Origin of the sequence: Streptomyces sp. NPDC057438, from assembly GCF_042802995.1 — a bacterium.
GTDB lineage: Bacteria > Actinomycetota > Actinomycetes > Streptomycetales > Streptomycetaceae > Streptomyces.
Genome location: NZ_JBHVDD010000039.1, coordinates 1 through 57,671, shown reverse-complemented (window position 1 = coordinate 57,671; position 57,671 = coordinate 1). Strand labels below are relative to the sequence as shown.

The window sequence follows — 57,671 nt, the reverse complement described above, 5'->3', positions numbered from 1 at the left end:
CGCGGCCACACCCCGGTACCAGACCACCCGCCAGTCGTCGGGGTGGTCCCGCTCCAGGGCGTCCAGGGTGGCCAGCGCGATGGTGAACTCGCCCATCTCCAGCCGGGCCCGCAGCTCCCGCAGCCGCAGCTCCAGCGAGCCGCTGGGGGCCGCGTGCAGGGCAGTGATCAGCTCGGTCGGCGCGGAGGTCATGAGCCCCGCCAGGAACCCGGCGTTCGGGTCCCCGGCGTCGACCCGCGGGACCGGCAGCGCCAGGGCCGCGGCGGCGGTGTCGAGCGCCCTGGTGAGCCGGACGGGGGCGGCGGCACCGGCGGTCAGCGGCGGAGCGGCCGGCGCGGAAGGCGGACCGCCCTTCCTCGTGCCGGCCTTGTCGGGGCGCCTCCCCAGCCGGGACACGTCCCCGTCCAGCTTCGCGAACAGTTCCGTGTCCGTGACCCGCACCTCGGGGCCGAAGATCGTCGACAGGGCGGGGCGCGCCCGGCCCGTCTGCAGGGAGACGACCTCCCGCAGCACACCCGTCAGCTGCTCCGACATCTCCTGCGCGGAGGCGAACCGGCGGGCCGGGTCGGGGTCGGTGGCCCGGACCAGCAGCCGGTAGAAGGACTCGTACTGGCGGAAGACCTCGATGTTGTCCGGGTCGGGCAGGGAGTCCACGAACACGTTCGTGTAGCCCTGGAAGTCGAACGTGAGGACCGCGAGCGTGCGGGCGACCGTGTACAGGTCGGAGGCCACGGACGGGCCCACGTCGGCGACCTCGGGCGCCTGGTAGCCGACCGTGCCGTAGATGGCCGACTCGTCGTCGTCCATCCTGCGCACCGCGCCCATGTCGATCAGCTTGAGCTGGTCCTCGGTCTGGATCGCGTTGTCGACCTTGAAGTCGCAGTACAGCAGGTTGCGGCTGTGGAGATGGCCGAGCGCCTCCAGTGCCTCGATGCCGTACGCGCACGCCTGCTCGACCGGCAGCGGGTCCCGGCGCCCGTCCGCCGTGCGGCGGCCGTTGGCGATCTCCTTGAGCGACTTGCCGCCGACGTACTCCATGACGATGTACCCGTCCAGCGAACCGGTGCGCTGGTCGAGGTGTTCGACGAAGTTGTAGATGCGGACGATGTTGGAGTGCTCGATCTCGGCGAGGAAGCGGCGCTCGGAGATCGCGGCGGCCATCGCGTCCTGGTCGCCGGTGTCGAGCAGGCCCTTCAGCACGACCCAACGGTCCGACACCGCCCGGTCGATGGCCAGGTAGATCCAGCCCAGACCGCCGTGCGCGAGACAGCCCACGACCTCGTACTGGCCGCGCACGATGTCGCCCGAGTGCAGCTTCGGCACGAACGAGTACGGGTGGCCGCACTTGGTGCAGAAGCCCTCCGTGCGGCCCGGCCGCTCGCCGCGCGCCCGGCCGACCGGCGCCCCGCAGTCGGAGCGCGAGCAGAACCGCTTCCGCTCGGGCACCTCGGCGGCCTTCAGGACCATCGAGCGCGGATCCGGGCGCGGTACGTCCGGGACCTGGACGAGACCGACGCCGAGCCGGGCCCGCCCCGAGGAGCCGGCGGTCTTGCCGGAGCTGCGCACCGACACCGAGCGGCCCGTGGTCCTGCCCGACAGGGCGCGCGAGAGCCGCCCGGACACCGAACGCCGGGACTGCGAGGAGCGGGCGGAGGTGCGCGCGGAGCGCGAACTGGCCGATCCGGAGCCGCGTGAACCCCGGCCGCCCCCGGTGATGCCGGTGGGCGGGGAGTTGACCATGCCGTTCGTGGCGACGACCGGTGCCAGCCCGCACGTGTCGCAGTACAGCTCGCCGCCGCCCATGTCCTCGTACGATCCCGGGCAACCGGGCCGCTGACACGACTGCTGCGGAGCCTCTTCGCCCGCCGGGGCCTCGCCCGCCGGGTCTTCGCCTGTCGGGTCTTCGCCCGTCCGGCCTTCCTCGGTCCGACTCACGATTCCTCCTCCCTCCGGTCCTGGGGCTCCCGCTGGGCCGGTACCGACTGGCCCAGCACCTCGGCGGCCGCGTGCTGGTAGCGCAGCACCGCCGTCTCGGCCACCCGCAGGTCGCAGGGGGCGCTCCACAGCATGCGCCGCGCCGCGTCGTACCGCTCGATCAGCAGCGAGTCCTCCGCGAAGCCGTGCCGGGCGACCTTCGCCCGGTACGCGTCGAGCCGGCCGCGCAGCTCCGCGCGGACCGCCAGCGGCGCGGTGACCGCGGTCAACGACTCCCGGGCCCGCAGCAGTTCGTCGTCCGCCTTCTGCTCCAGGGACTCCAGGAGCGGGGACAGCCGGTGCCACTGCGCGTGTCTGCGGTACTCGGCCGCCATCGCCAACTGCTCCTGCAGCACGGTCGGCGGACCGCTCACCACGGGCACCTCGGTCGCGGCGATCTTCGCCAGCACCTCACCGCGCGCGCTGCGCGCCTCGGCGAGGGTCCGGTCGGCGCGGCTCAGCACGTCCCGCAGCTTCACCAGCCGCGACTCCGCGTCCTGCCGGACCGTCAGCACGGCGTCGATCTCCCGCCGGACCTCGTCCAGGGCCCGCGCCTCGCGGTCGTACGTCGTGGTGTCCGGGCGGCCGCCGCCGGGCGCCGAACTGCCCGGCGAGGGAACCCAGAAGGCCAGCGGGTCGGAGACGACCTGCTCCCGGAGCCGGGTCAGGGTGCGGGTGATCCGCTCCAGGTCGTCGCCGGCCGGGTGCTCACCGGGGCGTACGCCGACGGAGTGCGCGAGCTGGCGGGTGCGCTGGAGCTCGGCGGCCAGTAGATCGATGCGGGCGGGCAGCGCCGACCACACCGCGTCGGCGGCCACGACCATGTCCAGCGAGGCCGCGTACAGGTCGTTCATCCGGTCCACGAGGGTGACCAGCGAGAACTGCTCGCTGAGCCGGCTCGTGCCCTGCAGCGTCGGGGCGTTCGCCATCGCGGTGGCGCTGCCCGCGACCGTCACGGCCTCGCCGCGCAGCAGTTCGGTCAGCTCCACCAGGTCCTCGCGGCTCGACCAGCGGCGGCGCGAGCGGATCTCCCGGGCGGAGCGCAGCGCGTCGGAGTACGCGTCGAAGTACGCCCACAGCAGCGTGATCGACGCGTCCGCGGCCGTCCAGCGCTCCTGGGTGACGCCGGTCAGCGCGGCGCCTTCGAGCAGCCTGCGGCCCGCGTGGTCCTGCAGGGCGAGCAGCGAGGTCTCGATGGCCTCGTGCTCCGCGCCGAGCCGCGCGAGCGCACGGTCCACCTCGTCCCGGTCCATCACCGGCCCGGTGGATCCCGCGACGCCCATCGATCACCTCTCGCTGCTGTCGGTGTCCGTCAGTTGGATGCGGTCCTCTGAATACGTCCTCGTACGTCGGTCCTGCCGCGTCAGTCCCGGTACCGCTGGGGGGAGGGCGGCCGGGACTTCTCCGCGCCCCCGACCATCGTGGCGGACAGCCAGGTGGTGTACGAGTCCTGCCAGCCGTCCTTGAGATAGTCCACCAGCACCTGGTTGACCCGGCGTACCAGATCGTCCGCCTCCAGGTTCATCGCCACGCCGTAGTACTCGGTGGTGAACGGCTCACCCTTGAGATCGACCGTCGGGTCCTGCGCCGCCTGGCTCGCGGCGAGCGCGCCGTCGGTGACCACGGCGTCGACCTGGCCGAGCTGGAGCCGTACCAGGCAGTCGAGTTGGTTGGGGACCTGGAGGGATATGTCGGTGGAGGCGGGCACCTCGCCCGATTTCTTGCCGGCGGTGAGGGCGGTCAGAGCCGTGGACGTGGCCGCCGTGCAGATCTTCTTGTCCGCCAGGCTCTTGCCGTAGCCCTCGATCGGCGAGGACTTGGGGGCCAGGACCTGCTGCCCGGTCCTGAAGTACGGCTGCGAGAAGGCGACTTCGTCCATGCGCTCGCAGCTGATCGTCATCGTGCGGACCACCATGTCGACCTCCCTGCCCTGGAGCGCGGGGATGCGCCGGCTGGTGGGGATCGCCTTGAAGTGCACCTTGTTCGGGTCGCCGAGTATCTCCTTGGCGATGCGGCGCACGATGTCGATGTCGAAGCCCTCCAACTGGGCGCCGTCGTCCGTGTTGTTCGGATCGCGGTAGCCCCAGCGGTAGCTGTTCTGGTCGACGCCGACCGTGATGTAGCCCTTCTCCTCGATCCGCCGGATCGTCTCACCGGATTCGTCCGAGGAGGGCCTGAGACTGCGGTCCTGCGGGTCGTTCTTCTTCACGCAGTCCTTGTCCACCCGTGCCTGCGTCCCGCGGGCGACCTGCTGGCCCCCGACGGCAGTGACTCCGTCGCCGCGTGTGCCGCTCACCGGCAGCACCAGGGCGAAGACCACGGCGAGCGCGCAGAGGACCGCCATGGCGCCCACACCGCCCCAGCCCCTGAGACCGGCCCGCAGGCGTCGTACCGCATTCATCGCGACCCCTTGCACCGCGCCTCCTCCCGCCGTCACCGGTACTCCGAAAGCCTGCGCCCGATGCCGAGCACCGCGCCCGCCGCACCGAGCACGGCCAGGACCGCCGCGCCCACGGGGAGCCCGAGCATCGCCGCGCGGCCGTCCTCGGCCGCCCGCCTGAACTCCTTCGCCTCGTAGGCGCTCGCGGTGCGCAGGTTCTCGTCGACCTGGCCGAAGCACTCGCCCGTCGGCTTGTCGCCGTTCTTGCAGCTGTCGGTGGCCTTGCCGCCGATCACCTGGGCGAGAGCGCACTGGTAGTCGCCCTCGTCGTCGGACGCGCGGGCGCTCTTGTGGCGATCCTGCCACTCCTCCATGGCGGCGCCTGCGGCCTTCAAGGGCCTCTCGCCGCCGGCGTTGTCGGCGACCCGCTCGGCGGCGGCCAGCCGCTTCTCGAGTGTCGCCATACTGGTCTTGAACGCGTGGTCGAACTTGTCGACGCTCTTGTCCTCGGTGATCTTGACGGTCTCCGCGCCCCGGCTGATCAGGGTCAGGTTCTCGTTGCCGCGGGCGGTGAGGGAGGCGATCCTGGCGTCGTTCAGCACGGTCAGGGACCGCACCCCGTTGTCGTAGGAGTCGTTCAGCTCCGAGCGGGCGAGAGTGTGACCGCCGGCCAGCCACAGCAGGACGACGGTCGACGCGGCCGTCGCGGCGACGAGCCCCTGGTTCAGCACCCGGTTGGTCCGCCGGTAGTGACGGCGCTGGGCCCAGACGAGGCCGCCGAGGGCGAGGACCCCGAGCCCGATCGCTGCCCACGGATACGCGGTGGCGTCCGCGTAGTCGTCACGGAGCCGCTCGTTCTCGTTGTCGTAGATGCTCCGCGCCTCGGTGAGCATGCCCTGCATCTTGTCGTTGGCGTAGCGCAGATAGGCGCCGCCCAGCGGGTAGCCCAGGCGGTTGTTGGCGCGGGCCCGCTCCACCAGGCCCTTGTACTCGGGGAGCAGGGTGTTCAGCTTGGCGATGCGTTCCTCGGAGTCGGAGCCGGGCTCCGAGGCGGTCGCGGCGAGGGCCAGTTGCTCGGCGGCCTCCCGCATCTCCCGCTCGTAGTCCTTGCGCGACTGGTCCGTCTCCTGCCCGCCCGCGAGGAATCCGCTGGAGGCCGCGGTGTTGGCGGCGGCCAGGGACGTGTAGATCTCGGCCGCGGCCGAGCTGAGGCGCTGGCTGCCGTGGAGCACGTCGTCGGCGGCGGCCGAGCGGTCGTTCATCTGCCAGGCGGTGACGGAGCCGAACGCGACGACCAGGAGGGCGAGGAGGGCGCCGATGATGCGCAGCCTGCCCGGCTCGGTCGTCGCGGCGGCGCGCAGCTGGTCGACACCCTCCGCGAACGCCGTCCGGCGGGGCGGGCCGTCGTCGGGGTCCGGGGACGGGACGGGGGGCCTCGGTGCGTGCGAGACCTGGGACGGCACGACCGGGCCCGGCCCCGCGGGCGGTGCTGTCGGTGCCGTGCTGCCCTCCGGCGTGAATGTCACCCGACCTCCCCCTGGTCATCCGTCCGGCACCGCCGTCCGCTCGCGCGGACGCGGGTGCACGGCCGCAAGTATCGCCGCCGGGGGGCGACCACGCACAGACCTTGACTCGATCTTGTTCCCCGATCGTGTCCGTACGTGCCGTGCCTGCCGGATTCCGGCGCAGCACAGGGCTTCCCGCACCACCCCCCGCCCATGAATACGCGGTTCGGGCGGGTTCGGTTCCCTGCGGTTCGAACGCGTTCGAGGGGAGTGGCCGGGGCGGCGGGGGACGCCGGGTCACCCTCCTTCGTAGTGCGCCCTCACACGCGCGTGCACGGTCCTCGGCGCGCCCACGCGGTCCAGCCCGAGCAGTACCGCGCCCAGCACCGGGGCGGCCGTGACCCACCGGGGGACGGCCTTCGGCGCGGCCGCCGCCAGCGCCTCGCGGATCCGGCCGTCGAGCAGGGGGTGCCGGGCGGCCAGGACACCACCGCCCAGGAGGACGGGTGTCTCCTCCCCGAGGAGGTCCAGGCGGGTCAGGGCCACCGTGGCCATGGCCACCACCTCCTCGGCCATGCGGTCCACCAGCGAGCGGGCCACCGGGTCGCCGGCGGTCGCCGTGGCGAACAGGACCGGGGTGAGTTCGTGGCGGCGGACGGCCGGGATGCGCTCCAGGTGCAGGGCCTCGACCAGGGCGTACACGGAGTCCAGGCCGAAGTGTGCGGGCAGCGCGACGGCGAGGGCCGTGGGACCGCCCCGGCCGTCCTCCGCGCGGGCCGCGTGCCACATCGCCTCCTCGGCCAGGCCCCAGCCGCCGCCCCAGTCGCCGGAGATGCGGCCGAGCGCCGGGAAGCGGGCGGTGCGGCCGTCGGGGCGCATGCCGACGCAGTTCACGCCGGCGCCGCACACCACGGCCACGCCCCGCGGCTCGGCCACGCCGGCCCGCAGGATGGCGAAGGTGTCGTTGCGGACCTCGACGGTCTCGCCCCACGCGCGGGTGCGCAGCGCCGCCGCGAGCGCTTCCTCCTCGACGGGGAAGTCCGCGTTGGCCAGACACGCCGAGACATGGCCGACCGAGCCGACCCCGGCCTCGGCGAAGGCCCGCCGTACGACCTCCGCGAGGCCGTCGACCGCGACGCCCACGCCCACGGCCGGCGGCCGGAAACCGCCGCCGCGTGCCGTGCCCAGCACCTTCCCGTCCGGCGCGATCACGGCGACGTCGGTCTTGCTGTTGCCCGCGTCGACGGCGAGCACACTGCCCGGCCCGGCGGTCTCGTCCGGTCCGCCGGTCTCCTCCGGCACGGCGGGCCCACCGGTCTCGTCCGCTCCGCCAGACCCGCCAGACCCGCCAGACCCGCCAGACCCGCCAGACCCGCCGGCCTCGCGCGGCTCGGCGTCGGTGCGTGTGCCGTCGCTCATGCCCACGCGAGGTGCTCCCGGTTGTGGGCGAGCAGCCGGTCCGTGAGGTCCTCGGCGTACGCGTACTGGCCGATCAGGGGATGCGAGAGCAGCGCGCGGAACACCCGGTCCCGGCCGCCGCGCAGGGCCGCCTCCAGGGCCAGGTCCTCGTACGCGGTGACGTTCGCCATCAGGCCCGCGTACAGCGGGTCCACCGGCGGCACCGGCAGCGGTGCCGCCCCCCGGCGGTCGACGGCGGCCTGCACCTCGATCACCGCGTCGGCGGGGAGGAAGGGGAGCGTGCCCCCGTTGAGGGTGTTGACCACTTGGTGCGGGCTGCCCCCGTCGCCCAGCAGCGACGCGGCGAGGTCCACGGCCGCCTCCGAGTAGAAGGCCCCGCCCCGCTCGGCGAGCAGCGCGGGCTTCTCGTCGAGCGCCGGGTCGGCGTACATCTCCAGCAACCGCCGCTCCATCGCGGCCACTTCGGCCGCCCTGGAGGGCTTGGTGCCCAGCTCCCGTACGACCTCGTCGTGGGCGTAGTAGTAGCGCAGGTAGTACGACGGGACCACGCCGAGGCGGTCCAGGACCGAGCGGGGCAGACGCAGGTCGGCGGCGATGGCGTCGCCGTGGTCGGCCAGCAGCTTCGGGAGGACGTCCTCGCCGGAGGGGCCGCCGAGACGGACGCCGGTCTCCCAGGTGAGGTGGTTGAGGCCCACATGGTCCAGGTGGACCTCGGACGGGGGCACCCCGAGCCGCACGGCGAACTTCCGTTGCAGGCCGATCGCCACGTTGCACAGACCGACCGCCCTGTGGCCGGCCCGCAGCAGGGCGCGGGTCACGATCCCCACCGGGTTGGTGAAGTCGATGATCCAGGCGTCGGGGCTGGTCCGGCGGACCCGTTCGGCGATGTCCAGGACCACCGGGACCGTCCGCAGCGCCTTCGCCAGGCCGCCCGCGCCGGTCGTCTCCTGGCCGACGCAGCCGCACTCCAGCGGCCAGGTCTCGTCCCGCTCGCGGGCGGCCTGGCCGCCGACGCGGAACTGGAGGAGGACGGCGTCGGCGCCCTCGACGCCGGCGTCCAGGTCACCGGTGGTGACGATCCGTCCGGGGTGCCCCTGGCGGGCGAAGATCCGCCGGGCCAGTCCGCCGACCAGCTCCAGCCGGTCGGCGGCCGGGTCGACGAGCACCAGCTCCTCGATCGGCAGTGTGTCCCTGAGACGGGCGAACCCGTCGACGAGTTCGGGTGTGTAGGTCGAGCCTCCGCCGACCACGGTGAGCTTCATAGCTGTATCAACCCTTTACTCCGGTCAGGGTGACGCCTTCGACGAACGCCTTCTGCGCGAAGAAGAACACGAGGATCACGGGGGCCATGACCAGCACGGTCGCGGCCATGGTCAGGTTCCAGTCGGTGTGGTGCGCGCCCTTGAAGGACTCCAGGCCGTAACTGAGCGTCCAGGCGGCCGGGTTCTCCGAGGCGTAGATCTGCGGGCCGAAGTAGTCGTTCCAGGCGTAGAAGAACTGGAAGAGCGCGACGGCCGCGATGCCCGGCTTCGCCATCGGCAGGACGACCCGCAGCAGGGTGCGCAGTTCGCCGCAGCCGTCGACCCGGGCCGCGTCCAGGTACTCGTCGGGGATGGTCGTCAGGAACTGGCGCAGCAGGAAGATGGAGAACGCGTCCCCGAACGCCATCGGGATGATCAGCGGCCACAGCGAGCCGGACAGGTCCATCTGCTTGGCCCAGAACAGGTACATCGGGATCACCACGACCTGCGGCGGCAGCATCATCATCGAGATGACCAGCATCAGCGCCAGATTCCGGCCCCGGAAGCGGAACTTGGCGAGCGCGTAGGCCACGGGGACCGACGACACGACGGTGAGGAGCGTGCCGAAGCCGGCGTAGAGCAGCGTGTTCTTCCACCAGGTCAGGAAGCCGGGGGTGTCCAGGACCTGGCGGTAGTTGCCCCACTCCCAGGTGTCCGGGACGAGGTCGCGGGTGAGCGTCTGCTGGCCGCCCATCAGGGAGGTCAGCACGACGAAGACGAAGGGCAGGGTGAAGAAGAGCGCGGCGGCCACGCCCAGCGAGTGGACGGCGATCCACTCCAGCAGCGCCCGGCGGCGGGCGGTCCGCTCGCTCGCCGCGGCGGAGGCCGAGGACGGCGCGGACGTGTCGCGTGCTTCGAGTACCCGGGTCATCGGTCACCCGCTCCGATCAGTCCGCCACGGCGCCGCATCAGCAGCGCCGTGAACACCATCGACAGGGCGAACAGCACGAGGGCGACCACACAGGCGGAGCCGTAGTCGAAGCGCTGGAAGCCCAGGTTGTAGACGAGCTGCGGCAGCGTCAGCGTCGACTTGTCCGGGTAGCCGGGCTCGAACTGCTGCCCGGAGCCGCCGATGACGCCGGAGGCGACCTTTCCGGCCACCAGGGGCTGCGTGTAGTACTGCATGGTCTGGATCACGCCCGTGACCACGGCGAACATCACGATCGGCGAGATGGTCGGCAGCGTCACGAACCGGAACCGCTGCCAGGCCGACGCCCCGTCCAGCTCGGCGGCCTCGTACTGCTCCTTCGGCACGTCGAGCAGCGCGGCCATGAAGATGACCATCAGGTCGCCCACGCCCCACAGCGCGAGAGCGGTGAGCGCCGGCTTGGACCAGGCGGGGTCGGTGAACCAGCCGGGCGCCGGCAGGCCCAGCCCGTCGAGGACCGAGTTGACCGGCCCGGTCCCGGGGTTGAGGAGGAAGACGAAGGCCAGCGTCGCGGCGACCGGCGGCGCGAGGTACGGCAGGTAGAAGAGGGTCCGGAAGACGCCCGCGCCGGTCCTGATCTTCGTGATCAGCAGACCGACGCCGAGCCCGAACAGCACCCGGCAGGTCACCATCACCAGGACCAGCCAAAGCGTGTTGCGCAGGGCCGGCCAGAACAGCGGGTAGTCCTCGAAGACGTAGGACCAGTTGCCGAGGCCGCGGAAGACCGGCGTACCGAAGCCGTCGTACTTCATCAGTGAGAAGTACACGGTCGACACCAGCGGATAGGCGAAGAAGACGCCGAACCCGATCAGCCAGGGTGCCAGGAAGGCCGTCGTCCGCAGTGCCGACCGGCGGCGCTTCGAGCGGAGGGTGTGCGTGGACGCGAGAGCCGCACGCGGGGAGTGCGTGGACATCGGCGGGATCCCGTTCCCGTACCGCTACTTCGCCTGCGCGATGTCGGTGTCGATCTGCGCGGCGGTCTTCTCCAGCCCCTTGTGCAGGTCCTTCACCTTGCCGGACTCGTACTGGTAGCCGAAGTCCTGGAGCGTCGTCTGGTACGTCGAGCCGTTGACGGAGGCCGGCGGAGTGTTCGAGTGCGGGTTCTGCGCGATGTCCAGGAACGTCTTGAAGCCCTCGTCCACCTTCAGGTCGGGCGACTTCAGGGCGGCGAACGTGGACGGCACGTTGTGGATGGCGTTGGCGAAGGAGACGACGGCCTCGGTGTCGGTGGTCAGGTACTTCACCAGTTCCCAGGCCGCGTTCTGCTTGCGGCTCTGCGGGGCGATGCCGATGACCGTGCCGGAGAGGAAGCCCTTGCCGTACTCGTCCACCTCGTCGTCGGCCACGGGCATCGGCGCGGTGCCGATCTCGAAGTCGGTCCCCGCCTCCTTCGCCATCCCGAGCCGCCACTCGCCGTCCAGCTGCATGGCCACCTGGCCGGTCTGGAAGGGGTGCTTGGCGCCCCACTCGTCACCGAAGGTGTTCCGGTACTTCTCCAGCTTCGCGAAGCCGCCGAGCGAGTCCACCAGCTTCTTCTGGTAGGTGAACATCTCCGCGAACGCCGGGTCCTCGGCGATGTTCGACTTTCCTTCTGCGTCGAAATAGGCGTGGTCCCACTGGGCCATGTAGTGGTCCACGACCGTCTCGTAGCCGTGGTAGTTCGGCATGAAACCGAGCTGCGCGTAGCCGTCACCCCTGGGCTTGGTCAGCTTCTTCGCGTCCACGGCGAACTGGGACCACGTCTTCGGCGGGGACGTGATGCCCGCCGCCTCGAACGCGTCCTTGTTGTAGTACAGCCCGTACGCGTCACCCAGCAGCGGCAGCGCGCACCGGGTGCCCTCGAACTGTGTGTAGTCCAGCATCGGCTTCGGAATGATCTTGTCGAGGTCGAGCTTCGACTTCTCGATGAAGGGCTTGAGGTCGGCGAACGCGCCCGACGAACAGAACGTGCCGATGTTGGACGTGGTGAACGACGAGACCGCGTCGGGTCCGCTCGAACCGCCCGCCCGCAGCGCCTGGTTGAGCTTGTCGTCGTTGATGTTCCCGACGACCTTCACCGTGATGTTGGGGTGCTTCTTCTCGAACCGGTCGACGTTCGCCTGGATCGCCTTCACCTCGCCGGGCGCGCTCCACCCGTGCCAGAAGGTGATGGTCGTCTTCGCGTTCGGGTCGTCGGAGGAGGTGGTGCCGGCCTGCCCCGTGCAGGCGGTCGCGAGGAGGGCGAGGGAGGCGGTGGCGGCGAGAGCGATCGCCGCGTTCTTGGATATTCCGGGCATGGCGGAGTCTCCTGAGGGAGGGAGGTGGTGATGAGGGAGGAAGGTGGTGATGCATGCGGAATGCGGCGCGCCGGGGAAACCCAGGGCGCGAGGTTGTATCGATGTGCGGCTCCGCCGCGTGGGCGCGACGGGCCGCGACGGGTCGGCGGCTTTCGTGTGACCTGAGAGCCGGCCGAACTCAGCGGAGCGTCAACGTGTCGAAGACTTCGTCACGGGTCGCCGTGAGCGCACTCTCCAACGCCCCCCGCAGCACGGGGTGTTCACGTACGTCACCGAGCACGAGCCGCGGCCGGGACGCGGCCAGCTCCGCCAGCTCGGCCTCGACGAGCGCCCGTAGCGGCTCACCGCCGGCGGTCAGTGCCGTACCGCTGAGAACGACCAGTTCGGGATCGAGTACGGCAACGAGTGCGGCGATACCCGTGGCGAGCCCGGTGGCGTAGGTGGCCAGAAGCCGTCGGTGGGGCCCGGAGCCGGGGTCGGCGGCGGCGCGGGCCACCAGCTCCGCCGCGACCTCGGTGTAGGGCCCTTTCGGGATGGGGGAGATGCCCAGCTCACGGGCGAGCCGGGGAATGATCTGCGAACCGGCGAGCTCCTGGAAGCCCCCGCTGTTCGCCTTGGTGACCTGGCGGACCAGCGGCACGCCGGGCACGGGCAGGAAGCCGACCTCGCCGGCGCCCCCGGTGAAGCCCCGGTGCAGCCGCCCGCCCAGGATCACCGCCGCGCCGAGGCCGCCCTCGTTCCACAGCAGGACGAAGTCCTCGTGGCCCCTGGCCGCGCCCAGCCGTTGTTCGGCCAGCGCGGCGAGGTTCACGTCGTTCTCGTACTCCACCGGCATCGGCAGCGCGGCGGCGAGTTCACCGAGGAGGGCGGGGGAGTGCCAGCCGGGCAGGTGCGAGGCGTAGCGCAGCCGCCCGGTGTTCGGGTCGAAGGCGCCGGGGGTGCCGATGACCAGCCGGCGCACGTCGGAGCGGACCAGTCCGGCGGCCTTGGCCGCACCGTCGAGGGCGGCGGTGACCTGCCGTACGACGGGTTCGGCGGGGCGTCGTCCGGGGGTGGGGACGGCGAACTCGCCGACCGTGCGGCCGGTGATGTCGGCGACGGCGGCCAGGACGCGTTCGGGGGTGACGTCCAGGCCCGCGGCGTACGCGGCGGTCGGGTCGACCGCGTAGAGCTGGGCGTTGGGGCCGGGGCGGCCCGTGCCGGACCCGCCGGTGCCGGGGCCGCCGTCGCGGGGTTCGTCCGCGCCGGTGCCGGTGGCGACCACGAGGCCGGCGGCTTCGAGGCGGGCCAGGAGCTGGGAGGCGGTCGGCTTGGACAGCCCCGTCAGCCTGCCGAGCCGGGTCCGGGAGAGCGGACCGTGCTCCAGCAGCAGATCGAGTGCGGCGCGGTCGTTCATGGCGCGCAGTACGCGGGGTGTTCCTGCCATGGTCCGCCACCTGCCAACTGTTAGGAAAGTTTCCTGTCGGATGCCAGGACGATAGGACTAGACCAGGTGGACGTCAATGTCCGGCCGACAAAAAACCGCCCCCGGGCGGCGACGGAGCCGTCACCCGGGGGCGGTGTCCGAGCCCGCGCGGACGGCGCGGGCTCACCTCACCTCACGTCGACGAAGTCCCCCGCGGACTTCACGGCCGACGTGGTGGACGTGCCCGCGAACACGTAGCGGTACGTGCCGTCCTGGGACGCTTTCACCGTGGTGGACAGCGCGCCGGCCGTGCCGGAGGTCACCGTCTTCACGTCCGTGTAGGCGGTCGCGCCCCGGGCCTTGAACTGGAGGGTCACCTTCTGGCCCTTGTAGCCCGCGTAACGGCGCGCGTCCCAGTCGGCGCGGGTGAGCGTGCCCTTGACGGTCAGGGTCCTGCCCTTGACGACCGGCTCCGGGGTGGCGTTGACGGTGGCCTTGGCGAGCCGCTGGATCTTGGCGGTGCCGAGGTTGCCCCAGATGTCGCTTCCGACGTGGAAGCTGATGTGGTCGTCGGAGTCGTCCTCGTCGATGGCCTCCTCGCTGTAGACGGCGGCCGCCTTCCAGGTGGTGGCGTCCGCGCCTTCGAAGAGGTCGTTCCGGGGGTCGATGGCGAGACTCGTCGCGCAGGACTCGGTCACCGTGGTGTCGGTCGTCGCGGTCGGGGTGCAGACGGGCTTCTTGGGGGAGCCCTCGATGGCGTTGCCGGGCTCCGCGAGCGTGCCCCGGTAGAGGGCGATGCCCAGGAAGTTGTTCTTGTAGTCGACCTTGAAAGAGGTCGGTCGGGTGAGGGTGTACGTGACCGGCACGGTCACCTCGGCCTTGGTGCCGACAACGATCGGCTTGCCGTGGTTGACCGTGACGCCCCCGAAGGTCAGGTCCGGCGAGTCGGCCAGCGCGCTGGGCGCGGCCAGGCCGGTGAGAGCCAGGGCGCCGGACACGGCGACGCCTATGGCGAGCTTGCGCATGAGTCCCCACATTCGAAGCGGGCCCCTGGGCGTTGCGCTCCAGAACAAGGGCCGCCTGTGGAGGTGACACTAGGCGATCACATGTGCGAGGGGATAGTGGGGTCCCTGTGAAGACGTTAACGAAACCCCAGGTCAACCGGATGTGGGCGTTCCGGGTGCCCCGCGTCAAGGGACACCCGGCCATCAAAAACCCGGACCGTCAGGCGGAGATGCCGTCGATCCGGGCCATCGCGTCGTCCGCGCCGAACGGCTGCAGGTAGGGCAGCCAGCGCGGGTCCCTATGCCCGGTGCCGATGATGCGCCAGGCCAGCCCGGACGGCGGGGCGGGTGCGTGGCGGAGCCGCCAGCCGATCTCGACGAGATGGCGGTCGGCCTTGACGTGGTTGCAGCGGCGGCACGACGCGACGACGTTGTCCCAGACGTGCTTGCCCCCGCGACTGCGCGGGATGACGTGGTCGACGCTGGTTGCGACGCCACCGCAGTACATGCACCGGCCCCCGTCACGGGCGAACAGCGCCCGACGGGTCAGAGGAACGGGCCCCCGATAGGGAACCCGGACGAACCGCTTGAGCCGGACCACGCTGGGTGCGGGGACTGTGACGGTCGCGCTGTGCAGATAGGCGCCGGATTCTTCCAGGGAGACCGCCTTGTTCTCCAGGACGAGGACGAGCGCGCGGCGGAGCGGTACGACACCGAGCGGCTCGTACGACGCGTTGAGGACCAGGACGTGCGGCACGGATGCCTCCTTGTACGCCGGCGGCGCGTGGCTCGCGCCGTGGACGATCCGTAGTCAGTCTCCCCTCATGCCTGGTGGAAGCGCCACCATGTCCCGGTAACGGGCTGGGAGTGTTTTCGACCACACCTTGATTCATCCCCCGCCGCGTGCCCCCTTCACTCCCTGGTGAGCGCCTTGTCTCCCTCGAACATGGCGACGACCTCCACACAATGCCCCGTTAGTGTGGTGGGCCTGCCCGTCCGGTGACCCATCCGTGACCCGACGGATCTTGACCGCCGTACCGGAGGGCAGATAGCGCACCTGGAGGTACCCGCCGTGTCGTCCGTTTCTTCCCTGTCCCTCCTGCTGGCCGCCGCCGCGCCGTCGCCGTCCCCCTCGGAGACGTCGACGACCCCCGCGGTGCCGTCGCTGGAGGACGCCCAGGAGAGCGCGACCAACGCCGCCAGCTGGGTGGAGGAGAACTGGTCCACGTGGCTGGCGATCGGTCTCCGCGTCCTGCTGATCGTGGTGATCGCGGCGGTGCTGAGAGTGATGGTCCGGCGGGCGATCACCAAGCTCATAGACCGGATGAACCGCTCCGTGCCGGGCGGCGAGGGCGGCACCCTCGGCGGTCTGCTGGTCAACGTGGAGCGCCGCCGCCAGCGCTCCCAGGCCATCGGCTCCGTCCTGCGCTCGGTGGCGTCCTTCCTGATCCTCGGCACGGCCGCGCTGATGGTCCTCGCCACCTTCGAGATCAACCTCGCCCCGCTGCTGGCCTCCGCCGGTGTCGCGGGCGTCGCCATCGGCTTCGGCGCCCGGAACCTGGTCACGGACTTCCTCTCCGGCGTCTTCATGATCCTGGAGGACCAGTACGGCGTCGGTGACACCGTGGACGCGGGCGTCGCCTCCGGCGAGGTCATCGAGGTCGGCCTGCGCGTCACCAAGCTGCGCGGCGACAACGGGGAGATCTGGTACGTCCGCAACGGCGAGGTCAAGCGCATCGGCAACCTCTCCCAGGGGTGGGCCACGGCCGGCGTCGACGTCACCGTCCGTTACGACGAGGACCTCGACAAGGTCCGCCGCACCCTGACGGAGGTCGGCGAGGCGATGAGCAAGGAGGACCCCTGGAACGAGTTGCTCTGGGGTCCCATCGAGGTCCTCGGCCTCGACGACGTGCTCCTGGACTCGATGGTCGTCCGCGTCTCCGCCAAGACCATGCCCGGCAAGGCCCTCACCGTCGAACGCGAACTGCGCTGGCGCATCAAGAAGGCCTTCGACGCCGCCGACATCCCCATCGTCGGCGGAGGCCCGGCCCTGGCGGCCGACAACCCGGACGCCGACCCGACGGCCGGCGTGGCGGCCCCGTCCGTGTACTCCAGCACGACATCGCCCCAGTCGGAGCGGGCCACCCCGATCGCGCCTGCGGGGGTGCCGAAGTAGCGCACGCACCTCGCGGCGGCCCAGGAGCACCCCCGTGTCCCCCGGGCCGCCGCGTCTTCGGGCCCCTACGCGAACCGCAGCTCCGCGGGGCGGACCGTGCGGCGCAGCAGGGGCAGCGACGCGGCCGCCGCCAGCAGACAGACGCCGTACACGGCCACGGGCACCAGCAGCGCCCCGAACGGCATGACCGAGAAGTCGCTCATGCCCAGTGCGTACCCGAAGGCGATCACCGTGCCCCCGGCCCCGGCCACCAGCACCGAGGGCGCCAGAGGCAGGGCGGTCTCCAGGAGCAGTGCCCGGCCCAGCGTCTCGTACGGCACCCCGGCGGCGACCTGCGCGGCCAGCCCCTGACGGCGGGTGGCGAGCGACTCGGCGGTGCCCACGGCCAGTCCGAACAGCGTGACGGCGAAGCCGACGACGATGGCGGCGGCGGTGAAGTTCAGGCCGGTGTTGTAGAAGTCCGCCCGCTCGAGCAGGTAGTCGTGCTTGTGGATGTCCGCGAGCATCCCCTGCCGTACGCCGACGTACCCGCTGCCGACCACGGTCCCCATGACGACGGCCGCGTGGATGCGGGCCGAGGCCCAGGGGTCGTCACGCAGCCGCTCGGCGGCGATCAGCACCGCCGGATTCCCGGTGCGCCTGGCGAGCATCCGGCCGGTGAGCTTGGAGACGGTGCCGGAGAGCAGCACCGCGCCCGCGCCCACCGCGAGCAGCGCGCCGCAGAGGAGCAGCGGAGTCCGGCCGGACTTGTAGTCGGGCATGCCCCGGTTGGTGTTGGCGACGGCGACCAGCGCCGCGAGCACCAGCAGTGCCACCGCCCCCACGAACACCCACCCGGGCCCCCGGCCCGTGCCCGGCGCGACCCGGCGCACCCAGCCCAGCGGAGAGGCCACCACCCGGCGCAGGGCCAGCACGCTCACGCCCGCGCCCAGCACCGGCACGCCCAGTGCCATCAGCGCGATCACGATCCAGGCCACCATGCGGGGGCTCTGCCACTCGCTGAGCAGGAACACCACGAAGGCGACCGTCGTGACCAGTGAACCGGCCAGGCAGGCCAACCCTGTCTCCAGCGCCGCGATCCGGCGCACCTGTCCCGCCGACGCGCCCGCCAGCCGCAGTCCGGCCAGCCGCCGGTCCCGGTGGACGGCGCCCACCCGGGTGCACTGGCCCAGGAACCCGAGCACCGGGACCAGCAGGAGCAGCAGGATGGCGATCACCCCGGAGCGCTGACCGGGGTTGTCCAGCAGACCGTTGGCCATGTCCACCCGGTACTGGCCCTCCAGCGAGGCCAGCACGCCCGCCGCCAGTCCGAACGCCGTCGCCAGCGCGGCCCCCAGGCCCGTCAGAGACACCCGCCACCACTCGCGCCGGTCCGAGCCCTGCGTCAGCAGCAGGGCGAGGCGCGCATCGTTCGCCAGGGCGCTCACCGGGACACATCCAGGGAAGCGTCGGCCTCGGAGAGAACGACGCCGTCCCTGAGCGTGGCCTCGCGGTCCGCGTACGCCGCGGTCTGGGCGTCGTGCGTGATCAGTAGCACGGCCGTACCGGACTCCCGGGCCGCGTGCGTCAGCGCCGCCATCACCTGCTCGCTCGCCAGTGAGTCCAGTGCCCCGGTCGGCTCGTCCGCGAACACCACCTTCGGACCGGTCACCAGGGCCCGCGCGAGCGACACCCGCTGTGCCTGACCGCCGCTCATCTCACCGGGCCGCTGCTCCTCCTGCCCGCGCACGCCGAACCGCTCCAGCCACTCACCGGCCCGCTGCCGCGCCTCCTGGCGAGCTGTGCCGGCCAGCATGAGCGGCAGCGCGACGTTGTCGACGGCCGTCAGTTCCGGTATCAGCTGCCCGAACTGGAAGACGACCCCGAAGTCCGTCCGGCGCAGTTCGCTCAGCTCCTTCTCCGGGAGCCGGTCGAGCCGCTTGGCGGCGTACGCCACCGAGCCCTCGTCCGGCCGGACGATGCCCGCGAGGCAGTGCAGCAACGTGGACTTGCCGCTGCCGCTTGCCCCGGTGACGGCGAGGATCTCTCCCTCGCGCAGCTCCACCGAGGCGCCGCGCAGCGCCTCGGTCCGGCCGTGCCGCTTGACGAGGCCGCGGGCCGCGAGCAGGGGACCGGGGCCCGGGTTCCCGTGGGGGTTCTGTTCGTTCATGCTGCGTCGACCTCCGCGGTCAGGGTGGTCAGCCGGGCCGCGGTGGTGTTCATCCAGCGGAGATCGGCGTCGAGATGGTTGAGGGCGTAGTCCGCCGCGAGCACCGTCGAGAGCGCGGCTCCCGGCGCGCTCTTCACGGCGGTCAGTTCCCGCATCCTCGTCATGTGCGCGGTGCGCTGCGCCCGTAGGTAGGCGGCGGGATCACCGTCGGCGAGGATCGAGACGACGAGCTTGGCGAAGATCTCGTTCGTCACGAACGGCGCGGGCGCGGTGATCTCCCCGGCCCACCGGGCCAGTTCGCTCGCCCCATGGTCCGTCGAGCGGTACATCGTCCGCTCCGGACCGCTGTCCGCCTCGGTGCCGTCGACCTCGGCGAGTCCGTCGCGGACCAGCCGCTGCAGGGTCGTGTAGACCTGGCCGTAGGCCAGCGGGCGGGCCTGCGGGAAGCGTTCGTCGTGCCGTCGCTTGAGGTCGTAGCCATGGCTCGGCCCCCCGGCGAGCAGGCCCAACAGGATGTGGCGGGTGCTCATGGTGATCAGTATGCACTGAGTATATGTATCGAGTGAATAGCGGGAGGGGAGTGACCCGCACCACGATGTTCCTCCACCCACGTCTGCGGCGGCGTCCGCTGGGTAGGGCTGGAGTACCCCGGACCCGCACCCCACCGTCGTACAACGACAAGGAGACCCCCGTGGCCGCACCGGCTCACCCTCCGGCCCCCGTCCGTTCCAAACGCACGCCGGAGCCCTTCCAGCTCCTCGAACCCCATGTCTGCGTGTTCAGCGCCGAGGGCCCCTGCGCCGACGTCCCGCTCACCAGTGAGCCCCCGCTCCCGGACGCGGAACCCCTCACCAGCGAGCCGCCTCTCACCGACGCGGCCCCCCTCACCAGTGAACCCACCTCCCACGGCGCCGCATCGGGGGTCTAGATGCACGAAGACCCAGGGGGTCCGAGCCCGATGGCCGAGACCCCGCTGGCCCGGCTCGCCGCCCTGTACGGCGTCGCCACCTCCTACAGCCCCTCCCCGGACCGTACGGTCGCGGCCTCGCACGGCGCGGTCGTGGCCGCTCTCGCCGCGCTGGACGTCGACGCGAGCACCCCCGAGTCCGTGACCGCCGCCCTCGCGGACCGTGAACGGCGACTGGGTGAAAGGCTGTTGCCGCCGACCGTCGTCCGCTGGGCCGACGGGGAACCCCCCGCCGCGCTGACCGCCCTCCCGGCCGGCACCCGGCTGAGCGTCGAGACCGAGGGGGGCGAACTCCGCTCCGGCGTCGAGGAACTGCCCCCGGGCGTCCACACCCTGCGCGCCACCGCCCCGGACGGACGCACCGCCGACGCCCACCTGGTGGTGGCCCCGGCCCGGCTGCCCGCCCCGCCCGGCCGCACGTACGGCCTCCTCGTCCAGCTGTACTCCCTCCTCTCCCGCCGCAGCTGGGGCATGGGCGACCTCGGCGACCTCGCCGAACTCGCCTCCTGGGCCGGCCGCGCCCTCGGCGCCGGATTCGTCCAGGTCAACCCGCTGCACGCGGCCGTCCCCGGCCCGCCCACCGACCCCTCCCCGTACCGCCCCTCCTCGCGCCGCTTCCCCGACCCGGTCCACCTGCGGGTGGAGGACGTACCGGAGTACCCGTACGCCCAAGCCCCGCCCGAGGAGCGCGACCGTGTCGGCGCGCTGCTGGAACAGGCCACACGGCTGCGGGAATCGGTCCTGGACAAGGGTGAGCTGATCGACCGGGACGCGGTGTGGGCCCTCAAGCGCGCGGCCCTGGAACGGGTGTGCGACGTGCCGCTCGGCCCCGGGCGGCGGGCCGCCTACTGGGACTTCCTCGCCGAGGAGGGTGAGGCACTGGAGGACCACGCCACCTGGTGCGCGTTGGCCGAGGTCCACGGCTCCGAGTGGCAGCGCTGGCCGGCCGGTCTGCGCGACCCGCGCTCCGCCGAGACCGCCCGCGCCCGCGGGGAGCTGATGGACCGCGTCGACTTCCACACCCGCCTGGCCTGGCTGACCGACGCACAGCTCGGCACCGCGCAGCGCTCCGCGCGCGACGCCGGTATGCCGATCGGGCTGGTCCACGACCTGGCCGTCGGCGTGCACCCCGGCGGCGCCGACGCCTGGGCCCAGCAGGAGTACTTCGCGTCCGGCATGTCCGTCGGCGCGCCCCCCGACGCCTTCAACTCCCGCGGCCAGGACTGGGGCCTGCCGCCCTGGCGCCCGGACCGCCTCGCCGAGTCCGGCTACGCCCCCTACCGCCACCTCCTGCGCGCCCTCCTCCGCCACGCGGGCGCCCTGCGCATCGACCACGTCATGGGCCTGTTCCGCCTCTGGTGGGTACCGCAGGGCCAGGCCCCGACCGAGGGCACCTACGTCCGCTACGACGCCGACGCCATGCTCGCGATCCTGGTCCTGGAGGCGTCGCGGGCCGGCGCCCTGGTGATCGGCGAGGATCTCGGCACGGTCGAGCCGGGTGTGCGCGAGGCGCTCGACGCCCGGGGTGTCCTCGGCACGTCCGTCCTGTGGTTCGAGCGTGACTGGGAGGGCACGGGGCGGCCCCTCCCGCCCGAGGCCTGGCGGGCGAACTGTCTCGCCACCGCCACCACGCACGATCTTCCGCCCACCGCGTCCCGGCTGACCGGCGACCATGTCGAGCTGCGCCACGACCTGGGCCTGCTCACCCGGTCCCTGGACGTGGAGCGGGCCGAGGCCGCCGCCGACGCGGGCGAATGGCTGGCCCTCCTCGCGGGGCTGGGCCTGCTGGACGGCGCCGGCGGGGGCATCTCCACCACGTCCGAGGAGGAGCGGATCCAGGCCGTCCACCGCTTCCTGCTGCGCACCCCCGCGCGCATGGTCGGCCTCTGGCTCCCCGACGCGCTCGGCGACCGCCGTCCGCAGAACCTGCCCGGCACGTGGGACCAGTATCCGAACTGGCGGCTGCCGATCGCCGATGCGGGGGGCCGTCCGGCGACGCTGGAGGATCTGGCGGCGTCGCCTCGGCTGTACGCGCTGGTCGATGTGTTGCGGGGGGTCTCGTAGCGGTGCGTTCCTGGGGGTGCGGGGGCGCTTGAGGGGAGGTGGGGGTGCGGTGCGTGGGTGGCTGCGGGCCCGGTGGGGCTTCCCGCGCAGTTCCCCGCGCCCCTAAGAGCCCAGGCCCTACGGGCGTGGAAACCAACGGCCCCGCGCGACCAGCCACCACTCACCCGCACGCGCCCACGCACCGCACCCCTCACCCCCTGGGCGCCCCCCGACCCCCAAAGTCGCCCCCCGCCCGAGCGAACCCCAGGCACGTTCGTTACCTTTAGCCCGTGGACAAGAAGAACGCCCTGCGCGCCGGCGCCCTGGCTGCCGGTACGACGCTGATGATGCTGCTCATGTCGTCCCCCGCCCTCGCGCTGACGCCCGACGACGGCGACGACCCGGGTCCGGGCCTCAGCGTGATCGAGACGCTCGGCCTCTTCGTCGTGGCGCCGATCGCCCTGTTCCTGGTGATCGCCGGCCTCGTGTGGGTCCTGGACGGTTCCACGGACCGTCAGCCGAAGGCCCAGGTCAAGGCGAAGGCCTAGGCCTCAGCGAGACGTTCCGTCGAGGGCACCCCCGGCTCACGCGCACATCCGTGCGCCGGGGGTGCCCTCGACGCGTTCGCTCATGAGCCCGTGCCCAGTACCAGCAGTCTCAACAGGTCGGCCAGTCGGCCGGCCTGTTCGTCGTCCAGGGCGGAGAGCGCCTCGGTCTGGACGGCCACGCCCGCCACGACCGCCTCGTCGATCAGGCGCAGCCCCTCGTCGGTGAGGGTGACCTGTAGGGCCCGGCGGTCGTGCGGGTCGGGGGAGCGGCGGAGCAGGTTCGCGCGTTCGAGCTTGTCGAGCCGGCCGGTCATCCCGCCGGTGGTGAGCATGAGGGTGGCGGAGAGCTGGCGGGGCGAGAGCGTGTACGGCTCACCGGACCGCCGCAGGGTCGCGAGCACGTCGAACTCGCCGCGGGAGATACCGAACCGCGCATAGGTCCTCTCCATCCGGTCTCCCAGCGTGCGCGAGAGCCGGTAGACCCGGCCGAACACCTCCATCGCGGTGGTGTCCAGGTCGGGCCGTGCGGCCGCCCACTGGTCGATGATCGTGTCGACGGGGTCGCGGAGGGGCCTGTCGGGCTCGGGGCGCGCGTTCATGGGGTGAGTATCGGATGCCGATGGGTCGGCCGCAAGAAAGTAGCTTGACGGAAAGTGGCTTAGTGCTAAGCTAATGACAAGCAAGCTAGCCCCTAGGCTTGCCGACCGAGCAGGCCCTCCCGCCGCGAAGGACGCTTCCATGACCGCGCACACCGCGCTCACCACGCAGCCCGCGAGTCGTCTCCCCCTCATCGCCCTGACCGCGCTCGCCCCCCTCTCCTGGGGCACCACCTACGCCGTGACGACGGAGTTCCTGCCGGCCGACCGCCCCCTGTTCACCGGCCTGGTGCGGGCGCTCCCGGCGGGCCTGCTGCTCCTGGCGATCTCGCGCACGCTGCCGCGCGGGGTCTGGTGGGGGAAGGCCGCGGTGCTGGGCGCGCTCAACATCGGCGCCTTCTTCCCGCTGCTCTTCCTCTCCGCGTACCGGCTGCCGGGCGGAATGGCGGCGGTGGTCGGCTCGGTCGGGCCACTGTTCGTCGCGGGCCTGGCGGCCCTGCTGCTGGGGGACCGGCCGACCGTCCGCACGCTGCTCACCGGCGTCGCCGCGGCCCTCGGCGTCAGTCTGGTCGTGCTGAAGGCGGCGGGCGCGCTGGACCCGGTCGGACTGCTCGCGGCACTCGCCTCCACCGCCTCCATGTCCACCGGAACGGTCCTGACCAAGCGATGGGGGCGCCCGGCCGGCGTCAGCCCCCTCGCCCTCACCGGCTGGCAGCTGACCGCGGGCGGCCTCCTGATCGCCCCGCTCGCCCTGCTCGTCGAGGGCGCGCCCCCGGCCCTGGACGGCCCGGCGATCGGCGGCTACCTCTACCTCATGCTGGGCAACACCGCCGTCTCCTACTGGCTCTGGTTCCGGGGCATCGGCCGTCTGAGCGCCACCCAGGTGACCTTCCTCGGCCCCCTGTCCCCCCTCACCGCGGCCGTGGTCGGCTGGGCGGCCCTCGGCCAGTCCCTCGGCGTGCTCCAGCTCCTCGGCATGGCCATCGCCTTCGGCGCGACGATCGTCGGCCAGCTCCAGCCCCGCACACCGGCACGGGCCGACGGCATACGGGTCGACGGGGCGCGGGCCGACGAGACACGGGCCGACGGGACACGGGAAGCGCCGCGGCCCGCCGACGAGCCGAAAGCCCTGCTTGTCGGCCGATCCGGCCGCTGAACACGACGGGGGCGCCCGGTGAGGTTCACCGGGCGCCCCCTTCTCGTACCGTCCGTTACCGCTACGCCGTGGCGGCCGCCGCGTCCGCGGCCTGGGCCCGCAGGGCGCGCTCCACGCCCGAGCGGGACTCCGAGATCAGGCGGCGCAGGGCCGCGCTGGGCTCGGCCGCGGCCAGCCAGGCGTCCGTCCTGTGCAGGGTGTCGGCCGAGACCTGGACGGACGGGTAGAGCCCGATCGCGATCTGCTGGGCGATCTCGTGCGAGCGGGACTCCCAGATCTCCTTCACCACCTCGAAGTACGGCTCGGTGTACGCGGCGAGGAGATCGCGCTGGTCGGTCTGGACGAAGCCGCCGATGACCGCTTCCTGGAGCGCGTTGGGGAGCTTGTCCGACTCGACGACCTGCGCCCACGCCTCGGCCTTGGCCTCGGCGGTCGGACGGGAGGCGCGGGCGGTGGCGGCGTGGCGCTCACCGGCGGCGGTCCTGTCGCGCTCGTACTCGCCGGCGATCTCCGCCTCGTCGTAGCGGCCCACCGTCGCGAGCCGCTGGACGAGGGACCAGCGCAGCTCTGTGTCGACGGCGAGGCCCTCGATCGTCTGCGTGCCCTCCAGCAGTGCCTCCAGGAGGTCCAGCTGCTCGGGCGTGCGGGCGGTCGCGGCGAACGCGCGGGCCCAGGCCAGCTGGTGGTCGGAGCCGGGGGCCGCGGCACGCAGATGCGCGAGCGTGGCGTCCGTCCAGCGGGTCAGCAGCGCCTCGCGGGCCGTCGGGTCGGCGTACAGCTCGATCGCCAGCTTCACCTGGCGGTGCAGCGACTGGACGACACCGATGTCGGACTCCTTGCCGATGCCCGACAGGACCAGCGACAGGTAGTCGCGGGTCGCGAGTTCCGCGTCACGCGTCATGTCCCAGGCCGAGGCCCAGCACAGCGCGCGGGGGAGGGAGGCCTCGAAGTCGCCGAGGTGCTCGGTGACGAACGCGAGCGACCGCTCGTCGAGGCGGACCTTCGCGTACGACAGGTCGTCGTCGTTGAGGAGGACCACGGCAGGGCGGCGCCGTCCCACCAGCTCGGGCACGGCGGTCAGTTCGCCGTCGACGTCCAGTTCGATCCGCTCGTCGCGGATCAGCTTGCCGCTGTCGTCGTCCCGTTCGTACAGGCCGACCGCGATGCGGTGCGGGCGGAGCGTCGGGTCGCCCTTCGCACCCGCGGGCAGCGCCGGGGCCTCCTGGCGGATCGCGAACGCGGTGATGACCCCGTGCTCGTCCGTCTCGATCTCGGGACGCAGGATGTTGATGCCCGCCGTCTCCAGCCACGCCTTCGACCAGGACTTCAGATCGCGGCCGGATGTCTTCTCCAGGGAGCCCAGCAGGTCGGACAGGCGCGTGTTGCCGTACGCGTGCGCCTTGAAGTACGCCTGTACGCCCCGGAAGAACTCGTCCTGCCCGACGTACGCGACCAGCTGCTTCAGGACGGAGGCGCCCTTGGCGTAGGTGATGCCGTCGAAGTTGACGAGGACGTCGTCCAGGTCGTTGATCTCCGCCATGATCGGGTGCGTGGACGGCAGCTGGTCCTGCCGGTACGCCCAGGTCTTCATGGAGTTGGCGAACGTGGTCCAGGAGTGCGGCCACCGCGAGCCGGGCGCGTCCGCCTGGCAGGCGATCGACGTGTAGGTGGCGAACGACTCGTTCAGCCACAGGTCGTTCCACCACTCCATCGTCACCAGGTCGCCGAACCACATGTGGGCCAGCTCGTGGAGGATGGTCTCGGCGCGGACCTCGTACGCCGCGTCCGTCACCTTCGAGCGGAAGACGTACTGGTCGCGGATGGTCACCGCGCCCGCGTTCTCCATCGCGCCCGCGTTGAACTCCGGGACGAACAGCTGGTCGTACTTCTTGAACGGGTACGCGTAGTCGAACTTCTCCTGGAACCAGTCGAAGCCCTGCCGGGTGACCTCGAAGATCGCGTCGGAGTCCAGGTGTTCGGCGAGGGACGGCCGGCAGTAGATGCCGAGCGGCACGCTCTGCCCGTCCTTCTCGTACACGCTGTGCACCGAGTGGTACGGGCCGAGGATGAGCGCCGTGATGTACGTGGAGATCCGGGGCGTCGGCTCGAAGACCCAGACGTCGTCCTCGGGCTGCGGCGTCGGCGAGTTGGAGATGACGGTCCAGCCCGTCGGGGCCTTCACGGTGAACTGGAACGTGGCCTTCAGGTCCGGCTGTTCGAAGCTCGCGAAGACACGGCGGGCGTCGGGAACCTCGAACTGCGTGTACAGGTACGCCTGGTCGTCGACCGGGTCGACGAACCGGTGCAGGCCCTCGCCCGTGTTGGTGTACGCCGCGTCGGCCACGACCCGCAGGATGTTGCGGCCCTCCAGCAGGCCCGGGAGCGCGATCCGGGAGTCCGCGAAGACCTCCGCCGGGTCCAGCGCGTCGCCGTTGAGAGTCACCTCGTGGACGGCCGGGGCCACCAGGTCGATGAAGGACGTCGCGCCGCTCTCCGTGACGTCGAAGCGCACCGTGGTCACGGACCGGTAGGTCCCTCCCTCGCTCTGCGCGCCGGAGAGGTCGAGATCGATCTCGTACGAGTCGACGGTGAGCAGCGCCGCCCGCTGCTGAGCCTCGTCGCGGGTCAGGTTTGTGCCAGGCACGCGGTCATCTCCTCGGTATGTGTGGGTTGCGCCATCCTTCCATGGGGAGGGTGGTGCGCGGGCAGGTGGCATTCAGGGAGGCCGCCGGTGGGCATGCCCCGCGCGTCCGCCGGCTCTCCGCGCACACGAAGAGGCGCCCCCCGGCAGCATCCGGTGGGCGCCCCTGTGTCGCGTACCGCCCCGCTACTCGCTCAGCTCCGCCGCCACCAGCTCCGCGATCTGGACCGCGTTCAGCGCCGCGCCCTTGCGGAGGTTGTCGTTGGAGACGAACAGGGCCAGGCCGTGGTCGACCGTCTCGTCGGCGCGGATGCGGCCCACGAAGGACGGGTCCTGGCCGGCCGCCTGGAGGGGGGTCGGGATCTCGGAGAGGGCGACGCCCGGGGCGCCGGCCAGCAGCTCCGTCGCGCGCTCCACCGAGATCGGGCGCGCGAAGCGGGCGTTGACCTGGAGGGAGTGGCCGGAGAAGACCGGGACGCGGACGCAGGTGCCGGAGACCTTGAGGCCGGGGATCTCCAGGATCTTGCGGGACTCGTGGCGGAGCTTCTGCTCCTCGTCCGTCTCGTGCAGTCCGTCGTCGACGATCGAACCGGCGAGCGGCAGGACGTTGAAGGCGATGGGGCGCTTGTAGACGCCCGGCTCGGGGAAGTCGACGGCCGAGCCGTCGTGCGTGAGCTTCTCGGCGTCCGCCACGACCTTCTGGACCTGCCCGTGCAGCTCGGCGACGCCCGCGACGCCGGAGCCGGACACCGCCTGGTAGGTGGCGACGACCAGCGCTTCCAGACCCGCCTCGTCGTGCAGCGGACGCAGGACCGGCATCGCGGCCATCGTCGTGCAGTTCGGGTTGGCGATGATCCCCTTGGGGCGGTCGGCGATCGCGTGCGGGTTCACCTCGGAGACCACCAGCGGTACCTCGGGGTCGCGGCGCCACGCGGAGGAGTTGTCGATGACGACCGCGCCCTGCGAGGCCACCTTCTCGGCCAGCGCCTTCGAGGTCGCGCCGCCCGCGGAGAACAGGACGATGTCGAGGCCGGAGTAGTCGGCCGTCGCCGCGTCCTCGACCGTCACTCCGTCGATGACCGACCCGGCCGAGCGGGCGGACGCGAACAGCCGCAGCTCGGTGGTCGGGAAGTCGCGGTCCTTGAGGATCCTGCGCATGACCGTGCCGACCTGACCGGTGGCTCCGACGATTCCGACCCTCACGGCGACTCCTTCTACGTGACTTGTCCGTGTCTGCGGCATGGCCGAGACGTTTCCATCATGCGGTCAGGCCGGGCCCGCCTGTCCAATCGTTTGACCGGCGGGTCCGACGGCCCGGACGCGGCAGGCCCCGGCACCGGAGCCGCTTCTTTGGCCGCCGCCCCGGCTGAGCTGGAGAAATTCGCCCTACGGCTGCCCTGTACCGCAAGCTGTGCTGCTCCGACCCTGCCCACGGCATCCGGGTGCACGCGAAGGTGTGACGTACGCCTCTGCGCTCCGCCGGGAAACTCGGGCCGGACCCGTCGAACGTTTCGGCCCGTGCCGGCGTCGTAGGGGAAACGCGGGAGGGGAGGGGGGACTGTGCTGCGCAGAAAGGCGCGCCACGTCGAGAGCGTCCGGGAGGCCGAGAGCGTCCGGGAGACGCGCGACCCGCTGGACGAGGCCCAGGAACGGCGGGTGCGGGCGGTGCTCGCGCTCGGCGGTGTGCCGCAGTCGGACCTGCTGGACGGGGTACAGCAGGTCCGACTGCGGCTGCTGGAGCGGGCCGCGAACGGCCAGGAGGCACCGCGGGACGTGTCCGCGTGGGCGGCGGTGGTCGCTTCCAACCTGGCGATGGACTGGCACCGGGCCAAGCGGCGCCAGGAGCGCCTGGGGGAGCGCCTGGCCTCCCTGCGCCAGCACGAGCTGCCCTCCGGCGAGGACTCCAGCGTGCTCTCGCTCGCCGTCGCCCGGGGACTCGACGAGCTGCCCGACGCCCTGCGTCAGGTGCTCGTCCTGCGTTTCTACGCCGACCTGCCGGTGCGCGGCATCGCCGACGAGCTCGGCATCCCCGAGGGCACGGTCAAGAGCAGGCTCCACTCGGCGGTCCGCGCCCTGCGCACCCGCCTGCACGAGGACGAGGTGGTGTGACGTGGCCGCCCGGGACGACAGCAGGCGCGACGCCGAGTACGAGGACGTCGCGCGGAACGGCGCCCCGCGCGCCGGCGACGAACACGACGGCGCTCGGCGGTACGAGGACACCGGTACCGACGGCACCGGTCGCGACGGCACCGGTCGCGACGGCACCGGTCGCGACGACATCGGTCGCGACGACATCGGTCACGACGGCCCGGTCCACGCCGGTATGGACGCGTTGATGGCCGCCCTTCTCGACGAACCGCTGCCCGAGGAGGCACTGCGCGACGCCGAGTTCATGGCGGCGCGGGACGCGGCGGCCGCCGACGTGGCGCTGCTGCGGGAGCAGCTGGGGTTCCTCGGTGAGGCGCTGGCGGTGACGGGTGACGACGCCGTCGCCGGGGCACCGCCGGGGCGACCCGCGGCCGCGCGGCCGGGGGACGCGGCCGGTGCCGAGACGGACCCCGGGCGGGTGTCAGGGACCGCGACGGCCCCCACCGCGTCGGTGACGCCCCTGCTGCCGCGGCCGAACCGTGCCCGCCGGGCCCTGAGGCTCGCCCTCGGCGGCCTCGCCGCCGCCGCGGCAGCCTCGGTGGTCTTTGTTGTGGGCTGGGGCTTCACGCAGACGGACGGGGCGCACAGCACGGCCAAGTCCGGCGCCGCGGCCGACGAGGCGGCGAGCCAGTCCGCCGCTCCGGAGGTCCGTGAGCAGGACGGCTCGGGCTCGCTCTCCCGCGAGGGATACGTCGCCTGCTCCCGCATCATCGTCGAGGGCACCGTCACCGAGGTCCAACCCGTGCCCGGGGCCGCGCAGGACCGGATCACGGTCGAGGTGCGACGCTGGATCAAGCCCGGCAAGGGCGGGGAGCAGATCGTCTTCCCCATGGACCAGGACGTCGACCCGCGGCTGAAGGAGGGCGACCACGTCCTCGTCGGCATCCCCCGCCACGACGCCCACCCGGACGTGTGGACCACCGATGAGGCGGAGATCGCCCGCGACGGGGCCTGGATGGAGAAGGCGCTCCCCGGCTCGGAGAAGCTGTCGTGCGAGTGACCCGCTGAACGCCGAAGGGGCGGGTGTCCTGGTGGACACCCGCCCCTCCGTCACTCACGCACTACCGGCGCGCTACGGCGTGACCTTCTCGATCCGCACGCTGCCGGTGCCCGCGGCGGTGCCGCGCGCGTTGACCAGCTGGACCTGACCGAAGAACTCCCGGCCGGCCGGGGCCTCGGCGGCCGCGACCACTTCACCGGAGACGGTGGCCGACTGGCCCGTGCCGAGCTTGACGGCGGCACCCGCGACCTTCACCTCGCCGAGGGCGGAGGAGAAGAACACGTCACGGTAGTCGTAGGCGGTGGACCCGGACGGGACCGCGTAGCCGACGACCTCGATGGTGTACGTGCCGGCGGCCGGCGACGGCAGGGAGACGGACTCCTCGGAGTCACCGTCCGCGGAGCTGCCGACCTGGGTGCCCGCGGCGTCGTAGACGTACAGGTCGAGGTCGGCGCCCGTGTCGGCGGTGTTGCCGATGGAGACGTCCAGGGACTTGGCGCCCGCGGGCACCGAGACCGTGGAGGTCTGGGTGACACCGGTCGCGATGGTCGGCCGGCCGGTCTTCGCGGAGCCGAGCGGGCCGCCCGTCAGCTTGCCGTCGATGGCGGCGAGCTTGTTGGTCACCTTCCAGGAGACGGCGGTCGGCGTGCCGACCTTGGCCTCGGCCACGGTGACGATCTCGGGGTCGAAGGTCGCCCCGTAGATCGCGAAGTCGAGCTTGAAGGGGTTGTCGAGCACCGGGGAGGTCCGGCGCGACTCGACCTCGAACTCCCAGACACCGGGCTGCGGGTTGGCGTACGAGCGCACGTCCGGCTTGCAGCCTCCGCCGTCCTGGAAGTTGTTGTAGCAGCTCAGGGAGCTGGTGCTCTCGACCGCGAGACCGTACGGGTGGTTGGCGATGAAGCGGGTCTGGCTCTTGTCCTTCAGTCCGCCGATCGCGACCTCGAGGGACTTGGCGCCCTCGGGGACGGTGACGAAGTACGACTTGAAGGCGTTGCGCTGGACCGTGCCCTTCACCGAGTGGGTGTAGTTCAGCGGCTTGGAGACGACCACCGTGTTGAGGATCTGCTTGTCGACGCCCACGGTCTTGGGGTCGTCGACCTCCAGGATCACGCTGCTGATGCCGGCTTCCTCCGGCTTCGCGGCGATCTTCACGGTGACCGGCTTGTTCAGCGGCAGGGAGACCTCGTCGCCGCCGACGATCGAGAACGTGTCGTTCTCGTCGTTCTCCAGGCGCAGGTCGTGCACGATCGCCTTGTCGGCTCCGGTGGTGCGGGTGACGGTGACGTCGTACGTCTTCGACTGTCCGGCCTTCAGGCCGCCCTCGCGGTCGTAGACGCCGGTGCCGAAGCCCGGGGTCTTCAGCGCGAAGTCGATCGCCGTGTCGACGGGGGCCTTGACGGTGTACTCGTGCGCCGAGGCGCCCGCCTTGATCGACTTCCAGGCGGCCTCGATGTCCATCAGGCCCGCGCCCTCGGCGTACGCCTGCACGCGGCGGATGTGGTCCGCGGTCGAGGTCAGCGCGGTGCGCAGCTTCGCGGGCGGGAGGGCGATGCCCTTCTGCTTCGCGGCGCTGAGCAGCAGCGCGGAGGCGCCGGCCGCCTGCGGGGAGGCCATCGAGGTGCCGTTCAGCATCTGGTAGCCGGCCGGCAGCGTGTAGCCGGCCTCGGCGACGCCGGCGCCCGGCAGCCAGGTCTGGGCGGTGTTGACCGCGGCGCCGGGGGCCACCAGGGTCGGGGTGAAGCCGCCGTCCTCACGCGGGCCGCGTGAGGAGAAGTTGAACAGCTGGTAGCCCTTGGCGACCTCGGAGCCGTAGTTCGAGGCCCAGGTCTCCTTGGAGATGGACGCGCCGACCGAGATCACCTTGTCGGCCAGACCGGGGTCGCCGATGGTGTTGGCGCCGGGGCCGGAGTTGCCGGCCGAGATGACCAGCTGCACGCCGTAGGTGTCGATGAGGCGCGTGTACAGCTCGGCGCGCGCGTTGTTGCCGTCGTTCAGCGCCGGGAGGCCGCCGATGGACATGTTGACGATGTCGACGCCGCGGTTGACCACGAGGTCGATCATGCCCTCGGTGAGCGCCACGTTGGTGCAGCCGGGACCGAACTCGCAGGCGCGGGACGAGACGATCTGCGCGCCGGGGGCGGCGCCGTTCATCTTGCCGCCGAACAGGCCGTTGGCGGCGGTGATGCCGGCGACGTGGGTGCCGTGCTCGCTGGAGATCAGACCGATGTTGACGAAGTCGGCCTTCTTGCCGACCCAGTCGCCGCCGAAGGGGTCCATCGGGACGTTCTTGCGGTACTCCACGACGAACGGCTGACGCTCGGCGACGTCGGTCGCCGGGTTGTCGGTGCCGAAGTAGCCGATCTGGTAGCCGTCCTTGTACGGCTTCATCGGCTTGTCGTCGCGGAAGTCGAAGTTCTGGTTCACGTCGACGGTGACCGTGCCGGCCGCCGCGTCGTAGAGCACGCCCCACGCGTCGGTGGTGTCTCCGTCGCGGTTCACGTCGCCCGCCGCGTCGCCGCCCGCCGTGGCGGACTCGCGGAAGGTGTTGACGGAGTAGGTGCCCGCGGGGGCGGTCCAGGTGCGGCCGCCGAAGGTGAACGTCGGGCCGGAGACCGAGTTCGTCATCGGGCGCCAGCTGCCGTCGTTGTCGACGATCGGGTCGGTGGACGTCACCCAGTCGACGATCTTGCGCTCGCCGGTGGTGGTCTTCTGCAGCGCGGGGTGCGCGAGGTCGACGCCGGAGTCCAGGACGCCGATGGTGATGCCCCGGCCGTCCGCCGTCGGGTTCTTCCGCACGAAGTCGACGGCGCCCGTCTCGAAGGACGGGTTGTACGGGTTCTTGGCGGGGGTGTTCTTGTCCGGCCCCGGGTAGGTCTCGGCGACCGTGACCTGCTTCTTCGCGCCCTTCGCGGTGTCCGCGGCCGGCGAGGGGTCGTCGAGGACGATCTCGTGGCGCAGGTCGATGCCCTGCACGGAGGAGAGCTTCGCGGCGGCGGAGATGGCCGAGTCGGCGCTCTTGGTCGGGACGGTGGCGCGGACGTAGCCGAGCTTGTCGTAGGTGCGGCCCACGGAGCCGCCCTTGACCGCGTCCAGCTGCTGGGCGACCTGTTCGGTCTTCCCGGGCGCAGTGGCGATCATCATCGTGACGTTCTTGTCGCCGTCGGCCTTGGCCTCGGCGAGGAGGTCGGCGTCGTTCGAGCCGAGCTTGTCGTGCGCGGACTTGACACCACCGTCGGACGGGACGGCGGTGGACGGGTCGTCCGCCGAGAAGGCCATGGGTATCGGCCCGGCCGCGGAGAGCGCGGCGACCAGACCCGCGGCCACGGCTATGCGGGCCACGCGTCTCGAACCCGACCGGGGGCCGGGCTGGGGGGTGAGGGTCATCGACATCCCTTGTAGGTAAGGAATTCAGTGAGCAGGCATGGGTGATCCGAGCGGCAGGTTCGGATCGGTCCGGTCCGTTATGTGGTCCCGGATGATCGCTCAGTCTTACCAAAGTGATAGTTGTTTGGGGAGTGCTGACCGCGACGGATCCAATTCATGGGGTAAACCCTCAACCCGTCATGCGTGCAATGACCGCGTATGGGTGGACATTGCGGGTAACGTCTGCGCATGCGTGCGCAGTTGAGGGTGGCGGCCTACGCCGTGTGTGTCCGCGAGGAGCGGCTGCTGCTGGCCCGCTGGGTCTCCCGGGACGGCGTGCGGAGGTGGACCCTGCCCGGCGGCGGCATGGAGCACGGCGAGGACCCGTACGACACGGTCGTCCGCGAAGCCGCCGAGGAGACCGGCTACGCCGTCGAGCCCACCACGCTCCTCGGCATCGACACCACCAGACGCGAAGACCGCCGACGGCTGGGCGCCCGCGTCGACTTCCAGGCCCTCCGCATCGTCTACGAGGCCCGCGTCACCGGCGGCGAACTCCGCCACGAGACCGGCGGCTCCACGGACATGGCCGCCTGGCACCCCCTGGCCGAGGTCCCGGACCTGGACCGGGTGGGCCTGGTCGACGTGGGCCTGCGCCTGTGGAGGGAGCGCCCCCACGACGGCCATCCGCCGGTGCACTACCCCGGCAGATGAACACGGAGTGACCGCTTCCCTTCGCTCCCGCTCACATTCGGGAACCTCCGGTGACGCGCACCGTCGCCGAAGATCGACGTACGGTGATCGGCGCTGTCCGTTGCGACGTCGTTAACGTCCAGGCCACCCCCGCTGCCAAGCATCGAGGAAGAGCGGGAACCCCACTCCGGCCCCACCGCGGAGCGGCCCCGCGACCACTTCCGACGCGTTCGCACTCGGGGAGACCGCGCCATGTCGCGCATACGCTCAGTCGCTGCCGCCGCCACCCACCCTGACCGCCGGGCCTTCCTCGCCGCCACCGGCGCGGTCGGCCTCGCCGCGGGGGCCGGCTTCGCCCTGCGGCCGGAGTCCGCCGCCCACGCCGCCACCCCAGCCGCCGGGACCGGCGAGATCCCCCTGGCGAACCTCTCCAGCAGACAGGCCCCCGCCGCGCCCCTCGCGCCGTACACGCGGGGCACGACCCTCGCCTCGGTCGCGGCCCCGCGCAATTCCTCCGGCTACCGCCGCCTCGGCTCCGGCCCGGCCTGGGCCCGGGTCGTCCGCGGCGACCTGGCGGCCCCCAAGTCCGGCCGCGAGAAGCGCCGTACGGCACTGGCGTCCTTCGTGCAGTTCACCGACCTGCACGTGGTGGACGTCCAGCACCCGCTGCGCTACGAGTACCTGCGCGCCCAGACCGCCAGCGCCTGGCGTCCGCAGGAGGCGCTGTCCGTGGCGGGCGCGGTCTCGCTCGTCGAGCGGGTGAACGCGCTGCGCGGGGCCCCGGTGACCGGCTCCCCGCTGCACTTCGTCATGACGACCGGCGACAACACCGACAACAACTCCCGGACGGAACTGGACTGGTTCCTGAAGGTGATGAGCGGCGGCCGTGTCACCCCCAACTCCGGTGACCCGCGCCGCTACGAGGGCGTCCAGAACAGCGGCCTCAAGCTCTACTGGCAGCCCGACGCCGCCCTGCGCGACGCCGACAAGCAGCTCGGCTTCCCGCGCCTGAACGGCTTCCTCGCCGCCGCGATCCGCGAGGTCAACAGCCCCGGCCTGAACGTCCCCTGGTACTCCACGGTCGGCAACCACGACTCCCTCCCCGGCGGCTGCTACGCCCCCGGCGACTCCTGGTTCGCCGACTTCGCGGTCGGCGGCCGGAAGCTGATGACGCTGGACGAGCGGACCGGCAAGGCCCTCTGGGACAACGTCAAGAGCGGCGGCGATCCCCGGGGCGCCGAGTGGAAGGCCGTCCTCAAGGCCCAGGCGAAGAAGATGCGCGCGGTCACCCCGGACGAGGGCCGCGCCCCCTTCACCCCGCGGGACTACCTCAAGGCCCACCTGGACCCGGCCCACACGGGCCCCGGCCCGGTCGGCCACGGCTACTCGAAGGCCAACCTGGACGCCCGCACCCAGTACTACGCCTTCCGCATCGGCGACGACGTCATCGGCATCAGCCTCGACTCCACCGACCCCGGCGGCCACTACGAGGGCTCACTCGGCACGGCCCAGCTCACGTGGCTGGAGCGTACGTTGAAGGAGGCGGCCAAGGACGGTTCGTACGCCGTCGTGTTCAGCCACCACACCAGCGCCTCGATGCGCAACCTCCGCAAGGACCCCGCGCGCCCCGGCGAGGCGCGCCACAGCGGTGACGAGGTGCTGTCCCTGCTCGGCCGTCACCGCAATGTTCTGGCCTGGGTGAACGGCCACAGCCACCGCAACCGCATCACCCCGCATTCGGCCCCGGGCGGCGGCTCCTTCTGGGAGATCTCCACGGCCTCCCACATCGACTTCCCCCAACTCGCCCGTGTCATCGAGCTGGTGGACAACAAGGACGGCACGATCTCCCTCTTCACCACCCTGATCGAATCGGCCGCCCCGCACGCCACCGATTTCACGGACCTCTCGCAGACCGGCCTCGCCGCCCTCTACCGCGAGCTGTCCTACAACGCGCCCGGCCGCCGCGACACGCTCACCGGCACCCCCCGCGACCGCAACACGGAGCTGGTGCTGCGGAAGGGCTGAAAACGGCTCAACCGGCGCGCATGTGCTCAACCTCCCCGCCCGTCGCCGTGTCCCCTCTCGCGACCGGACCTTCTCGGAACCGCCGAGAATGTCGGTGCGAAGGGGGAGACCACATGCAGGCTCGCACGGCACGTGGGGCGCGTACGGTTCTGGTGGCGGCGACCGCCGTGGCTGCGGCGGTGGCGTCGGCCGCGCCCGCCGTCGCGGCACCGGCCAGAACCGACCACACCGCGACCAGGGAGGCCATGGACGCGGCGGTGAAGGACGGTGTTCCGGGCGTGGCCCTCCAGACCAAGGACAGGCGCGGCGTCTGGAAGGCCACCTCCGGCGTCGGTGACATCAGGACGGACAAGCCGCGCTCCGCCCACGACCGCTACCGCGTCGGCAGTATCACGAAGACCTTCGTGTCGACGGTCCTGCTCCAACTGGAGGCCGAGGGCAGGCTGTCACTGGACGACAAGGTCGACAAGTGGCTGCCGGGCCTGGTGCACGGCAACGGCCACGACGGCCGCGCGGTGACCCTTCGTCAGCTTCTCAACCACACCAGCGGAATCTCCGACTACACGTCCGACGAGGAGTTCGGCCGCACGTACTTCCTGAAGGACGGCTTCTTCCGGCACCGTTACGACACGGCTCCCCCGGAGCGACTGGTGGCGGTCGCCATGAAGCACAAGCCGGACTTCGCCCCCGGCACCGACTGGAACTACTCGAACACCAACTACGTCCTGGCCGGCATGGTGATCGGCAAGGCCACGGGCAACCCGTACGGAGACGAGGTTCGCGCCCGCGTCATCGAGCCCCTCGGCCTGCGCTCCACCCTTGTGCCGGGCACGTATCCGAAGGTCCCCGGGCCGAGCAGCCGCGCGTACGGCAAGCTGGCCGAGACGGCGACGGGCCCGACCTACGACGTCACGGAGCTGAACCCCTCCCTGGCCCATGCGGCGGGCGAGATGATCTCCGACTCCGGCGACCTCAACCGCTTCTACACCGCGCTGCTCAAGGGCAGGCTCCTGCCGCCGAAGCAGCTCGCCGAGATGAAGACCACGATCAAGGTCGACGAGATGCCCGGCGCCGGCTACGGCCTGGGCCTCATCGAACGCAAGCTCAGCTGCGGCATCACCGTCTGGGGCCACGGCGGCGGCATCCATGGCTCCACCTCCGAAGCCGTCACCACCTCCGACGGCCGCCATTCCCTCGCCTTCAACCTCAACAGCGACTGGACGGGCGACCCCGAGGCGATCGTGGAGGCTGAGTTCTGCGACACGTAGTCGCCCCGGCATGAGGAAGGGCCGCCGGTTCGCCGGCGGCCCTTCCTCTCCCCTCCTGATGTCCCCGGGTTACCCGATTTACCGGGGGAGCACCACGACATACGCGGCCGGATCGCGGTCGCACGACGCCATCAGCGCGGTGCGCACGACGGTCGCCTGCTGCTCCAGGGAGTCACGCAGCTTCCGGGGGCTGATGTGGACGACGGTGATGCCGAGCCGCTCCAGCAGCTCGCGCTTGCGGGCGTACTCGGACCACAGCGCGTCGTCGTCCTGCCGCGGGGCGCGGGTGTCCAGCTCGACCGCGACGGCCTGCTCCGGCCAGTACGCGTCGAGACCGCCGAGGTGCGGGCCGCCCGGCAGGCGCAGGTCGACGTTCCAGACCGGGTCGGGCAGGGCGTGTTCGCGCACCATCCGGTAGAGGTGGTCCTCCGCGATCGCCCGGCCCTCGGCGAGCAGCGAGTCCACCGCGTCGGCCACGTGCGGACGGTTCAGCAGCCGTGCCGCGGTCAACTCCCGCACCACTGCCACCGGTTCCGTGTGCCCGGCGCGCACCGCCTCCGTCAGCAGCCGGCGCACCACGCCCGCGTCGGAGAGTTCCGCGACCGCGTCGGCGAGGGCACGCGGCACGGGGGCGACGGGCAGGCCGGTCACGTACGACGGGGTCGGCATGGCCGGGGTGCGGACGATCCGCGCGCAGCCCGTGGTCCGCAGCCGGCGCATACGCGGCACGAGCACGTCGATCGTGTCGAGGGAGGGCAGCGGCGGCGCGGACGTGAACCCGTGCAGGGTCAGGGCGGCCAGGCCCGTGATCACCGCCTCCGGGTAGCGGGGTGCCGGGCGGGGCTCGTCGGCGTTCGGCTGCGCGGGCACCCCGACGGACGCCGCGGCCCCGGTGACCGTCGCGCGGAACGGTGAGCGGGCCGCGTACGAGAGCACCGCGTGCAGGCGCTCCTCGGAGGTGGGCGGGCCCGGGTGCAGCAGGAACACACCCGGCAGGAGCTGCTGCCAGGAACCGCCGGGCCGGCACCGCTCGTTCGTCTCGGCGGCGGTGACACCCTGCGCGCGCAGCTGCGCGGCCGTCAGCACCCGGCGCGTGACGTCCGAGAGGCGACGGAGGGGGCGGGGGGAGAGCGGGGTGTTGTGGGTCATGACCCGGAGGTTCCCGCTCCGGAGCCGTGGATTAACCGCTGTTACAGGCTCGTCGACAAATCCGGACAAGACCACACTAAAGTACGTGCGTTCGACTGCCGATATCCGCTGGTCCGGACGCGATCGGAAAAGGTTACGGCTCCGATTACCCGAATTCTGTAACCCTCAACCGGGTCGGGCCCTCGCCCCCGAGCCCCGGTCGCGTGCACCGGCGGCTGCCGCACGGCAGCCGCCGGGTGCACAACACACCCCGCCCCGACGGCAGTTACGCAGTGGCCTCCGCCGCCGCGTCACACGCCTGCGCCCGCAGGGCCCGCGCCAGATCGTCCCGCGCCTCCAGCACCAGCCTCCGCAGCGCCGGGGCCGCCTTCTCGTGCGCGGCGAGCCACGCGTCCGTCGCGTCCAGCGTCCCGGGGGAGTCCTGCAGTGACGGGAACAGCCCCCGCACCACGTCCATCCCGATCTGGATGGACCGCTCGGCCCAGACCCGCTCGATCACCTCGAAGTACTTCGCGGCGTAGGGCGCCACCAGCTCCCGCTGGGAGGGCCGCCCGAACCCCGCGATCGTCGCCTCGACCAGCGCGTTGGACATCGTGTCCGACTCCACGACCGAGACCCACGCCTGCGCCTTGACCGCCGCGGACGGCCGCGCCGCCAGACATCGCACCTGGTGCCGCTTCCCGGAGGCCGTGTCGTCCCGCGCCAGCTCGGCGGCCAGCATCGCCTCGTCGGCGACCCCGTGCGTCGCCAGCGGTTCCAGGAAGGCCCACCGCAGCTCCTGGTCGACGTCCAGCCCGTCGACCTTCTCGGTCCCGGCCAACAGTCCCCGCAGCAACGCCAGATCGCCCTCGCCCGAGGCCACCGAGGCGAAGAAGCGGGCCCACGTCAGCTGGTGCTGACTGCCCGCCTCGGCCGCCCGCAGCTCCCGCAGCGCGCCCTCCGCCAGGAGCCGGCCGCCGGTCTGGCGCCACTCGGGCGCCGCGTAGTGCGTGAGCGCCGACCCGGCCCAGGCGTGCAGCATCTGCAGCACCCCGATGTCGGACTCGCGCCCCGCGAACCGCAGGACGAGGTCGACGAAGTCCCGCGCCGGCAGCAGCGCGTCCCGCGTCAGGTTCCACAGCGCCGACCAGCACAGCGCCCGGGCCAGCGGGTCGCAGACGTCCCCGAGCCCGGCCCGCAGCGTGTCCAGCGACCCCGCGTCGAACCGGATCTTGCAGTACGTCAGGTCGTCGTCGTTGACCAGCACCAGCTCGGGCGCCTCGGCCCCGGCCAGCTCGCCCACGACCGTACGCGGCCCGTCCACGTCCACCTCGGCCCGCGCGTACCGCTCCAGCGCGCCCCCTTCGGCGCCGCGCCGGTACAGGCCGATCGCCACCCGGTGCGGCCGCAGCTCGGGGTGCGACTCGGCGGCCTCCTGCACCACGGCCAGCTCGTCGATCCGGCCGTCGGCGGCGAGCAGCACCTGCGGGGTGAGGGAGTTGACCCCGGCCGTCTGCAGCCACGCGCGCGACCAGGAGACCATGTCCCGTCCGCTGGTCTCCTCCAGGACCGACAGCAGGTCGCCCAGTTTCGTGTTGCCGTACGCGTTCCGCTTGAAGTAGCGCCGGGCTCCCTCCAGGAAGGCGTCGCGGCCCACGTACGCCACCAGCTGCTTCAGTACGGAGGCGCCCTTGGCGTACGTGATGCCGTCGAAGTTGAGCTTCGCGTCCTCCAGGTCACGGATGTCGGCCGTGACGGGGTGGGTGGAAGGCAGCTGGTCGGCGCGGTACGCCCAGGACTTGCGGTTGTTGGCGAAGGTGACCCAGCCGTTGGTGAAGCGGGTCGCCTCGACCATCGAGAAGGACCCCATGAAGTCGGCGAAGGACTCCTTCAGCCACAGGTCGTCCCACCACACCATGGTCACCAGGTCGCCGAACCACATGTGCGCCATCTCGTGAAGGATCACGTTGGCCCGCCGCTCGTACGACGCCCGCGTGACCTTGCCACGGAAGATGAACTCCTCGCGGAAGGTGACGAGTCCCGGGTTCTCCATCGCGCCGAGGTTGTACTCGGGCACGAACGCCTGGTCGTACTTCCCGAACGGGTACGGGTAGTCGAAGTGGTCGTGGAAGAAGTCCAGGCCCTGCTTGGTGATCAGGAAGACGTCGTCGGAGTCGAAGTAGGGGGCGAGACCCTTGCGGCACATCGCGCCGAGGGGGATCTCCAGCCGCGTACCGTCCTCGAAGACCCGCTCGTAGGTGTCCGTCACGTAGTGGTACGGGCCCGCGGCGAACGCCGTGATGTACGTCGAGATCGGCTTGGTCTCCGCGAACCGCCACACCCCGTCCGTCAGCTCGCCGACGCCGTTGCTCCACACGACCCAGCCCTCGGGCGCGCGCACCTCGAAACGGAACGGGGCCTTGAGGTCCGGCTGCTCGAAGTTGGCGAAGACCCGCCGGGAGTCGGCCGGCTCGTACTGGGTGTAGAGGTAGATCTCGCCGTCCTCGGGGTCGACGAAGCGGTGCATGCCCTCACCGGTGCGGGAGTAGGCGCACTGGGCGTCGACCACCAGCTCGTTCTCGGCGGCCAGGTCGTCGAGGACGATCCGGGAGCCGTCGAAGACCTCGCTCGGGTCGAGATCCTTGCCGTTGAGGGAGACGGCCGTCACACTCGGCGCGATCAGATCGGCGAAGCTGCCGGCGCCCGGCTCGGCGCAGCGGAAGCGGATCGTCGTCACCGAGCGGAAGGTGCGCGGCCCGCCGGCGGGGCCACCCGCGTCGCCTACGGCCGACCGCAGGTCCAGAGAGACCTCGTAACCGTCGACGGACAGCAGCGCGGCCCTCTCCTGGGCCTCGTCGCGGGACAGATTCTCACCGGGCACGGGGGCACTCCCTCGGGGTGGTGTTCAGGCGGTGTTCAGCATGCGGACAGGACCGATCCTGCCATGCGCACCTGACGGCGGGCAGGTGGGAATGCGACGCCCGGCCGTGGGTGTTGCGAGCTGAGACGACTGCCTTCCGAACGCCCATCCGAGGAGAACCATGTCCGAGCAGACCTCCGGCAAGACCCCTGTCGACTTCTGGTTCGACCCGCTGTGCCCATGGGCCTGGATGACCTCGCGGTGGGTCCTGGAGGTGGAGAAGGTCCGGGACATCGAGGTCCGCTGGCACCTGATGAGCCTCGCCGTCCTCAACGAACCCAAGATCGACGAGCTGCCCGAGGAGTACCGCGAGCTGCTGGAGAAGAAGGCGTGGGGTCCGGTCCGGATCGTCATAGCCGCCCAGGAGGAGCACGGCGCCGAGGTCCTCGGTGACCTCTACACCGCGATGGGCACGCGCATCCACAACCAGGGTGAGGGCCCGGAGAAGGAGACGGTCGCCGCCGCCCTGAAGGACGTGGGCCTCCCGGACTCCCTCATGGACCACTGGGACTCCACCCCGTACGAGCCGCAGTTGCGCGCCTCCCACAAGGAGGGCATCGACAAGGTCGGCCAGGACGTCGGCACCCCCGTCATCGCCGTCCCCGGCGCCGACGGCGAGCAGATCGCCTTCTTCGGCCCGGTCGTCACCCCCGCCCCCCAGGGCGAGGAGGCCGCCAAGCTCTGGGACGGCACCCTCCTCGTCGCCTCGGTCCCCGGCTTCTACGAGCTCAAGCGCACCCGCACCCAGGGACCGGACTTCAGCAACCTGGTCTGACCGGAGGCCGGGTCACCGGAAGTGCTCGGGGAGGGTCAGCCCCTCGCTCTGGTTTCCGTACGGCTGGACGAACAGGCAGCGGCCCTTCTCGCCGTGGTTGGCGCAGCGCCACCAGCCGGCCGGGTTCCTGCCCAGGGACGTGAGATACGCCCGCACCTCCTTGTCGGCCTTGTGGAACGGCAGGGGCTTGCCTCCCCCACAAGGAGGACAGTGCTTGTAGCTCGTGTCCATACGACCTCCCGGGTCCGGTCGGCCGGATCGGGAATCCGGCCGGAAACGGGAGCATAGGGCGAAAGCCCAGGAAACCGTCAGACCGGAACGTGTCCCGTCGTTGGCGTGTTCCGGCACCCCGGGAAAAGCCTGTCCCGGTACCCCGGGCAAGCGAGTCCCGGTACCCCGGACAAGCGAGAACCCCCGCGAGTCACGTCCTCGCGGGGGTTCTCCTTCATCCGCCTGCCGGTGAACGGTGAGAAGACGATCACGAGCAGGACGCCCTGGCGGGCCCCGGCTCAGGGGGCCAGGAGCAGTACGTCCGCGCGCTCCTTGGCGGCGGCGTGACGGCGGGCCACGTCCTGCCAGTTGACGACGGCCCACATGGCGTCGATGAAGTCGACCTTCTGGTTCCTGTACTGCAGGTAGAAGGCGTGCTCCCAGGCGTCGAAGACCAGGATCGGGGTGGAGCCCTGGCCGACGTTGCCCTGGTGGTCGTAGACCTGCTCGACGATCAGGCGCCCGCTGAGCGGCTCGTGGGCCAGCACGCCCCAGCCCGAACCCTGCGTCGTCGCCGACGCCTTGGTCAGCTGCGCCTTGAAGCCCGCGAAGGAGCCGAAGGACTCGGTGATCGCGTCCGCCAGCTCGCCCACGCCGTCCGCGGCCAGCGGCTCGCCGCCGCCGTCCTTCGGGCCGGTCATGTTCTGCCAGTAGATCGAGTGCAGGATGTGGCCGGAGAGGTGGAAGGCCAGGTTCTTCTGCAGCCCGTTGACCGATCCCCAGCTCTCCTTGTCCCGCGCCTCGGCCAGCTGCTCCAGGGTGTCGTTCGCGCCCTTGACGTACGCCGCGTGGTGCTTGTCGTGGTGCAGCTCGATGATCTCGGGGCTGATCACCGGGGCGAGCGCCGCGTAGTCGTACGGAAGCTCCGGGAGCGTGTAGACGGGCATGGGGGTCCCCTCCGACCTCTTATTGCAAAGTACTTGCAACTGCAGGCTAGCAGCAAGAGACTGTGGGGGCGTGCCCGGCACGCGAAAGGGCCCTCGCGCGAACCGACCGTCCGTCCTGCGCGCGAGGGCCCTGAGGTGTGCGGGCCGAGCCGTCAGCAGGCGGCCACGGCCACCCTCTTCTGCCGTGCGGCCACGGACGTGTAGGGCGAGGCGTCGCCCGCGATCGAGTGGCTCTCCCCGCCGTCGATGCACACCGGCACGTCACCGGCCACGGTCACCCGGTGCAGCCGGCGCGGCAGTCCGTCGTAGTTGTCGATGGAGTAGTGCCGGGTGATGCGGTTGTCGAAGACGACCAGCTGGTTCTCGGACCAGCGGTGACGCAGCACGTTCTTCCAGCGCGGTCAGCAGGGTCAGCGGTTCCAGGGCGCCCGCCGGACGCTGGCCCACGCTGCCCCACAACTGCGGGCCGTCGGCCAGGAACAGCGAGTCGAACGTGCCGCGCTCCGCGATCCGGGCCAGCCGCACGTAGTGGTCCAGTGCGACGTGCGCATACGGGTCGGACTCGGACAGCCGCCACGACGCCTCGTGGTGACCGGTGTTCATGAGGAACGCGTTGAGATGGAGCTGTCGTGCGGGCACGTGTCTGTTCGTCCGGGCCGCTGGTGGTCCTCTTTCACGCCGAGCGCGGCCAGCGGCCGTTCGCGGTAGTCGCCCAGCAGGGGGTCCCGATACGAGCGCGGGTACGGGCGGTCGATGGTCAGGTCGAGGCCGATGCGGCCCTCTTCGAGCACGAGGACCCGGTCGGCGAGCACGATCGCCTCGTCCACGTCGTGGGTGACGAGCAGCACGGAGGGCCTGTGGCGCTCCACAGCTGCCTGAGCAGGGAGTGCATCCGGATCCGGGTGAGCGCGTCCAGAGCGCCGAACGGCTCGTCGGCCGACAGGAGTTCGAGGTCGCGGACCAGCGAGCGGGCCAGTGCCGCGCGCTGGGCCTCGCCGCCGGACAGCTCGCTGGGCCAGGCGCGCTCGCGGCCCTTCAGGCCCACCTCGGCGAGTGCCTCACGGCCCCGGCCGGCGGCCTCCTTGCCCTCCGTGCCGAGCAGTACGTTGTCCAGCACCCGCCGCCAGGGCCGCAGCCGGGAGTCCTGGACGACGACGGACACCCGGTCCGGCGCGCTGAGCCGCCCGCTGCCCACCACCTCGTGGTCGAGCCCCGCGACCGCCCGCAGCAGAGTTCGGCCTCACGGAGGAGACCGAGCCCCGTGAACCGGGCGCAGTAGTCGGTCACCGAGGCGGGGAGAGCCCGGTCACCCGGGCGATGTTGCTCCGCGCCACGGGCCCGTGTTCCAGCACGGACCGCAGCACCACGTGGGCGCTGGTCCGCCGCCGGTCGCTGTCGGCGGCACGCGGTAACGGGGGACGACGAGAGAGAAGGGGAAGGCGAGGCGGAGGGGGGCGGGAGCGTACAGGGTGGGTGCTGCCGCGGCATGGGGCATGACGACCATCCTCGGGAACGGTTCCGACACTGCGCCGTCTCGAAGGGCGAGGCGTGCCGGAGCCGCCTCACCCGGGACGGTGACAGGTGGCCGTACCCACGCGTCGCAGATCGACATAGCGACGCAACGAGAAGTACCGGTCCTGAGCAACCATGCGTTCGACGCCAGCAAAACGGCCCACCGCTGCCCAGACGGCGACCGACGGGCGAGACGGCATCCGTCCACGCCGCACGCCCGATTGGCGAAACCCTACAGATCCCGTGGTGAGCGCTTTCGTGTCCAAGGCCACCCCACCTCAGTGACCGGCGTCACGCCCTACCGGGTGTAACGGGCATCCTTTGTTCGGAATCCACCAAGGCGTCGTTCCCCCCTTTGTCGCATGCTGACGGTGCCCGGCGCACGGGCCCGGGGATAGCGTCACGGTGTCCCAGCCGACTTCACCCGCCGGAGTGAGCCCGCACATGAGCACCGCCGCCACGTCAGCCCGCCCCGGCGAGGTCCTCGCCGACCTCCTGCCCGTCTCCGGCGCCCGTGTGCGCGACCTCGCCCTCGTGGTCGGCGGCGCCGCTCTGACCGGCCTCGCCGCGCAGATCGCCGTACCCGTGCCGGGTTCCCCGGTCCCTGTCACCGGTCAGACCTTCGCCGCCCTGCTCGTCGGCACCACCCTGGGCGCGAGCCGGGGTGTCGCCTCGCTGAGCCTGTACGCGCTGGCCGGCCTGGCCGGTGTGCCGTGGTTCGCGAACGGCACCTCCGGTGTCGGCGTCTCCTTCGGCTACATCCTCGGCATGATCCTGGCCGTCGCGGCCGTGGGCGCTCTCGCCCGTCGCGGCGGCGACCGCTCGACGCTGCGCATGGCGGGCACGATGCTCGTCGGTGAGGCGATCATCTACGCCGTGGGCGTCCCGTACCTCGCGGCCACCGCCGACATCAGCCTCTCCTCCGCCGTCGCCCTCGGCCTCACGCCGTTCCTGATCGGGGACGCGCTCAAGGCCCTCCTGGCCATGGGGCTGCTGCCGACGGCCTGGAAGCTCGTGAAGAAGTGAGGTAGCGCTCGGCCGCGCCGGGCGAGCACCGCTCGGGAAGTGGCGCCGCTCATCGAGAGGTTCGCCGGGCCGGTCACTGCGACCGCGCCACGGCGAACCTCTCTTGGCTTTCGGCGTCAAGGAGAGCCCCTACGGCCCGACGGCTTCCGTTCCCCTGTGCCCGCCCGGCGGTTCAGGACTCCTGACGGGCCCTCCGCTGGTTCCACCACAGGCCCGCCGCACCCGCGGAGACGAGTGCGGCGCCGGCCAGACCGAGCGGCAGTACACGGTCGGCCGGACCCGTCTTGGGCAGCTCGTCCGGCGCGGTGTCCTTCCCGCCGTCACCGCCACCGTCACCGTCACCGCCGCCCCCGCCCGGGGTGACCGGGCTGTTGTCGGTGCCGAGGAGCAGCGGGGTGGCGGGCTCGTTGGGTGACTGGTCGGTCGCGCCGAACGGCACCGGACCCTGCTGCCAATACGTCTTCGAACCGTCGGAGTTCTGGACGGGCAGACAGATCTTTCCCTTCTTCCCCAAGTCGTACGTGGCGTCGATCGCATACGTCTTCGACTTTCCGGCCGCCAGATCGTCGATCGCGCACGCGAAACCGCTGTTCGCGCCGTCGGGAAGATCTCCCTCCGGAATTGCTGAACATCCTTCGACGTTCTTGACCGTCAACCCGTCGAAACCGACCACGAGCAATCGGATTTCCCCGCTGGCCTTGCTGCCCTCGTTCTTGACGACGCCGGTGATATTCGTTTCCTTCGACGTGTTGTCGACCTTGATCTCCTTGGACAGCAGCGTCGAGAGCTTCACTCCCGACGGTGCCGCGTCCACGGTCTTTCCGCCCTGCCCGCTCAATCCCCCCTCGTCGTCCGCCGACGCCGCGAAGCCGAGGATCAGCACCGACGTGAACGAGGCGGCGAGCAGTGATCCGGCGCGGACGGTCCTACGATGAGAACTCATGTTCCATCCCCCTTGCATCCCCCTGGCCGTGCCTGAATTCACGGCCTATGAAGAGGTACCACAAGATTTCTCCGCACTATGCTGGAGCGGGGTGAAGTGTGACCAATGCGCGACCTTTTGTTTCGTCTGTGGCATGTGCGGTCAGCTGTTGAAGGGGGGCATGGGGATGCCGGGAACAACGTGGGGCGGTGTTCCGGGTCTTGTGGTGTCCGGCCGATATCGCCTGGTCGAAAGTATCGGCCAAGGCGGAATGGGCCGGGTCTGGCGGGCCACCGACGAAATACTCGACCGGCAGGTCGCCGTCAAGGAAATGCGTATCGACGGTCTCGACCCGGAGGACAGCCGCACCCGGCGCGAGCGCACCCTGCGGGAGGCCAGGGCCACGGCCCGTATCGACCACCCCCACGTCGTGCGCGTCTACGACGTCGTCGACGCGGGCGACCGGCTCTGGATCGTCATGGAGCTGGTCGACGGCCGCTCCCTGCAGCAGGTCGTGGCGGAGGACGGCCCCCTCGGCGTGCGGGACACCGCCCGCATCGGCCTCGAACTCGCCGACGCCCTCGGCCAGGTGCACGCCCAGGGCGTCCTGCACCGCGACATCAAACCGGCCAACGTCCTCGTCAAGCGCTCCGGTGCCCGCCACGCCGTCCTCACCGACTTCGGCATCGCCGCCATCCAGAACGCCGAGGCCCTCACCATGGCCGGCATGCTCGTCGGCTCCCCGGACTACATGGCCCCCGAGCGGGTCTCCGGCCGCCCCCAGGGGCCGCCCTCCGACCTCTGGTCCCTCGGTGCGACCCTCTGCGCCGCCCTCGGCGGCGGCTCCCCCTTCGCCCGGGCCACCACTCTCGCCACCCTCCACGCCGTCCTCTACGAGGAGCCGGAACTCCCCGCGGCCGCTGGCGCCCTGCACGACATCCTCGCCGCCCTCCTCACCAAGGAGCCGGAGTCCCGGCCCGGCGTGCCCGAACTCACCGAGACGCTCCACCGCATCGCCACGAGGCCGGGGCCGCCGGGCATGGCGGACCCGGCGGCACGAACCGAGGAGCCAGGGGCGGGGGCAGAGGACAGGCCGGGCAGGAGGGAACAGTCGCAGGCAGGCCCCGAGAGGTCCGCGACCGGCACCACGAACTCAGCCGCCGTAGCGGAGGAATCGGCGACCGGGCCCGGGGGAGAAGAAGCCCTCGGTCAGGTGTCACAGGCCGGCACCGCAGCGCCCCCGGGGACCGGCGCCACGGAATCAGGGCGCGCGGCCGCAGCCGACCGCCCGCTCGCGGGACGCCCGGAACCGGCCGCGGCGGGGCCGATGCCGTCGAGCCACGCCATGCGTCCCTCGACCGGCACCACCCCGGACGCCGAGGCGCCGCCGACACCCGCCGACGGACACCCGATCCCGGCACACCCGACGCCGACGGTACGCAACCGGCCCGCCGCCGAGCCCTCACCGCACCCCCAGCAGCGACAGCCCACCCCACCCGCCCCGGACCTGCACCTGCACCCCCTCCCCACCCCCCAACCCGACCGACCCACCACCCCCGTCCTGCACCGCGCCTCCCTCCCACCTCCCCACGCCTCCTCCGAAGCCCCGCCCGCGAACACCCCCGAACGCCCCTCGACGGCCGCTCCGACGCCCTCCGGCGCCGCCGACCTGCCGACCCGCCCCCGGCCCGCCCCTCCCACCGACCCCGCCACCCCCAGGGACCCCGCCACCCCCACCGACCCCGGCATCCCCACCGACCCCGGCATCTCCACCGACCTTGCCACCCCCACCGACCCCGGCATCCCCACCGCGCCCCCGCCATCCCGCCGGACCAACCGCCGCACAGCCCTTGTCGCGGCCACGGCCCTCGCCGCGACAGCCGTCGTGGCCGCGGTCCTCGTACCGGCCATGAACGACGCGCCCGACGGCAAGAACGACAACAACGGCAGGAACGACAGGACGTCGTCCTCGGCCTCCCCCTCCGCCGGGACCTCCACCCGCACACCCACCCACACCCCCGACCCCACCGTCGCCGGGACCTCGCGCCCGCCCGAACTGCCGCCCGGCGCCCGTACGGAGGCCGGGGTGTTCGCCTGGGTCCCGCCGGACGGGTTCTCGCGGGAGGTGCACGCCGGGGCGGAGGTGCACTACACCTCGCCCGACGCCCGGCAGGAGATCGTCGGCAAGGCGTCGCTGGCGCGGGGCGATCTCCTGGAGCAGTGGCGGAAGAAGGAGCGGAGCACCGGCGAGGGGCCGGGGTACCGACGGATCCGCCTGGAGGAGACCGAGTTCCGTGGTCGGCCCGCCGTCGTGTGGGAGTACACCGTGATCGCCCAGGAACTGCCCTGGCACGTCCGCTCCCTCGGCTTCGACACCGGTGGCAAGTCCTACCAGCTCACCACCTGGTACCACCCCGACATCGAGGACCGCGCCCTCCCGGTCTACGAGAAGGTCGAGGAGACCTTCACCCCCTTGTAGGCCCCCTGCGCGTAGTCCCCCTGACGACGCAACGGGGCCCGGCGGCGGACGAACCGCCTCCGGACCCCGGACCTGCGAGGCGGCCTGGGCCGCCCGCGCTCAGTGCACCTTGTCGGACACCTCGGCGGTGGCGGCCTTCCGGCCGCCGAGCTTCTCCTTGGCGACCGCGATGCCGACGACGACCGCCGCGACCAGCAGCGACAGCAGCAGGATCTCGCGGTTGCCGTGCTCGGTGTCGGTGAGCATGTAGCCGAGGACGAAGAGGATCAGCCCGATCGTGGCCCACGTCAGATACGGGTACAGCCACATCTTCACGACGAGCTTCTCCGGCGACTCCCGCTCGATGATCCGGCGCATGCGCAGCTGCGAGAAGCAGATGACGAGCCACACGAACAGGGCCACCGCGCCGGAGGAGTTGACGAGGAAGAGGAAGACACCCTCGGGGAAGAAGTAGTTGAAGATGACGGCCACGAAGCCGAAGACGACCGAGGAGAGAATGGCGGCCATCGGCACACCCCGGCCGTTCGTGCGGCCGAAGGCACGGGGCGCGTCCCCGCGCTCGCCCAGCGAGAACGCCATGCGCGACGCGGTGTAGAGGCCGGAGTTCAGACAGGACAGCACCGACGTCAGCACGATGAAGTTCATGATCTGGCCGGCGTGCGCGATGCCGAGGGAGTCGAGGGCGGCGACGTAGGAGCCCTTCTCCTTGATCGACGGGTCGTTCCACGGCAGCAGCGTGACCACGACGAAGATCGAGCCGAGGTAGAAGACGCCGATCCGCCAGATGATGCTGTTGGTCGACTTGGTGACGGCCCGCTGCGGATTCTCCGTCTCCCCGGCGGCCAGCGTGGCGATCTCGCTGCCCATGAAGGAGAAGACGACCAGCAGCACACCGATGAGGATCGCGCCCGCGCCGTGGGGCAGGAACCCGCCGTGGTCGGTCAGGTTGGACAGCCCGGCCTTGTCGGTGTCGGCCCCCGGCAGCACGCCGAACACCGCGAGACCGCCCACCACGATGAACGCGGCGATCGCGACGACCTTGATCCCGGCGAACCAGAACTCGAACTCGCCGTAGGAGCCGACCGAGACCAGGTTCGTGGCGGTCAGCACGACCATCACGATCAATGCCCAGCCCCACTGCGGCACCGCCGGGATCCAGCCCTCCAGGATCACCGCACCCGCGGTCGCCTCGACCGCGAGCACCACGACCCAGAAGAACCAGTACAGCCAGCCGATCGAGAACCCGGCCCAGCGACCGAGCGCGCGGTCGGCGTGGGCCGAGAACGAACCCGACGTCGGGTTCGCCGCGGACATCTCACCGAGCATCCGCATCACCAGCACCACCATCGTGCCGACGAGCGCGTACGACAGGAGGATGCCGGGGCCGGCGGTGGCGATGCCGGAACTGGATCCGACGAACAGGCCGGCTCCGATCACACCGCCGATCGCGATCATGGACAGATGACGGTTCTTGAGACCGGCGTGCAGACCGGGGGAGGGGGGTGAGGAGGAGCCTTGGGGATCTGCCTGGGACGGCAGGGTCGGCTGCGAGGTCATGGGGGGAGGTTTCCTTTGCGCCGTGGTGGGGACTTTCGTGCGTCTGCCCAGTGACTGACCGATCGACTCTCGTAAGAGCGGAAAGGAGAGTTGAGGACAGGGGTCCGGGCGGGCCGTTGTAAAGATCGGTCCAGTGAATCGGAGGTGAAAGGATTCCTGAACCTTTGAATCCGGATCGTTACTTGAGGTTTACTTGAGGTTCCGTGGTGAGCCTCACTTCTCGGCAGGTCCGCACCCCGTCGTGCCACGCCGAAACACGCGTGTCACACTCGGACCATGCGCGTCTACCTCGGCTCTGATCACGCCGGATACGAACTCAAGAACCACCTCGTGGAGTGGCTGAAGGCCGCGGGCCACGAGCCCGTCGACTGCGGGCCCCACATCTACGACGCCCAGGACGACTACCCGCCGTTCTGCCTCCGCGCGGCGGAGCGCACGGCCGCCGACCCCGGGTCCCTCGGCGTCGTCATCGGAGGCTCCGGCAATGGTGAGCAGATCGCCGCGAACAAGGTGGCCGGCGTCCGCGCCGCCCTCGCCTGGAGCGCCGAGACCGCCGCGCTGGGCCGCGAGCACAACAACGCGAACGTGGTCGCCGTCGGCGCTCGCATGCACGCGCAGGAGGACGCGACGAAGTTCGTCGAGACCTTCCTCAACACCCCGTTCTCCGGTGACGAGCGCCACATCCGCCGCATCGACATGCTGGCCGCCTACGAGACCACGGGCGACCTGCCCCCGATCCCGGCCCACCACCCCCAGGGCTGAGGCGACCGCCGCCGGCATGCAGAGGGCACAGCCCCTGCATGCCAGGGGCGCGGGGAACGGCGCGAGCAACCCCCACGCACCCGTACCCGAATCGCATCCCCGACCATCCCCCACCCCCCTGCCGAACTCCCGGAGGACAACGTGCCGGAGGGGCACACCATCCACCGCCTCGCCGAGGACTGCCTGACCCACTTCGGCGGCGACGGCCGGCCCGTCCACGTCACCAGCCCCCAGGGCAAGTTTGCCGACGCCGCGGCCCTCCTCAACGGCACCCCCCTCCACACCGCCGAGGCCCACGGCAAGCACCTGTTCCTGCACTTCGGCGACCCGGACGCCGAGGAGCGGGTCCACATCCACCTGGGCCTGTTCGGCAAGGTCACCTTCGGCCCGGCCCCCGCGCCCCCGCCCACGGACACCGTCCGCCTGCGGCTGCGCGCCGACACGTCGTACATGGACCTGCGCGGCCCGACCACCTGCGCCCTGATCACCGACGCCGAGAAACGGGCCGTGCACGCCCGCCTCGGCCCCGACCCGCTCCGCGCCGACGCCGACCCGGCCCGCGCCTACGCCCGCGTCTCCCGCAGCCGTACGACCGTCGCCGCGCTCCTCCTGGACCAGAAGGTGATCGCGGGCGTCGGCAACGTCTACCGCGCCGAGGTCCTCTTCCGGCACGGCATCGACCCCTACCGGGCGGGCAAGGACATCACCCCGGCGGAGTGGGACGCGATCTGGACCGACCTCGTCGGCCTCATGCGCGAGGGCGTGCGGCACAACCGCATCGACACCGTCCGCCCGGAACACACCCCCGAGGCCATGGGCCGCCCGCCCCGCGTCGACGACCACGGCGGCGAGGTGTACGTGTACCGCAGGGCGGCCATGCCCTGCCATCTCTGTGGTGGCGAGATCCGCACCGCCGATCTCGCCGCCCGTAACCTCTTCTGGTGCCCGGCCTGCCAGCACGGGTGAACACCGCCGCGCCGGGCCGCCGGACCCCCGAACTCCCGAACCGCCGAGGCCGCTTCGGGCCGCCCCGCCCCTAGAAACCGTGCGGCAGCCAGGGCGCCGGCCCCGACGCGAGGAACCCCACGGACGCCTCCGCCAGCGCCCCCTGCCGCAGCTCCCGCACCAGCCCCGCCGCGGCCAGCGCGGACAGGCTCACGCCGCCCAGATACGCCGCCCCCAACTCCCGTACGGAGAGCGAGAGATCGGCGGCGTCCGCGGTCCGTTCGCAGGTCGCGCCCTTCGGGTCGCCGGTGAGCCGCCAACGCCCCTCGTTCCAGGGGCAGAAGGAGTCCTCGACCTCGAACACCACGTCCAGCGGCGCCTGATACGTCCGCACACGCAGGGCCGCGCCGACGTCCACGAGCCGCAGATACAGGTCGTCCGTGAACCGCAGCGCGCAGCGGCGGATGTCCGACACCAGATGCAGCACCGGCTCGTCCACGGGCAGCCGGTGGGCGACGACGCTCGACGTCAGGTCGATGTCGAAGAGGAACCGCCACAACGCGGCGCGGGCGGCCGGGTCCAGGGCCTCCAGCGCGCTCAACTGGACGACGCCCTCCGCCCCGCGCGGCCCCCAGTCGGACTTGACCCGGAAGCGCGCGTACCCGACCACACCGGCGCCGTCTGCCCGCTCGGCCACCACGCACTGCAAGGGCGAGGCACCGCTGCGGTGGCGGTCCGTGTCGAGCAGTTCCACCCGGTCCCAGCCGGGCCGCCGGGCCAGCATCCCCGGCCGCTCCGGCACCCGGCGGGCGTACACCGCCTCGCACGCGTCGAGCACCTCGGCGGGGTCGGCGTACCGCAGCCGTACGTCGTCGGTGCCGGGCGGTACGGACAACCGCACCCGGGCGGTGTCGATGTCGGCGGCGAGCCGGCGCGTGGCCAGGCCGTACCCGAACCTGCCGTAGATCGCCGGCTCGGACGCGGTCAGCACGGCCAGCGGCTCCCCCCAGGAACGGATGTCGTCCAACTGCCGCCGCATCATGGACGTCAGCACGCCGCGCCGCCGGTGCGTGGCCGCGACACCGACCATCGTGACGCCCGCCGCGGGAACGGCCGCGCCGCCGGGCACCGCGAGCCGGAAGTCGAACGCCCCCGCCGTACCCACGCACCGGTCGCCCTCCCACACGCCGAGGGAACGGTCGTGCAGAGTGAGCGCGTCCCACAACTCGCGCTCCTCCGGCGGTTCGGGGCTGCCGCCGAAGGCACGGACGAGGTTGTCGTACCAGACGTTCCAGTCTTCCTTGCGCAGCACCCGCAACTCAGTCGTCATACGCCATGCCTAGCAGGGCGATCCCGGACGGGCGAGCGAATTTGTCCCGCGCGTCGCGGCTCGACGTGGGATCCTTCACAGGTGCCGCACGGAGGGCGCACGGGGGCCGAAGGGCGCGTTCCGGTGTGAGATCTGTGTGAGATTCGTCGTGAACCGGCCCTCGGAAGGGGGACAAGTAGGACCTCCTGTGCACAGGGGCTGGTCCGATGGATAAGGTCCCGAACAATGGCAGCAGGACGAGAGCGGCGCGCGGCGGCCGATACGCTCACGGCCCGGATGAAGAAGCTGGTTCACCGGGTCCGCACCGGTGTGCGCAAATCAGCCGTCGACTACTTCCGCGGCGACGGCTCCGACTGGATCGCCCTCGTCGGCCTGCTGCTGATGATCCCGCTGATGGCCTGCCTCACCCTCGTCAACGAGGTGTGGTTCTCACCCGCCGTCCTCGTGCTCCCCATCGTCGCGGGCGGCCTGCTGCTGCGGCCCGCCAGCCTCCTCGGCCTGTACGCGGCCGCCGCGACCGCGCTGATCGTGGAGTCGGTGCGGCTCGGCCCCTATACCGAGGGCCCGGCCCGGGTGACCCCCGGTGTCGTGCTCGTGGTCGCCGCCTGCGGGTTCTTCGGCCTGCTCATCGCCCAGTTCCGCAGCCGGGTCGGCGTGCCCTGGCGGCGCGGCGGCACCATGCTCTTCGACCTGCGCGAACGCATCCGGGTGCAGAGCAAGTTGCCGCAACTGCCCGCCGGCTGGCACCGCGAGATGGCCCTGCGCCCGGCGGGCGGCCAGTCCTTCTCCGGCGACTTCGTCGTGGCCGCCCGCACGAACGGCGGCCGCACCCTCGAAGTCGTCCTCACCGACGTCTCCGGCAAGGGCATGGACGCGGGCTCCCGCGCCCTGCTCCTCTCCGGCGCCTTCGGCGGACTCCTGGGATCGCTCCCACCCCACGCCTTCCTCCCGGCGGCCAACGGCTATCTCCTCCGCCAGGACTGGGACGAGGGCTTCGCGACCTCCATCCACCTCGTCCTCGACCTCGACTCCGGCGACTACGAACTCTTCTCCGCCGGCCACCCGCCCGGCCTCCAGCTCAGCGCGGGCACCGGCCGCTGGGAGGAGAAGGCCGCCGAAGGCCCCCTCCTCGGGGTGTACGACGGTGCTCAGTTCGACCCGGTCAAGGGCTCGCTGCGCCCCGGCGACGTCCTGATGCTGTTCACCGACGGCCTCGTCGAGACCTCCGACCGGGACATAGTCGAAGGCATCGACCGCCTCACCGGCGAGGCCGACCGCTACGTCGCGGGCGGCTTCCACGGCGCCGCCTGGCACCTCATCGAAGCCGTCGCCAAGGACGTCAACGACGACCGGGCCCTCCTCCTGATCTGCCGGGAAGGCTCGACGGCGACCAGGTGACCGCCCCTGAAAAGCAGTGGGCGAAGCCCCTGCCTTTTCCAGGGGCGCGGTGAACTGCGCGACCAGCCCCCACCGGACGGACGTCCGGGGGTCGAAGGGGCGCAGCCCCTGGAGGATGGGAAGGGCAGGGGCGGCGGGGGCGAAACCCGGACCGGCATTCAGCACCACCCCACCACCCACCACCCGAAGGAGCCCGGACCCGATGCCCCAGCCCCTCCTCTCCCTCCCCGCAGTGGAAACCCTGGCCAGATCCGCCCACGCCACCCAGACGGACAAGGCCGGCCGCCCCTACACCGAGCACCTCCAGGCGGTGGCGGCCGGCGTCACGGCACGAGGCGGCGACGAGGACCAGATCGCCGCGGCCTGGCTGCACGACGCCATCGAGGACGACGCCCTCACCGAGACCTGGCTCGCCGAAGCCCCCCTGACCGCCCGCACCAAGGCCATCGTGCTGGCCCTCACCAAGCGCGAGGGCGAATCCCCGCAGACGTACGCCGCCCGCATCCTCGACACCCCGGGCGCGCTCCTCGTCAAGCAGTCGGACCTCGCGCACAACGCGAACCCGGCCCGTCTCGCCGTCCTGGACGAGCCCACCCGCACCCGCCTGACCCGGAAGTACGCCCACATGCGAAACCTCCTCGGCCTGCCGGACGAACCGGCGGCCGAGGAGGCCACGTCACACGGCTGAGGGGGCGGAAAGCACCCGGCGTCGAGGCGGGGAGGGACTCCGCGCCTACGTCCTGACGCCTGCCTTCCCGCGCTCGCGGGCCAGCTCGGCGGCGTCCCGCTTGAACGCCCACTCCATCTTCGGCTCCATGGCGAACCGGAACATCCGCTGCACCGGCGGGGTGCACAGCACGGTGATGACGGCCGCCGCGAGGAAGGTGGCGAACAGCTCGCCGAGCGGCTGGTACACCCAGGCGTTGGCGTCGTACCAGTCCCAGAAGCGCGAGCCCTTCGCGAGGAACCCGTGCAGCAGGTAGCCGTACAGCGTGCCGGCGCCCAGCACGGTGAACCACATCTTCCGCCGGGGCACCCAGGCGAAGAAGCACGTGGTCAGCACCATGGAGCAGCCGAACAGGGCGAAGGTCATGACGATCCCGGCCCACCACGGCGCACCCAGCTCCTGCGCGCTGTCACGGTGGTAGAACCAGGCCGAGTTCATGTCCGGGCCCAGCCAGTACGCCATGGCCAGCGCGCACCCGGCCACCGGCAGGGACAGGATCCGCACCTCGCGGCGCCGCATGAACTGGAAGTGCGCGGGCTTCATGAAGAGGCCGACGACGAAGAACGGCAGGAACTGCAGGACGCGTTGCAGGTCCAGGTCGTCGCCGATGTCGGGCGAGACCGAGGCGAGCGCCGCGACGGCGAGCGCCACCGGGACCGGCCAGCGCACCACCTTCCACAGCGGTGTCGTCAGCCGCCACACGAACAGCGCGATCAGGAACCAGGTGAGGTACCAGGGGTCGAGCAGGCTGATCGGGTGGGAGGGGTCGTCGTCGCCCCACCGCTTGAAGAAGGAGTAGGCGATCTCGAAGAGGACGTACGGCACGGCTATGCCGGTGACCAGCCTGCGCAGCCGGTCGGGGCGCATGTCGAAACTGCGCGAGAAGTAACCGGAGATGATGATGAACGCCGGCATGTGAAACGTGTACACGAACATGTACAGCGCCTCGGCGGCACGGCTGTGGTCGGTGAGCGGCTCCCACGCGTGTCCCATCGCCACGAGCACGATGGCGAGGTACTTGGCGTTGTCGAAGAACGCGTCACGTTGTTTGGCCGGTCTGGCCTCGGGGGAGGCGCCCGTCGGCGCCGGGTGGGGGAACGAGGACTTCAGCGAGCGCGGACTCGGCACTCCGTCGGCCGACGGCTGTAGTGGCTGTGCCGGCGGGAGCGGCGTCCCGGGCCGGCCGTGCGGTCGCAGCGAGTTCGTCACAGACCCTCCCGCCGGAAACTCCGGAAGGCGGTCCGAGCACTCGCTGCGCAAGCGGGGGACGAGGCAGCGGTGAACATCTGAGGCACCCTAGCGTTGTCTGTGCGATTACGTAAAACCACCCACGTGAATCCTGTATTGAGGGGTACGTGTGCTCCCCGCGTACCCGGGATTCGTGAAGTCATGACCGGGTGGAGCGTCACAGTGTGTCCACCGCACGGCAGATGGCAGCCGTCGGTCTGTCCGCATTCATCCCGACTAAATGGCGCATAACGTGCGCAGGCGACTCCGGTGAAATGTCCGGTTAATTACTGTCCTGCCCGGGCCTCTTGATGTGTCTGTGGCAACAATTCGAATTACCTGCGCACGCGTTGTGTGTGCACGGAAACGATCTTCCCGAATTCGCCCCCGGCGCGCTCCCGTTGGTCGGGGGCGGAGGTGGCGTGCGCGCGGCGCCGTGGCCGACGTTGCCTCACCCGCTGCATATGACGGCCCCGTTGGTGGCACGATGGTTCTGGCGGGGTGCGCGTGGGGTCGGCGCCCCGGGCCGGGTGCGGACCGACCGAGGGTGTGATCTGTGTGGCCATTTCGCTGTCAGTGGTGCTCTTGCTGGGGATCATCCTGGTGGTGCTGATGCGAGGGGGGACGATCAAGGCCGGGCCGGCCGTCGTCGCGATCCTCTTCGGCTTCTTCCTCGCCTCGACGGGCATGGCCGACGACATCCAGCGCTTCCTGAACTCGATAGCGGACACCATCAACTCGATCCAGTTCTAGTGACCGCCCGGGCACACACCGTGCGCGGCCGCACGGCCCGGCAGGGACCACGAGACGACAAAAAGCCTCCGGCCCGGTCCGAGGG

At 71.5% G+C, this 57,671-nt stretch carries 45 protein-coding genes and 3 pseudogenes (1 of these 48 running past the window's edge); 18 read left to right on the top strand and 30 right to left on the bottom strand.

The window, feature by feature from the left end:
* The 12 genes from ACFU5F_RS22015 to ACFU5F_RS21960 all read right to left on the bottom strand — a co-directional run.
* Positions 1-1,803, bottom strand: partial view of a tetratricopeptide repeat protein gene (locus ACFU5F_RS22015; protein WP_383889791.1) — the 5' portion only. Its footprint begins 693 nt before the window's first position; the window shows 1,803 of its 2,496 coding nt (coding positions 1-1,803); it begins with the start codon at positions 1,801-1,803; the stop codon falls past the left edge of the window.
* A gap of 128 nt (positions 1,804-1,931) precedes the next feature.
* A complete protein-coding gene (locus ACFU5F_RS22010; protein ID WP_383889788.1) occupies positions 1,932-3,257 on the bottom strand; it encodes a hypothetical protein in 1,326 nt (441 codons plus the stop codon).
* 80 nt (positions 3,258-3,337) lie between these two features.
* Complete coding sequence (locus tag ACFU5F_RS22005) at positions 3,338-4,390, bottom strand: glutamate ABC transporter substrate-binding protein (RefSeq protein WP_383889785.1); 1,053 nt, start codon at positions 4,388-4,390, stop codon at positions 3,338-3,340.
* Between the two features lie 17 nt (positions 4,391-4,407).
* Entirely contained in the window at positions 4,408-5,880 is a 1,473-nt protein-coding gene (locus ACFU5F_RS22000; protein WP_383889782.1) for a hypothetical protein, read from the bottom strand.
* 276 nt (positions 5,881-6,156) lie between these two features.
* A complete protein-coding gene (locus tag ACFU5F_RS21995) occupies positions 6,157-7,113 on the bottom strand; it encodes an N-acetylglucosamine kinase (RefSeq protein ID WP_383889825.1) in 957 nt (318 codons plus the stop codon).
* Between the two features lie 161 nt (positions 7,114-7,274).
* Entirely contained in the window at positions 7,275-8,540 is a 1,266-nt protein-coding gene (locus ACFU5F_RS21990) for a 6-phospho-beta-glucosidase (protein WP_383889781.1), read from the bottom strand.
* 7 nt (positions 8,541-8,547) lie between these two features.
* Positions 8,548-9,450 (bottom strand): carbohydrate ABC transporter permease, encoded by a 903-nt coding sequence (locus tag ACFU5F_RS21985; RefSeq protein ID WP_383889779.1) that lies wholly within the window; start codon positions 9,448-9,450, stop codon positions 8,548-8,550.
* Positions 9,447-10,421 (bottom strand): carbohydrate ABC transporter permease, encoded by a 975-nt coding sequence (locus ACFU5F_RS21980; RefSeq protein ID WP_383889776.1) that lies wholly within the window; start codon positions 10,419-10,421, stop codon positions 9,447-9,449. Before ACFU5F_RS21980 ends, ACFU5F_RS21985 begins: the two co-directional genes overlap by 4 nt.
* Before the next feature lie 24 nt (positions 10,422-10,445).
* Entirely contained in the window at positions 10,446-11,783 is a 1,338-nt protein-coding gene (locus ACFU5F_RS21975) for an ABC transporter substrate-binding protein (protein WP_383889773.1), read from the bottom strand.
* A 178-nt stretch (positions 11,784-11,961) separates the two neighbouring features.
* The gene (locus tag ACFU5F_RS21970) at positions 11,962-13,209 is read right to left on the bottom strand and encodes an ROK family transcriptional regulator (RefSeq protein WP_383889771.1); all 1,248 of its coding nucleotides are present in this window, start codon (positions 13,207-13,209) and stop codon (positions 11,962-11,964) included.
* A 167-nt stretch (positions 13,210-13,376) separates the two neighbouring features.
* A complete protein-coding gene (locus ACFU5F_RS21965) occupies positions 13,377-14,213 on the bottom strand; it encodes a hypothetical protein (RefSeq protein ID WP_383889768.1) in 837 nt (278 codons plus the stop codon).
* 199 nt (positions 14,214-14,412) lie between these two features.
* Entirely contained in the window at positions 14,413-14,949 is a 537-nt protein-coding gene (locus ACFU5F_RS21960; protein WP_013003534.1) for an HNH endonuclease, read from the bottom strand.
* 315 nt (positions 14,950-15,264) lie between these two features.
* Here ACFU5F_RS21960 and ACFU5F_RS21955 point away from each other — a divergent pair, with 315 nt between their 5' ends.
* Complete coding sequence (locus ACFU5F_RS21955) at positions 15,265-16,368, top strand: mechanosensitive ion channel family protein (RefSeq protein ID WP_383889765.1); 1,104 nt, start codon at positions 15,265-15,267, stop codon at positions 16,366-16,368.
* 65 nt (positions 16,369-16,433) lie between these two features.
* Here the strand turns inward: ACFU5F_RS21955 and ACFU5F_RS21950 are convergent, their stop codons facing one another.
* Genes ACFU5F_RS21950 through ACFU5F_RS21940 form a run of 3 tightly spaced genes read right to left on the bottom strand, consistent with a single transcriptional unit; the run spans position 16,434 to position 19,047 of the window.
* Positions 16,434-17,795 (bottom strand): ABC transporter permease, encoded by a 1,362-nt coding sequence (locus tag ACFU5F_RS21950; RefSeq protein ID WP_383889762.1) that lies wholly within the window; start codon positions 17,793-17,795, stop codon positions 16,434-16,436.
* Positions 17,792-18,517 (bottom strand): ABC transporter ATP-binding protein, encoded by a 726-nt coding sequence (locus tag ACFU5F_RS21945; protein ID WP_383889759.1) that lies wholly within the window; start codon positions 18,515-18,517, stop codon positions 17,792-17,794. Before ACFU5F_RS21945 ends, ACFU5F_RS21950 begins: the two co-directional genes overlap by 4 nt.
* The gene (locus ACFU5F_RS21940; RefSeq protein WP_383889755.1) at positions 18,514-19,047 is read right to left on the bottom strand and encodes a PadR family transcriptional regulator; all 534 of its coding nucleotides are present in this window, start codon (positions 19,045-19,047) and stop codon (positions 18,514-18,516) included. The genes ACFU5F_RS21945 and ACFU5F_RS21940 overlap by 4 nt, the downstream gene beginning before the upstream one ends.
* Positions 19,048-19,208: 161 nt before the next feature.
* Between ACFU5F_RS21940 and ACFU5F_RS21935 the strand changes: the two genes are divergently transcribed.
* The 3 genes from ACFU5F_RS21935 to ACFU5F_RS21925 all read left to right on the top strand — a co-directional run bounded on the left by ACFU5F_RS21935 (position 19,209) and on the right by ACFU5F_RS21925 (position 22,075).
* Positions 19,209-19,445 carry a hypothetical protein gene (locus ACFU5F_RS21935; protein WP_383889752.1) on the top strand — a complete coding sequence of 79 codons (237 nt, stop codon included), beginning with the start codon at positions 19,209-19,211 and terminating at the stop codon, positions 19,443-19,445.
* Between the two features lie 30 nt (positions 19,446-19,475).
* Entirely contained in the window at positions 19,476-21,548 is a 2,073-nt protein-coding gene (gene malQ / locus ACFU5F_RS21930; protein WP_383889749.1) for a 4-alpha-glucanotransferase, read from the top strand.
* Between the two features lie 269 nt (positions 21,549-21,817).
* On the top strand, positions 21,818-22,075 hold the full coding sequence (locus tag ACFU5F_RS21925; protein ID WP_383889746.1) for a hypothetical protein: 258 nt from the start codon (positions 21,818-21,820) through the stop codon (positions 22,073-22,075).
* Between the two features lie 80 nt (positions 22,076-22,155).
* Here the strand turns inward: ACFU5F_RS21925 and ACFU5F_RS21920 are convergent, their stop codons facing one another.
* Entirely contained in the window at positions 22,156-22,674 is a 519-nt protein-coding gene (locus tag ACFU5F_RS21920) for a MarR family winged helix-turn-helix transcriptional regulator (RefSeq protein WP_383889743.1), read from the bottom strand.
* A gap of 139 nt (positions 22,675-22,813) precedes the next feature.
* Between ACFU5F_RS21920 and ACFU5F_RS21915 the strand changes: the two genes are divergently transcribed.
* Positions 22,814-23,827 carry an EamA family transporter gene (locus tag ACFU5F_RS21915; RefSeq protein ID WP_383889740.1) on the top strand — a complete coding sequence of 338 codons (1,014 nt, stop codon included), beginning with the start codon at positions 22,814-22,816 and terminating at the stop codon, positions 23,825-23,827.
* 61 nt (positions 23,828-23,888) lie between these two features.
* Here ACFU5F_RS21915 and pepN (ACFU5F_RS21910) read toward each other — a convergent pair whose 3' ends face one another.
* Together pepN (ACFU5F_RS21910) and ACFU5F_RS21905 are read right to left on the bottom strand one after the other, a co-directional pair.
* Positions 23,889-26,471, bottom strand: coding sequence for an aminopeptidase N (gene pepN, locus ACFU5F_RS21910; RefSeq protein WP_383889737.1), 2,583 nt, complete (start codon positions 26,469-26,471; stop codon positions 23,889-23,891).
* Between the two features lie 183 nt (positions 26,472-26,654).
* Entirely contained in the window at positions 26,655-27,671 is a 1,017-nt protein-coding gene (locus ACFU5F_RS21905) for an aspartate-semialdehyde dehydrogenase (protein ID WP_383889734.1), read from the bottom strand.
* A gap of 357 nt (positions 27,672-28,028) precedes the next feature.
* Here ACFU5F_RS21905 and ACFU5F_RS21900 point away from each other — a divergent pair, with 357 nt between their 5' ends.
* On the top strand, positions 28,029-28,577 hold the full coding sequence (locus ACFU5F_RS21900) for a sigma-70 family RNA polymerase sigma factor (protein ID WP_383889732.1): 549 nt from the start codon (positions 28,029-28,031) through the stop codon (positions 28,575-28,577).
* A 1-nt stretch (position 28,578) separates the two neighbouring features.
* Positions 28,579-29,616, top strand: a complete 1,038-nt coding sequence (locus tag ACFU5F_RS21895) for a hypothetical protein (RefSeq protein ID WP_383889729.1) — start codon at positions 28,579-28,581, stop codon at positions 29,614-29,616.
* A gap of 72 nt (positions 29,617-29,688) precedes the next feature.
* Here the strand turns inward: ACFU5F_RS21895 and ACFU5F_RS21890 are convergent, their stop codons facing one another.
* Positions 29,689-33,009, bottom strand: coding sequence for a S8 family serine peptidase (locus ACFU5F_RS21890; protein ID WP_383889727.1), 3,321 nt, complete (start codon positions 33,007-33,009; stop codon positions 29,689-29,691).
* Between the two features lie 222 nt (positions 33,010-33,231).
* Between ACFU5F_RS21890 and ACFU5F_RS21885 the strand changes: the two genes are divergently transcribed.
* From ACFU5F_RS21885 to ACFU5F_RS21875, 3 genes are all read left to right on the top strand, one after another.
* Complete coding sequence (locus ACFU5F_RS21885) at positions 33,232-33,696, top strand: NUDIX hydrolase (RefSeq protein WP_383889724.1); 465 nt, start codon at positions 33,232-33,234, stop codon at positions 33,694-33,696.
* Positions 33,697-33,927: 231 nt separating this feature from the next.
* Positions 33,928-35,700 carry a TIGR03767 family metallophosphoesterase gene (locus tag ACFU5F_RS21880; protein WP_383889721.1) on the top strand — a complete coding sequence of 591 codons (1,773 nt, stop codon included), beginning with the start codon at positions 33,928-33,930 and terminating at the stop codon, positions 35,698-35,700.
* Between the two features lie 113 nt (positions 35,701-35,813).
* Positions 35,814-36,968, top strand: a complete 1,155-nt coding sequence (locus tag ACFU5F_RS21875; RefSeq protein ID WP_383889718.1) for a serine hydrolase domain-containing protein — start codon at positions 35,814-35,816, stop codon at positions 36,966-36,968.
* A gap of 78 nt (positions 36,969-37,046) precedes the next feature.
* On the opposite strand, the gene ACFU5F_RS21870 is transcribed toward ACFU5F_RS21875, so the two are convergent.
* Together ACFU5F_RS21870 and pepN (ACFU5F_RS21865) are read right to left on the bottom strand one after the other, a co-directional pair.
* On the bottom strand, positions 37,047-38,117 hold the full coding sequence (locus tag ACFU5F_RS21870) for a hypothetical protein (protein ID WP_383889715.1): 1,071 nt from the start codon (positions 38,115-38,117) through the stop codon (positions 37,047-37,049).
* A gap of 265 nt (positions 38,118-38,382) precedes the next feature.
* Positions 38,383-40,977: an aminopeptidase N gene (gene pepN, locus ACFU5F_RS21865; RefSeq protein ID WP_383889713.1), complete on the bottom strand. Its 2,595-nt coding sequence runs from the start codon at positions 40,975-40,977 to the stop codon at positions 38,383-38,385.
* A gap of 160 nt (positions 40,978-41,137) precedes the next feature.
* Here pepN (ACFU5F_RS21865) and ACFU5F_RS21860 point away from each other — a divergent pair, with 160 nt between their 5' ends.
* Positions 41,138-41,791, top strand: a complete 654-nt coding sequence (locus ACFU5F_RS21860; protein ID WP_383889710.1) for a DsbA family protein — start codon at positions 41,138-41,140, stop codon at positions 41,789-41,791.
* Between the two features lie 12 nt (positions 41,792-41,803).
* Here ACFU5F_RS21860 and ACFU5F_RS21855 read toward each other — a convergent pair whose 3' ends face one another.
* The 5 genes and pseudogenes from ACFU5F_RS21855 to ACFU5F_RS21835 all read right to left on the bottom strand — a co-directional run.
* A complete protein-coding gene (locus tag ACFU5F_RS21855; protein ID WP_383889707.1) occupies positions 41,804-42,022 on the bottom strand; it encodes a hypothetical protein in 219 nt (72 codons plus the stop codon).
* Positions 42,023-42,300: 278 nt separating this feature from the next.
* Complete coding sequence (locus ACFU5F_RS21850) at positions 42,301-42,948, bottom strand: superoxide dismutase (RefSeq protein WP_383889706.1); 648 nt, start codon at positions 42,946-42,948, stop codon at positions 42,301-42,303.
* 152 nt (positions 42,949-43,100) lie between these two features.
* Positions 43,101-43,346: pseudogene (locus tag ACFU5F_RS21845) on the bottom strand (TauD/TfdA dioxygenase family protein); the annotation flags it as partial.
* Positions 43,342-43,587 (bottom strand): annotated as a pseudogene (locus ACFU5F_RS21840) (LLM class flavin-dependent oxidoreductase); the annotation flags it as partial. The pseudogenes ACFU5F_RS21845 and ACFU5F_RS21840, both read right to left, overlap by 5 nt.
* Positions 43,548-44,182, bottom strand: a pseudogene (locus tag ACFU5F_RS21835) (ABC transporter ATP-binding protein); the annotation flags it as partial. The pseudogenes ACFU5F_RS21835 and ACFU5F_RS21840, both read right to left, overlap by 40 nt.
* Positions 44,183-44,904: 722 nt before the next feature.
* Between ACFU5F_RS21835 and ACFU5F_RS21830 the strand changes: the two are divergent.
* Positions 44,905-45,486, top strand: coding sequence for a biotin transporter BioY (locus ACFU5F_RS21830; RefSeq protein ID WP_358942437.1), 582 nt, complete (start codon positions 44,905-44,907; stop codon positions 45,484-45,486).
* Between the two features lie 172 nt (positions 45,487-45,658).
* On the opposite strand, the gene ACFU5F_RS21825 is transcribed toward ACFU5F_RS21830, so the two are convergent.
* On the bottom strand, positions 45,659-46,429 hold the full coding sequence (locus tag ACFU5F_RS21825; RefSeq protein WP_383889704.1) for a cell wall protein: 771 nt from the start codon (positions 46,427-46,429) through the stop codon (positions 45,659-45,661).
* A 250-nt stretch (positions 46,430-46,679) separates the two neighbouring features.
* Between ACFU5F_RS21825 and ACFU5F_RS21820 the strand changes: the two genes are divergently transcribed.
* Positions 46,680-48,887, top strand: coding sequence for a protein kinase (locus ACFU5F_RS21820; protein WP_383889702.1), 2,208 nt, complete (start codon positions 46,680-46,682; stop codon positions 48,885-48,887).
* Between the two features lie 99 nt (positions 48,888-48,986).
* On the opposite strand, the gene ACFU5F_RS21815 is transcribed toward ACFU5F_RS21820, so the two are convergent.
* Entirely contained in the window at positions 48,987-50,444 is a 1,458-nt protein-coding gene (locus ACFU5F_RS21815; RefSeq protein ID WP_383889699.1) for an amino acid permease, read from the bottom strand.
* Between the two features lie 276 nt (positions 50,445-50,720).
* Between ACFU5F_RS21815 and ACFU5F_RS21810 the strand changes: the two genes are divergently transcribed.
* Entirely contained in the window at positions 50,721-51,206 is a 486-nt protein-coding gene (locus ACFU5F_RS21810) for a ribose-5-phosphate isomerase (RefSeq protein WP_383889696.1), read from the top strand.
* Positions 51,207-51,347: 141 nt separating this feature from the next.
* Positions 51,348-52,172, top strand: coding sequence for an Fpg/Nei family DNA glycosylase (locus ACFU5F_RS21805; RefSeq protein ID WP_383889693.1), 825 nt, complete (start codon positions 51,348-51,350; stop codon positions 52,170-52,172).
* 70 nt (positions 52,173-52,242) lie between these two features.
* Here the strand turns inward: ACFU5F_RS21805 and ACFU5F_RS21800 are convergent, their stop codons facing one another.
* Positions 52,243-53,481 (bottom strand): GNAT family N-acetyltransferase, encoded by a 1,239-nt coding sequence (locus ACFU5F_RS21800; protein WP_383889690.1) that lies wholly within the window; start codon positions 53,479-53,481, stop codon positions 52,243-52,245.
* Positions 53,482-53,706: 225 nt separating this feature from the next.
* Here ACFU5F_RS21800 and ACFU5F_RS21795 point away from each other — a divergent pair, with 225 nt between their 5' ends.
* Entirely contained in the window at positions 53,707-54,879 is a 1,173-nt protein-coding gene (locus tag ACFU5F_RS21795) for a PP2C family protein-serine/threonine phosphatase (RefSeq protein ID WP_383889688.1), read from the top strand.
* Between the two features lie 202 nt (positions 54,880-55,081).
* On the top strand, positions 55,082-55,567 hold the full coding sequence (locus tag ACFU5F_RS21790) for an HD domain-containing protein (protein ID WP_383889685.1): 486 nt from the start codon (positions 55,082-55,084) through the stop codon (positions 55,565-55,567).
* Positions 55,568-55,612: 45 nt separating this feature from the next.
* On the opposite strand, the gene ACFU5F_RS21785 is transcribed toward ACFU5F_RS21790, so the two are convergent.
* A complete protein-coding gene (locus ACFU5F_RS21785) occupies positions 55,613-56,815 on the bottom strand; it encodes an acyltransferase family protein (RefSeq protein ID WP_383889683.1) in 1,203 nt (400 codons plus the stop codon).
* 576 nt (positions 56,816-57,391) lie between these two features.
* Here ACFU5F_RS21785 and ACFU5F_RS21780 point away from each other — a divergent pair.
* Entirely contained in the window at positions 57,392-57,586 is a 195-nt protein-coding gene (locus ACFU5F_RS21780; RefSeq protein WP_033526477.1) for a hypothetical protein, read from the top strand.
* Positions 57,587-57,671: the final 85 nt, after the last annotated feature.

Coding starts and splice junctions, on each gene's coding strand:
- ACFU5F_RS21965 (WP_383889768.1), bottom strand. CDS start 14,213: ATGCGCAAGCTCGCCATAGGCGTCGCCGTGTCCGGCGCCCTGGCTCTC.
- malQ (WP_383889749.1), top strand. CDS start 19,476: ATGGCCGAGACCCCGCTGGCCCGGCTCGCCGCCCTGTACGGCGTCGCC.
- ACFU5F_RS21885 (WP_383889724.1), top strand. CDS start 33,232: ATGCGTGCGCAGTTGAGGGTGGCGGCCTACGCCGTGTGTGTCCGCGAG.
- ACFU5F_RS21980 (WP_383889776.1), bottom strand. CDS start 10,421: ATGTCCACGCACTCCCCGCGTGCGGCTCTCGCGTCCACGCACACCCTC.
- ACFU5F_RS21860 (WP_383889710.1), top strand. CDS start 41,138: ATGTCCGAGCAGACCTCCGGCAAGACCCCTGTCGACTTCTGGTTCGAC.
- ACFU5F_RS21810 (WP_383889696.1), top strand. CDS start 50,721: ATGCGCGTCTACCTCGGCTCTGATCACGCCGGATACGAACTCAAGAAC.
- ACFU5F_RS22010 (WP_383889788.1), bottom strand. CDS start 3,257: ATGGGCGTCGCGGGATCCACCGGGCCGGTGATGGACCGGGACGAGGTG.
- ACFU5F_RS21975 (WP_383889773.1), bottom strand. CDS start 11,783: ATGCCCGGAATATCCAAGAACGCGGCGATCGCTCTCGCCGCCACCGCC.
- ACFU5F_RS21815 (WP_383889699.1), bottom strand. CDS start 50,444: ATGACCTCGCAGCCGACCCTGCCGTCCCAGGCAGATCCCCAAGGCTCC.
- ACFU5F_RS21825 (WP_383889704.1), bottom strand. CDS start 46,429: ATGAGTTCTCATCGTAGGACCGTCCGCGCCGGATCACTGCTCGCCGCC.
- ACFU5F_RS21940 (WP_383889755.1), bottom strand. CDS start 19,047: ATGAGCACCCGCCACATCCTGTTGGGCCTGCTCGCCGGGGGGCCGAGC.
- ACFU5F_RS21880 (WP_383889721.1), top strand. CDS start 33,928: ATGTCGCGCATACGCTCAGTCGCTGCCGCCGCCACCCACCCTGACCGC.
- ACFU5F_RS21990 (WP_383889781.1), bottom strand. CDS start 8,540: ATGAAGCTCACCGTGGTCGGCGGAGGCTCGACCTACACACCCGAACTC.
- ACFU5F_RS21820 (WP_383889702.1), top strand. CDS start 46,680: ATGGGCCGGGTCTGGCGGGCCACCGACGAAATACTCGACCGGCAGGTC.
- ACFU5F_RS21920 (WP_383889743.1), bottom strand. CDS start 22,674: ATGAACGCGCGCCCCGAGCCCGACAGGCCCCTCCGCGACCCCGTCGAC.
- ACFU5F_RS21855 (WP_383889707.1), bottom strand. CDS start 42,022: ATGGACACGAGCTACAAGCACTGTCCTCCTTGTGGGGGAGGCAAGCCC.
- ACFU5F_RS21945 (WP_383889759.1), bottom strand. CDS start 18,517: ATGAACGAACAGAACCCCCACGGGAACCCGGGCCCCGGTCCCCTGCTC.
- ACFU5F_RS21870 (WP_383889715.1), bottom strand. CDS start 38,117: ATGACCCACAACACCCCGCTCTCCCCCCGCCCCCTCCGTCGCCTCTCG.
- ACFU5F_RS21795 (WP_383889688.1), top strand. CDS start 53,707: ATGGCAGCAGGACGAGAGCGGCGCGCGGCGGCCGATACGCTCACGGCC.
- ACFU5F_RS21830 (WP_358942437.1), top strand. CDS start 44,905: ATGAGCACCGCCGCCACGTCAGCCCGCCCCGGCGAGGTCCTCGCCGAC.
- ACFU5F_RS21800 (WP_383889690.1), bottom strand. CDS start 53,481: ATGACGACTGAGTTGCGGGTGCTGCGCAAGGAAGACTGGAACGTCTGG.
- ACFU5F_RS21970 (WP_383889771.1), bottom strand. CDS start 13,209: ATGGCAGGAACACCCCGCGTACTGCGCGCCATGAACGACCGCGCCGCA.
- ACFU5F_RS21915 (WP_383889740.1), top strand. CDS start 22,814: ATGACCGCGCACACCGCGCTCACCACGCAGCCCGCGAGTCGTCTCCCC.
- ACFU5F_RS21790 (WP_383889685.1), top strand. CDS start 55,082: ATGCCCCAGCCCCTCCTCTCCCTCCCCGCAGTGGAAACCCTGGCCAGA.
- ACFU5F_RS21875 (WP_383889718.1), top strand. CDS start 35,814: ATGCAGGCTCGCACGGCACGTGGGGCGCGTACGGTTCTGGTGGCGGCG.
- ACFU5F_RS21850 (WP_383889706.1), bottom strand. CDS start 42,948: ATGCCCGTCTACACGCTCCCGGAGCTTCCGTACGACTACGCGGCGCTC.
- ACFU5F_RS21985 (WP_383889779.1), bottom strand. CDS start 9,450: ATGACCCGGGTACTCGAAGCACGCGACACGTCCGCGCCGTCCTCGGCC.
- ACFU5F_RS21890 (WP_383889727.1), bottom strand. CDS start 33,009: ATGTCGATGACCCTCACCCCCCAGCCCGGCCCCCGGTCGGGTTCGAGA.